The 54682-nt window shown below is 60.7% G+C and carries 54 protein-coding genes and 1 other RNA gene (1 of these 55 cut by a window edge); 21 read left to right on the top strand and 34 right to left on the bottom strand.

The features are described from left to right. Positions 1-322, top strand: partial view of a sensor domain-containing diguanylate cyclase gene (locus GSQ80_RS07735; RefSeq protein ID WP_158787067.1) — the 3' portion only. 620 nt of this gene lie to the left of the window's left edge; the window shows 322 of its 942 coding nt (coding positions 621-942); the start codon falls outside the window, past its left edge; the stop codon is at positions 320-322. 172 nt (positions 323-494) lie between these two features. Continuing rightward, entirely contained in the window at positions 495-1334 is an 840-nt protein-coding gene (locus tag GSQ80_RS07730) for a hypothetical protein (RefSeq protein ID WP_216850187.1), read from the top strand. A 68-nt stretch (positions 1335-1402) separates the two neighbouring features. Here the strand turns inward: GSQ80_RS07730 and rnpB are convergent. Continuing rightward, positions 1403-1868, bottom strand: an RNA gene (rnpB, locus tag GSQ80_RS07725) — RNase P RNA component class A. A gap of 101 nt (positions 1869-1969) precedes the next feature. On the opposite strand from rnpB, the gene GSQ80_RS07720 reads away from it, so the two are divergent. The 7 genes from GSQ80_RS07720 to GSQ80_RS07690 all read left to right on the top strand — a co-directional run bounded on the left by GSQ80_RS07720 (position 1970) and on the right by GSQ80_RS07690 (position 9273). Beyond that, positions 1970-3103 (top strand): endo-1,4-beta-xylanase, encoded by a 1134-nt coding sequence (locus GSQ80_RS07720; protein WP_158787066.1) that lies wholly within the window; start codon positions 1970-1972, stop codon positions 3101-3103. 132 nt (positions 3104-3235) lie between these two features. After that, a complete protein-coding gene (locus tag GSQ80_RS07715) occupies positions 3236-4456 on the top strand; it encodes an alpha/beta fold hydrolase (protein ID WP_158787356.1) in 1221 nt (406 codons plus the stop codon). Between the two features lie 70 nt (positions 4457-4526). Next, entirely contained in the window at positions 4527-5753 is a 1227-nt protein-coding gene (locus GSQ80_RS07710; RefSeq protein WP_158787065.1) for an ABC transporter permease, read from the top strand. Position 5754: 1 nt separating this feature from the next. Next, entirely contained in the window at positions 5755-7002 is a 1248-nt protein-coding gene (locus tag GSQ80_RS07705; RefSeq protein WP_158787064.1) for an ABC transporter permease, read from the top strand. Positions 7003-7055: 53 nt separating this feature from the next. Further along, on the top strand, positions 7056-7451 hold the full coding sequence (locus tag GSQ80_RS07700; RefSeq protein WP_158787063.1) for a four helix bundle protein: 396 nt from the start codon (positions 7056-7058) through the stop codon (positions 7449-7451). Between the two features lie 66 nt (positions 7452-7517). Continuing rightward, a complete protein-coding gene (locus GSQ80_RS07695; protein ID WP_158787062.1) occupies positions 7518-8762 on the top strand; it encodes a glycosyltransferase in 1245 nt (414 codons plus the stop codon). Positions 8763-8781: 19 nt separating this feature from the next. Further along, on the top strand, positions 8782-9273 hold the full coding sequence (locus GSQ80_RS07690) for a hypothetical protein (RefSeq protein ID WP_158787061.1): 492 nt from the start codon (positions 8782-8784) through the stop codon (positions 9271-9273). Positions 9274-9278: 5 nt separating this feature from the next. Here the strand turns inward: GSQ80_RS07690 and GSQ80_RS07685 are convergent, their stop codons facing one another. The 3 genes from GSQ80_RS07685 to GSQ80_RS07675 all read right to left on the bottom strand — a co-directional run bounded on the left by GSQ80_RS07685 (position 9279) and on the right by GSQ80_RS07675 (position 12941). Then, entirely contained in the window at positions 9279-9572 is a 294-nt protein-coding gene (locus GSQ80_RS07685) for a GIY-YIG nuclease family protein (RefSeq protein ID WP_158787060.1), read from the bottom strand. A gap of 248 nt (positions 9573-9820) precedes the next feature. Next, positions 9821-10696 (bottom strand): DUF1003 domain-containing protein, encoded by an 876-nt coding sequence (locus GSQ80_RS07680; RefSeq protein WP_158787059.1) that lies wholly within the window; start codon positions 10694-10696, stop codon positions 9821-9823. 85 nt (positions 10697-10781) lie between these two features. After that, positions 10782-12941: a glycosyltransferase family 39 protein gene (locus GSQ80_RS07675; protein WP_158787058.1), complete on the bottom strand. Its 2160-nt coding sequence runs from the start codon at positions 12939-12941 to the stop codon at positions 10782-10784. A gap of 191 nt (positions 12942-13132) precedes the next feature. Here GSQ80_RS07675 and GSQ80_RS07670 point away from each other — a divergent pair, with 191 nt between their 5' ends. Next, positions 13133-14269, top strand: coding sequence for a Rieske 2Fe-2S domain-containing protein (locus GSQ80_RS07670; RefSeq protein ID WP_371315698.1), 1137 nt, complete (start codon positions 13133-13135; stop codon positions 14267-14269). 10 nt (positions 14270-14279) lie between these two features. Here the strand turns inward: GSQ80_RS07670 and GSQ80_RS07665 are convergent, their stop codons facing one another. Next, positions 14280-15362 carry an acyltransferase gene (locus GSQ80_RS07665; protein WP_158787056.1) on the bottom strand — a complete coding sequence of 361 codons (1083 nt, stop codon included), beginning with the start codon at positions 15360-15362 and terminating at the stop codon, positions 14280-14282. Between the two features lie 157 nt (positions 15363-15519). After that, the gene (locus GSQ80_RS07660; RefSeq protein ID WP_158787055.1) at positions 15520-16605 is read right to left on the bottom strand and encodes an acyltransferase; all 1086 of its coding nucleotides are present in this window, start codon (positions 16603-16605) and stop codon (positions 15520-15522) included. Positions 16606-16711: 106 nt separating this feature from the next. Between GSQ80_RS07660 and GSQ80_RS07655 the strand changes: the two genes are divergently transcribed. Beyond that, positions 16712-17650: a cation diffusion facilitator family transporter gene (locus GSQ80_RS07655; RefSeq protein WP_158787054.1), complete on the top strand. Its 939-nt coding sequence runs from the start codon at positions 16712-16714 to the stop codon at positions 17648-17650. A 62-nt stretch (positions 17651-17712) separates the two neighbouring features. Here GSQ80_RS07655 and GSQ80_RS07650 read toward each other — a convergent pair whose 3' ends face one another. From GSQ80_RS07650 to GSQ80_RS07600, 11 genes are all read right to left on the bottom strand, one after another. Further along, a complete protein-coding gene (locus GSQ80_RS07650) occupies positions 17713-18492 on the bottom strand; it encodes a hypothetical protein (protein WP_158787053.1) in 780 nt (259 codons plus the stop codon). Positions 18493-18535: 43 nt separating this feature from the next. Beyond that, positions 18536-19900 carry an anti-sigma factor gene (locus GSQ80_RS07645; protein ID WP_158787052.1) on the bottom strand — a complete coding sequence of 455 codons (1365 nt, stop codon included), beginning with the start codon at positions 19898-19900 and terminating at the stop codon, positions 18536-18538. After that, positions 19897-20511 (bottom strand): RNA polymerase sigma factor, encoded by a 615-nt coding sequence (locus GSQ80_RS07640; RefSeq protein ID WP_158787051.1) that lies wholly within the window; start codon positions 20509-20511, stop codon positions 19897-19899. The genes GSQ80_RS07645 and GSQ80_RS07640 overlap by 4 nt, the downstream gene beginning before the upstream one ends. 137 nt (positions 20512-20648) lie before the next feature. Beyond that, positions 20649-21074 (bottom strand): OsmC family protein, encoded by a 426-nt coding sequence (locus GSQ80_RS07635; RefSeq protein WP_158787050.1) that lies wholly within the window; start codon positions 21072-21074, stop codon positions 20649-20651. Between the two features lie 134 nt (positions 21075-21208). Continuing rightward, on the bottom strand, positions 21209-21634 hold the full coding sequence (locus GSQ80_RS07630) for an OsmC family protein (RefSeq protein WP_158787049.1): 426 nt from the start codon (positions 21632-21634) through the stop codon (positions 21209-21211). A gap of 70 nt (positions 21635-21704) precedes the next feature. Further along, positions 21705-23144, bottom strand: coding sequence for an NCS2 family permease (locus GSQ80_RS07625; protein ID WP_254059509.1), 1440 nt, complete (start codon positions 23142-23144; stop codon positions 21705-21707). After that, positions 23131-23832, bottom strand: coding sequence for a hypothetical protein (locus GSQ80_RS07620; protein WP_158787048.1), 702 nt, complete (start codon positions 23830-23832; stop codon positions 23131-23133). The genes GSQ80_RS07625 and GSQ80_RS07620 overlap by 14 nt, the downstream gene beginning before the upstream one ends. A 27-nt stretch (positions 23833-23859) precedes the next feature. Continuing rightward, positions 23860-24573 (bottom strand): hypothetical protein, encoded by a 714-nt coding sequence (locus GSQ80_RS07615; RefSeq protein WP_158787047.1) that lies wholly within the window; start codon positions 24571-24573, stop codon positions 23860-23862. A 24-nt stretch (positions 24574-24597) separates the two neighbouring features. Beyond that, positions 24598-25440 carry a hypothetical protein gene (locus GSQ80_RS07610; protein WP_158787046.1) on the bottom strand — a complete coding sequence of 281 codons (843 nt, stop codon included), beginning with the start codon at positions 25438-25440 and terminating at the stop codon, positions 24598-24600. Positions 25441-25470: 30 nt separating this feature from the next. Next, positions 25471-26259, bottom strand: a complete 789-nt coding sequence (locus GSQ80_RS07605) for a hypothetical protein (RefSeq protein ID WP_158787045.1) — start codon at positions 26257-26259, stop codon at positions 25471-25473. A 59-nt stretch (positions 26260-26318) separates the two neighbouring features. After that, positions 26319-26516: a hypothetical protein gene (locus tag GSQ80_RS07600; protein WP_158787044.1), complete on the bottom strand. Its 198-nt coding sequence runs from the start codon at positions 26514-26516 to the stop codon at positions 26319-26321. Positions 26517-26734: 218 nt separating this feature from the next. Here GSQ80_RS07600 and GSQ80_RS07595 point away from each other — a divergent pair, with 218 nt between their 5' ends. Further along, positions 26735-27241, top strand: coding sequence for a cupin domain-containing protein (locus tag GSQ80_RS07595; protein ID WP_158787043.1), 507 nt, complete (start codon positions 26735-26737; stop codon positions 27239-27241). A gap of 133 nt (positions 27242-27374) precedes the next feature. Here the strand turns inward: GSQ80_RS07595 and GSQ80_RS07590 are convergent, their stop codons facing one another. Next, on the bottom strand, positions 27375-27842 hold the full coding sequence (locus tag GSQ80_RS07590; RefSeq protein WP_158787042.1) for a nucleoside deaminase: 468 nt from the start codon (positions 27840-27842) through the stop codon (positions 27375-27377). 123 nt (positions 27843-27965) lie between these two features. Between GSQ80_RS07590 and GSQ80_RS07585 the strand changes: the two genes are divergently transcribed. Next, positions 27966-29930 (top strand): alpha-L-arabinofuranosidase C-terminal domain-containing protein, encoded by a 1965-nt coding sequence (locus tag GSQ80_RS07585; protein WP_158787041.1) that lies wholly within the window; start codon positions 27966-27968, stop codon positions 29928-29930. A gap of 156 nt (positions 29931-30086) precedes the next feature. Here the strand turns inward: GSQ80_RS07585 and GSQ80_RS07580 are convergent, their stop codons facing one another. From GSQ80_RS07580 to GSQ80_RS07565, 4 genes are all read right to left on the bottom strand, one after another. Then, on the bottom strand, positions 30087-31547 hold the full coding sequence (locus GSQ80_RS07580) for a bifunctional 2-methylcitrate dehydratase/aconitate hydratase (protein WP_158787040.1): 1461 nt from the start codon (positions 31545-31547) through the stop codon (positions 30087-30089). Between the two features lie 249 nt (positions 31548-31796). Continuing rightward, complete coding sequence (prpC, locus tag GSQ80_RS07575; RefSeq protein ID WP_158787039.1) at positions 31797-32954, bottom strand: 2-methylcitrate synthase; 1158 nt, start codon at positions 32952-32954, stop codon at positions 31797-31799. Between the two features lie 129 nt (positions 32955-33083). Continuing rightward, on the bottom strand, positions 33084-33998 hold the full coding sequence (gene prpB / locus GSQ80_RS07570) for a methylisocitrate lyase (RefSeq protein ID WP_158787038.1): 915 nt from the start codon (positions 33996-33998) through the stop codon (positions 33084-33086). Between the two features lie 158 nt (positions 33999-34156). Beyond that, entirely contained in the window at positions 34157-35635 is a 1479-nt protein-coding gene (locus GSQ80_RS07565) for a metallophosphoesterase (RefSeq protein ID WP_158787037.1), read from the bottom strand. Positions 35636-35770: 135 nt separating this feature from the next. On the opposite strand from GSQ80_RS07565, the gene yiaK reads away from it, so the two are divergent. Next, positions 35771-36844, top strand: a complete 1074-nt coding sequence (gene yiaK / locus GSQ80_RS07560) for a 3-dehydro-L-gulonate 2-dehydrogenase (protein ID WP_158787036.1) — start codon at positions 35771-35773, stop codon at positions 36842-36844. 33 nt (positions 36845-36877) lie between these two features. Here yiaK and GSQ80_RS07555 read toward each other — a convergent pair whose 3' ends face one another. Next, positions 36878-37825, bottom strand: a complete 948-nt coding sequence (locus tag GSQ80_RS07555; protein ID WP_158787035.1) for a hypothetical protein — start codon at positions 37823-37825, stop codon at positions 36878-36880. A gap of 146 nt (positions 37826-37971) precedes the next feature. Beyond that, positions 37972-40107 carry a prolyl oligopeptidase family serine peptidase gene (locus GSQ80_RS07550; protein ID WP_158787034.1) on the bottom strand — a complete coding sequence of 712 codons (2136 nt, stop codon included), beginning with the start codon at positions 40105-40107 and terminating at the stop codon, positions 37972-37974. Between the two features lie 123 nt (positions 40108-40230). On the opposite strand from GSQ80_RS07550, the gene GSQ80_RS07545 reads away from it, so the two are divergent. Continuing rightward, positions 40231-40731: a DUF1003 domain-containing protein gene (locus tag GSQ80_RS07545; RefSeq protein ID WP_158787033.1), complete on the top strand. Its 501-nt coding sequence runs from the start codon at positions 40231-40233 to the stop codon at positions 40729-40731. 58 nt (positions 40732-40789) lie between these two features. Here GSQ80_RS07545 and prfA read toward each other — a convergent pair whose 3' ends face one another. Next, on the bottom strand, positions 40790-41863 hold the full coding sequence (gene prfA / locus GSQ80_RS07540; protein ID WP_158787032.1) for a peptide chain release factor 1: 1074 nt from the start codon (positions 41861-41863) through the stop codon (positions 40790-40792). Between the two features lie 186 nt (positions 41864-42049). On the opposite strand from prfA, the gene GSQ80_RS07535 reads away from it, so the two are divergent. The 3 genes from GSQ80_RS07535 (at position 42050) to alr (ending at position 46028) form a co-directional block, all read left to right on the top strand. After that, positions 42050-43888, top strand: coding sequence for an ATP-dependent DNA ligase (locus tag GSQ80_RS07535; protein WP_254059508.1), 1839 nt, complete (start codon positions 42050-42052; stop codon positions 43886-43888). Positions 43889-44149: 261 nt separating this feature from the next. Then, positions 44150-44776 (top strand): DUF882 domain-containing protein, encoded by a 627-nt coding sequence (locus GSQ80_RS07530; protein ID WP_254059507.1) that lies wholly within the window; start codon positions 44150-44152, stop codon positions 44774-44776. Between the two features lie 82 nt (positions 44777-44858). Continuing rightward, a complete protein-coding gene (alr, locus tag GSQ80_RS07525; protein ID WP_158787031.1) occupies positions 44859-46028 on the top strand; it encodes an alanine racemase in 1170 nt (389 codons plus the stop codon). 279 nt (positions 46029-46307) lie between these two features. On the opposite strand, the gene GSQ80_RS07520 is transcribed toward alr, so the two are convergent. After that, positions 46308-46592: a DUF2277 domain-containing protein gene (locus tag GSQ80_RS07520; RefSeq protein ID WP_158787030.1), complete on the bottom strand. Its 285-nt coding sequence runs from the start codon at positions 46590-46592 to the stop codon at positions 46308-46310. 239 nt (positions 46593-46831) lie between these two features. Between GSQ80_RS07520 and GSQ80_RS07515 the strand changes: the two genes are divergently transcribed. Together GSQ80_RS07515 and GSQ80_RS07510 are read left to right on the top strand one after the other, a co-directional pair. Further along, entirely contained in the window at positions 46832-47857 is a 1026-nt protein-coding gene (locus tag GSQ80_RS07515) for a radical SAM protein (RefSeq protein WP_158787029.1), read from the top strand. Positions 47858-47893: 36 nt separating this feature from the next. After that, the gene (locus tag GSQ80_RS07510; protein WP_174241319.1) at positions 47894-48628 is read left to right on the top strand and encodes a class II aldolase/adducin family protein; all 735 of its coding nucleotides are present in this window, start codon (positions 47894-47896) and stop codon (positions 48626-48628) included. 30 nt (positions 48629-48658) lie between these two features. Here the strand turns inward: GSQ80_RS07510 and GSQ80_RS07505 are convergent, their stop codons facing one another. From GSQ80_RS07505 to GSQ80_RS07480, 6 genes are all read right to left on the bottom strand, one after another. After that, on the bottom strand, positions 48659-49888 hold the full coding sequence (locus GSQ80_RS07505; RefSeq protein WP_158787028.1) for an MFS transporter: 1230 nt from the start codon (positions 49886-49888) through the stop codon (positions 48659-48661). Continuing rightward, positions 49885-50214, bottom strand: a complete 330-nt coding sequence (locus tag GSQ80_RS07500; protein ID WP_158787027.1) for a hypothetical protein — start codon at positions 50212-50214, stop codon at positions 49885-49887. The genes GSQ80_RS07505 and GSQ80_RS07500 overlap by 4 nt, the downstream gene beginning before the upstream one ends. Continuing rightward, positions 50211-50795, bottom strand: a complete 585-nt coding sequence (locus GSQ80_RS07495; RefSeq protein ID WP_158787026.1) for an isochorismatase family protein — start codon at positions 50793-50795, stop codon at positions 50211-50213. Before GSQ80_RS07495 ends, GSQ80_RS07500 begins: the two co-directional genes overlap by 4 nt. Positions 50796-50849: 54 nt before the next feature. After that, complete coding sequence (locus GSQ80_RS07490) at positions 50850-51302, bottom strand: MarR family winged helix-turn-helix transcriptional regulator (RefSeq protein ID WP_254059505.1); 453 nt, start codon at positions 51300-51302, stop codon at positions 50850-50852. A gap of 109 nt (positions 51303-51411) precedes the next feature. Further along, positions 51412-51822 carry a hypothetical protein gene (locus GSQ80_RS07485; RefSeq protein ID WP_158787025.1) on the bottom strand — a complete coding sequence of 137 codons (411 nt, stop codon included), beginning with the start codon at positions 51820-51822 and terminating at the stop codon, positions 51412-51414. A 67-nt stretch (positions 51823-51889) separates the two neighbouring features. Beyond that, complete coding sequence (locus GSQ80_RS07480) at positions 51890-52798, bottom strand: winged helix-turn-helix domain-containing protein (protein ID WP_158787024.1); 909 nt, start codon at positions 52796-52798, stop codon at positions 51890-51892. Positions 52799-53072: 274 nt separating this feature from the next. On the opposite strand from GSQ80_RS07480, the gene GSQ80_RS07475 reads away from it, so the two are divergent. After that, entirely contained in the window at positions 53073-53564 is a 492-nt protein-coding gene (locus GSQ80_RS07475; RefSeq protein ID WP_158787023.1) for a hypothetical protein, read from the top strand. 34 nt (positions 53565-53598) lie between these two features. Here GSQ80_RS07475 and GSQ80_RS07470 read toward each other — a convergent pair whose 3' ends face one another. Continuing rightward, positions 53599-54111, bottom strand: coding sequence for a PP2C family protein-serine/threonine phosphatase (locus GSQ80_RS07470; RefSeq protein WP_158787022.1), 513 nt, complete (start codon positions 54109-54111; stop codon positions 53599-53601). A 74-nt stretch (positions 54112-54185) separates the two neighbouring features. Then, positions 54186-54682, bottom strand: a 497-nt coding sequence (locus GSQ80_RS07465) for a DUF4386 domain-containing protein (RefSeq protein WP_158787021.1), incomplete at its 5' end; no start/stop codon positions are given.

The following is a 54682-nucleotide window of genomic DNA, read 5'->3' as shown; positions in this document are numbered from 1 at the left end:
TGTCGCGCGATATGGCGGGGAAGAGATCGCGATGATTCTTCCGCAGGTGGATGTGGCCGGCGCGTGGGAGACGGCGGAGAAGGTGCGGTCGGTGATTGAAGGGCTGCGGGTACCGCATGACGGGAATCCGGAAGGTGGAGGATGGGTGACCGTGAGTATCGGGGCCGCGACGGCGCTGGCGCGGGTGGGAGGGACGATGCAGATGCCGGAGGGACTGCTGCAGGCGGCCGACCATGCGCTGTATAAGGCGAAGCATGGGGGGAGAAATCGGGTGGCGGGAGGGATACTGCTTGCGCCGCAGCAGTTGGCGATTGTTGCTTAGGGCATAGTGGTGAGGTAGCGGCTCCAATTACATACAGGGGTCCTGGCGCTGCGCCGCGCAAGAGACGCGCGACTCCGGTCGAGATGACGAAGTTGAGAGGAAGAATTTTCGCGCAGGAGGCATGGGGTGTGAGATACAGGATGTGGGCGTTGGAAGCCCATGGAGAGTGCGCATGCGTGAGATGGTTGCGGGGACGATGGGTTGGGGTGGTGGATGGCTGCGTGCTGAGGATGGGGAGACGGTGCGCGTGGAGGATAAGGGTTGGGGCGGCGAGGCACTGAGCAAGGTGCCCGAGGTGACGCTGCTGTTTTGGATTGTGAAGATCCTGGCGACGACGCTGGGAGAGACGGGCGGCGATGCGCTGTCGATGTCGCTGAATTTGGGGTATGCGTTGAGCACGGTGATTCTGCTGGTGCCGTTCTTTGTGCTGGTGGGTTTCCAGATCAAGGCAAAGCGGTTTCACTCCTGGCTATATTGGGCGGTGATTGTGGGGACGACGCTGGCGGGAACAACGATGGCGGACTTTGCGGACCGGTCGCTGGGGATCGGGTATCCGGGGGGCGCGTCGATTTTGTTTGCGTGTGTGATTGGGGCGCTGCTGGTGTGGAAGTGGTCGGTTGGCACGGTTTCGGTGGACAACATTGTGTCGACCAAGGCGGAGATTTTTTATTGGGTGACGATCTTGTTTTCAAACACGCTGGGAACTGCTTTGGGCGATTGGACGAGCGAGGGAACAGGGTTTGCGGGTGGAATTTATTTGTTCTTCGGTCTGATCGCCGTCGTGGCGGGACTGTACTTCTTTACGAAGATCAGCCGGACGCTGCTTTTCTGGGCGGCGTTTATTTTGACTCGTCCGCTAGGGGCGAATATGGGCGACTTTTTGACGAAGCCGCATGCGCAACAGGGGTTGAACCTGAGCCGGTTTGTGGCGTCGGGTGTGATTGCCGCGGTGATGATTCTGTTGCTGATTGTGTTTCCGCAGAAGGCGGGGAAGACAGGGGATAGAGGGTAGAGTGTAGAGCGTAGAGAGCAAAACTATTTTCTCTACGCTCTATCCTCTACTGTCTACACTCTGAAGTTTTGTGCAGGCGGCCCGTAAGCCGAATTTTGTTTTAGACGATCATTCCTCTAGGCCATGCCTTGCGGCATGGCTCAAGCAACCTACCCGCAGGTTTCGGTGAAAGCTCCACTATCCTGGGCGTGACGGGCCGTCGCGCGCTCGCCGCAAAAGTGGTTGCGACGAAACTCCCTGCCTATTTGGTCTTGCTCCGTGTGGGGTTTACCATGCCGCGACTGTTACCAGCCGCGCGGTGGGCTCTTACCCCGCCGTTTCACCCTTACCGCAGATCGCTTGCATGGGCTTCTCGCTTGCGCTCGAAGCTCAACAATCTGAGGCGGTTTGTTTTCTGTTGCACTGGCCGTCCAGCGAGCTTGCGCTCACCGTCCCGGACGTTATCCGGCACACTGCCCTGCGGAGTTCGGACTTTCCTCCCCCTCCCGACGCACAACGTTCGGCGCGGAAGGCAGCGATCATCCAGCCGCCTGCACAGGGTTAAGTGTAGCAGTTAGGCAGGGTGTAGAGGGTAGAGTGTAGGGCGTAGAGAGGGCGGGTTGCAGGTTGTGGGTGGGGGGTGAAAGGATTTGCGGATGAAGATTTCGCGTCGGGAATTTGTGGGGCGGGGTGCGGCGCTGGGGGCGGTTGCGGCTGTGGGGTTGCGCGGGGTGGCGCAGACCGCGGCTGGGGTTTCGATTCGAGCGGCCGGAGCGGGGCGCGGGATCCTGGCGGGGTGTGCGGTGAGTGTGCGTGCGCTGCGCGGCGATGCGGCGTATAAGAAGCTGCTCGAAGAGCAGGTGGGGATTGTGGTGGCGGAGAGTGAGTTCAAATTTGGGCCGCTGCGGCCTTCGCCGACTACGTATTTCTTCGAGGATGCGGATTTTCTTGCGGCGTTCGCGGAGGCGAATGGGATGAAGCTGCGGGGGCATAACTTTGTTTGGCATCGGCAGCTGCCGAAGTGGTTTGACGGCTATGTGACGAAGGAGAATGCGAAGCAGGTGCTGGTGGAACATATCGAGAAAGTGGGCGGACGGTATGCGGGGAAGATTCATAGCTGGGACGTGGTGAATGAGGCGATCCAGGTGAGCGATGGGCTGCCGGGCGGGTTTCGGGATTCACCGTGGCAGAAGGTGCTGGACGGGTCGGGGACGGTGCCTGAGTATATTGCGGTGGCGTTCCGTACGGCGCGGCGGGTGGATCCGAAGGCGATGCTGGTCTACAACGACTATGGGATTGAGGGTGAGGATGAGGGGTCGGCTAAGAAGCGCGCGGCGGTGATGGGGTTGCTGCGGGAGATGCAGCGGCAGAAGATTCCGCTGGATGCGCTGGGGGTGCAGTCGCACATTTCGGCGGTAGGTAAGGATGGGCGCGTGCCGGTGTATGGCGCGGGGTTGATGGCGATGATCGCTGAAGTGCGGAAGATGGGGTTGAAGGTGCTCGTGACGGAGATGGATGTGAATGACCGGTACGTGGCGGCGGAGATTGGGGCGAGGGATGCGGCGGTGGCGCAGATGTATGGGAGCTACCTGGGGACGGTGCTGCAGGATTCGGCGGTGATTGCGGTGTTGACGTGGGGGATTACGGATAAGTACACGTGGCTGAATGGGGAGGATTCGCGCACGGATGGGGAGAAGGAGCGGCCGCTGCCGTTCGATGCGGCGATGCAGCCGACGGCGGCGTTTGCGGCCGAGGTAAGGGCGCTGCAGGGGGCTCCGGTGCGGGGTTAATACGATTCGAGGAACTGGAGGAGGGGCTCTTGCGTAGAGGAGTTCAGGAGCCATGGAAGAGTTGTGCCTGCGATTGCGGATGGATGGCGGTGTGAAGCGGGCTTCCGGGCAAGGAGAGATGGCGTGAGGCAGATGGGTTGGACTTGCGGTGCGTTACTGCTGGTGGCTTCAGCGGGATCCGGTGGGGGATTCGCGCGGGCGCAGGCTAGCCAGACGGCTTCGACGCAACCGGTTCCAGCGCAGCGGGCTCCAGCGCAGCGGGCTCCAGCGCAGCAGGCTCCAGCGCAGGCGGGGATGATGTCGCGGAAGGAAGTTACGGGGATCCTTGGCGCATCGCGGAAGATTGTTTCGCCGAATGGGGTTGAGGAGCTTTTGACGATTCCGGTTAATGGCACGAAGCAGTGGCTGTCGATACGGGGGAGGGACAGGCGGAACCCGATTCTGCTGGTGCTGCATGGCGGGCCTGGGTCGCCTACGATGCCTGCGGCCTATACGTTTCAGAGCCCTTGGGAGGACTACTTTACGGTGTTCGAATGGGACCAGCGGGGGGCGGGGAAGACTTATGCGTCGAATGATCCTAAGGCGTTGGCGGGGACGATGACCGTGGAACAGATGACGAGCGATGCGGACGAGGTGATTCGATATCTGCAGACGACTTATGGGAAGAAGAAGATTTTTCTGCTGGGGCATTCGTGGGGGAGTGTGCTGGGCGTTGAGGTGGCGCAGCGGCATCCGGAGTGGCTCTACGCGTATTTGGGTGTCGGGCAGATGGTGAACATGCAGAAGAGCGAAAAGATTGGATATGATTTTGCGCTGGCGCAGGCAAGGGAGCACCACAACAGCGATGCCGAGAAGGAGTTGCTGGCGATTGCGCCGTATCCCGGAGATGCGGGCAGCATGACGTTCGAAAAGATTGGCGCGCAGCGGAAGTGGCTGATGCACTACGGCGGACTGACGTATGGGCGGTCGGATTTTTCATACGATGCCAATGCGTGGGAGCTATCGCCGGACTATACGGAGAAGGATCTGGACAGCCTGGATGATGGAAGTCTTTACTCGGTGACGCATCTGCTGGGGCAGTTGATGGCGATGAACTTTGATTCGGTGACGACGTTCAAGTGCCCGGTGTTTCTGTTTGATGGGCGGCATGATTATGCGACGTCGCATGAGCTGGCGGTGGAGTGGTTCAAGAAGATTGAAGCTCCGCAGAAGGAGTTTGTCTGGTTCGATAACTCCGCGCATATGGCGATGCAGGAGGAGCCGGGGCGATTTTTGTATTACCTGGTCAAAGATGTTCGGCCGCTGGCCGTGGCAGCTGGCGACAGCGCGCCGGATAATGAGGTTCTTCGTTGAAGTGCGGTCGCACAGGATAGACTTAAGGCAAATTACGCGATGAGTTGTTGGTGGAGATCGGAAGTCTCTGATGGAAAAGAAGGAAGCATTCCGGATAGCGTTGCAGTCGCTGTGGGCGAACAAGCTGCGCAGCATTCTGACGCTGCTTGGCGTGGTGATCGCCGTGGCGAGCGTGATCGCGGTGGTGACGCTGATCAACGGCGCGAATGTGTATGTGGCGACGAAGATCAATAACCAGGGCGCAGATGTTTTTACGGTCTCGCAACAGCCGGCATTCACGACCAGCTATAAGGAATATCTGAAGTATCAGAAGCGCAAGGTGATCTCGATGGATGAGTACCGCGCGGTGCAGAAGGAGTGCACGGCGTGTGCGGAGGTGGGGGCGTTCCAGAGCTCGACGGGCGGGATTGTGTACAAGGCGCAGTCGAGTACGGACACCCAGATTCGAGGGTACTCGGCGTTGATGCCGGACATGCAGAACCTGAACATTGTGGAGGGGCGTGGGTTTACGCAGGCGGACGAAGACCATGCAGCTCCGGTGGCGTTGATCGGCGCGGACATTGAGGAGAACCTGCTGAAGGGCGAAGATCCGATCGGCAAAGAGATTCGCGTGGACGGGGTGCCGTACACGGTCATCGGGCTGGGCGAGAAGCAGGGCAAGACGCTGGGGCAGAGCCAGGACAACTGGGTGGGCGTGCCGTTGACGTCGTATCAGAAGACCTACGGAACGATGAAGTCGGTGACGATTTATATGAAGGCGCCGAGCGGGGCCGAGGGCATGGTGGCTGCGAGCGACCAGGCGCGGGTGATCATGCGGGATATGCGGCATGACCGGCCAGGTGAGGAGGACAGCTTTACGCTTGAGACGAGCGATACGCTGGCGGGATTGTTGTCGCAGATCATCAATAGCATTGGCGGCGTGGCGATTGCGATTGCGGCGATTTCGCTGGTGGTGGGCGGCGTGGTGATTATGAATATCATGCTGGTGAGTGTGACGGAGCGGACGCGGGAGATTGGGGTGCGGAAGGCGCTGGGGGCGAAGCGGCAGGATTTGTTGATCCAGTTTTTGATGGAGTCGGGAACGCTGTCGCTGATTGGCGGGGCGATTGGTGTGGTGGGTGGAGTGATTGTGGCGAAGGGGGTTGCGATCATTGCGGGATTTCCGGCGGCGATTGCGTTATGGAGTGTCGCTGCGGGACTGGTGGTAGCGCTGTCGGTGGGAGTATTCTTTGGTGTATATCCGGCGCGAAAGGCTGCGGATCTGGATCCGATCGTGGCCTTGAGGAGCGAATTCTAGGATGCGAGCGAGCGATCAACGCGAATCGGTAAAGATGGCGCTGGATACGCTGCGCGCGAATAAGATGCGCTCGGGGTTGACGATCCTGGGCATCGTGATTGGCGTGATGACGGTGATTACGATCTCGTCGGTGATCACGGGGTTGAACTCCTCGGTCTCGAACATGGTGGCGCAGTTCGGGACGAATGTGTTGTGGATGTTCCGGTTTCCAGTGATTGGGGTGCGGCCGACGGCGGAGATGCTGGCGCGCAAGCAGTTGACGTTTGACGACATGCTGGAGATTGGAAAACTGCCGCACGTGGTGGCTGCGTCGGCTTCGCTGCAATATACAAATTATCAATTCAACGAAGGCTCGGTGACGGCGAAGTTTGGGCAGCGGAAGGCGGACAATGTTTCGCTGGAAGGGGATACGCCGTCGAATGTTGCGGTGTATGACATTGTGCTTAGCGCTGGACGTTTTTTCACGCAGACGGATTTTGATCGTGCGGCGGACGTAACGGTGCTGGGTCATGATGTGACGCAGACACTGTTTGGGAACATTGATCCTATTGGTAAGGAAGTCGTAATTGCGGGACGGACGTTCACGGTGATTGGCGTCTTTGAGAAGCAGAAGACTGCGTTTGGCGGCGGCAAGAATCCGGCGGATAGCTACGCGTATTTCACGATTCCGACGTTTCGAAAGCTGCATCCGGAGATTTTGGATTACTGGATCAGCGCGAAGTTCGATGACCAGAAGAATAAGGCGTTGGTGACGGATGAGATTCGCGAGCTGCTAAGAAGGCGGCGCAAGGTGCGCAATGAGCAGGCGGATAATTTCGCGATCTTCAGCTCGGATTCGATTACGAAGCTTTGGAACCAGATCACGGGCAGCCTGTTTCTGCTGATGTTTGGATTGAGCGCGGTGGGATTGATGGTGGGCGGCGTGGGCGTGATGAACATCATGCTGGTGAGCGTGACGGAACGAACGCGGGAGATTGGCGTGCGCAAGGCGATTGGCGCGACCAAGCAGACGATTCTGCTGCAGTTTACGCTGGAGGCGATTGTGCTGTGCGCCGTGGGCGGGGTGATTGGGATTCTGGCGGGGTCGGTGGTTGCGATGCTGCTGAAGTTTTGGATTTCGTGCCAGGTAAGTTTGCTGTGGGTGCTGGCGGCGTTTCTGTGCTCATGCGGGATTGGATTGGTGTTCGGAATCTATCCGGCGTGGAAGGCGGCGAATTTGAATCCGATTGAGGCATTACGGTACGAGTAAGGCAGAGTGTAGAGGGTAGAGTGTAGAGCGTAGAGAGAGCGAGGCCCGTTGAGATGGTTGCGGCTGACATAAATTCTTCTTATCGAAACTCGGTGGCTTGGCAAAAGGGAATGCAGCTGGCGGCCTTGATTTACAAGGTTACGAAAAGCTTTCCAATGGACGAGCGGTTTGGACTTACAAATCAGCTGCGGCGTGCTGCAGTTTCAATTCCGAGCAATATTGCTGAAGGTAAAGGCAGACTAACGACCGGTGAGTTCATCCAGTTTTTAGGAATTGCCAGGGGCTCTACACTTGAGGTTCAAACCCAACTGGAGCTGGCGTCTATGCTTGGGTTCGGTGATAGGCGCGGTCTCATTGAGGCTGAATCGCTTGCTTTGGAAGAATTGAAGATATTGAACGCTTCTTTGGCTACTCTGCGAGCGAAGGTGACAGCTAGAAGACTGCGGTGAGAGGGCCGCTTTCTCTATCCTCTGCACTCTATCCCCTATCTCCTGTCCTCCCACTACACTGAATAGATGGATTGGATTGTGGTGGTTGTGCAGGGCGCGGTTGCGCTGCTTACGCTTTGTGGGGTGGCGTATGGGCTGATTGCGCTTTGGAGTGCTCGGGACTTTGAGCGGGCTACGCGGGGTGGTCGCGCGAGTGGGGAGGGCACGCCGGGGGTTTCGATTCTGAAGCCGGTGAAGGGTGTGGACGCGCGGATGTATGCGGGGTTCGTGAGCCATTGCGTGCAGGAGTATGCGGGGGAGTTTGAGCTTTTGTTTGGGGTGAGCTCGCTGGAGGATGCTGCGGTGCGCGAGGTGGCGCGGCTGAGGGTGGAGTATCCGGGCGTGAGTATTCGGTTGGTGGAGTGTAAGGAACGTCTGGGTGCTAGTGGGAAGATGTCGAACCTGGTGCAGATGCTGCCGGAGGCGCGGTTTGAGCATGTGATTGTTAATGACAGTGACATTCGCGTGTCGGCGAACTATTTGACGCGGGTGATGGCGGGGTTTGGTGGGACGCGGGAGAAGCAGATTCCCGAAGGGAATGACAGCAAGAAAAGCAAAGGCAAAGACGATGCGGAGCGTGAGGTGGGGTTGGTGACGGTGCCGTATTGGGGGAGGGCGGAGGGAGGATTGTGGTCGCGGTTGGAGGCTTTGGGGATTTCTACGGATTTTATGCCGGGGGTGTTGGTGGCTCGGAAGCTGGAGGGTGGGACTCGGTTTGGGCTGGGGTCGACGCTGGCTACTACGAAGACGGCGCTGGCGACGATTGGTGGGTTTGAAGCGATGGTGGATCAGCTTGCCGATGATTATGAGTTGGGTGCGCGATTGAGTGCAGCGGGATACAAGGTTGCGTTGGTGCGTGAGGTGGTGGAGACGACGGTGCCGGCGTACTCGCTGCGCGGATTTTGTGAGCATCAGTTGAGGTGGGCTCGGAGTACTCGGGATTCGCGGCGGTGGGGGTATGTGGGGGTGGGGGTGACGTTTGTGCTGCCGTGGTCGATGGCGGCGATGGTGGCGAGTGGGTTTGCGTTGTGGTCGTTCTCGCTGTTCAGTATGGCGCTGCTGGTGCGGGTGAGTGTGGCGCTGACGGTGGGGGTGGGGATTCTGCGCGATGGACAGGTGCTGCGCGATATTGTTTGGTTGCCGCTTCGCGATTGCTTTGGGTTGTTTTTCTGGGCTTGGAGTTATGCGGGGGATACGATTGTTTGGCGCGGAGAGAGGTTTCGGTTGCGGCGGGGAGTGCTGGAGAAGCAGAGTGTAGAGGGTAGAATGTAGAGCGTAGAGGGAGGCGCGGATGGGGCGGGGACCGGAGGCTGCGTCGCGAGAGATGGTGGAGGCGGCGTTCGGGGTTGAGGGTGCGAAGGTTTGTGGGGAGTTGGTGCGGGGCCTGCGGGATGGGGATAAGCTGGTGGTGGAGCGGGCGGCTCGAACGCTGAAGAAGATTGCGGAGAGGAATGCCAGGGCGCTGTATGCGTGGCGGAAGGCGCTGTTGAAAGAGGCGTTGCGCGCGGTGGATGTGCGGGTGCAGTGGAATCTGTCGATTGTGCTCGGGAGGCTTCCGCTGAGGGGTTCGGATAAGGGGTTGGCGGTGGAGTTGATGTTTGAGCGGCTAAGGGATGGGAGTGGGTTGAATCGGACGATGGCGATGCAGGCGTTGATGGATTTATCTGAGGGGGATGAGGGGTTGAGGGCGCGGGTTTTGCCGATTGTGCGGGAGGCGTTGGAGGGTGGGACGCCGGCGATGAGGGCGCGGGCGCGGAAGTTGTTGGGGGTGAAGCGGGGGTGAGGTCTTCACCACTGCGCGACTAGATCAGCCCATGCTGGATTTACTTTGTTGATCAGCGTTAGTTTCTTGTCTCTCATCCATTTCTTTAAGTCGGTCTCGCGTGCGATGGCGCTGCGGACGTATTTGAAATACTCAAAGTAGACTAGGCGTTCGATGTTGTAGTTGGCGGTGTGGGTGCCTTCTTGGTGAGTGCGGTGTTGGGTGATGCGAGCGCGAAGGTTGTTCGTGATGCCGATGTATAGATTTCGCGAACGGCTGCTGAGGATGTAGACGTAGAAGCTGTATTCGCGGGTGGGCATGAGACATTGTAGGCGCTGCGGACAGGAAGCAGGTTCCTCGCTTCGCTCGGAATGACAGCCAGAAAAGCAAGGGCAAAAGCAAGAGCAAGAGCAAAAGCAAGGGCAAGGGCAAGAGCAAAAGCAAAAGCAAAAGCAAGGGCAAGAGCAAAAGCAAGGGCAAGAGCAACAGCAGATACAGGGATCCTTCGCTTCGCTCTAGGATGACGGCGTAAAACATGCGACGACAAACGCAAATACAACAGCAACGACTATGCGATGTGGTCGTTAAGTGAGGGTGTCGGGTTTGGCGTTGGGGTGTGGACGTGTTCGTGGATGTCGCCTACTACGTCGGTTAGGTAGTGGAGCTTGCGGCTTAGGGCTTGGATTTCGGCTTCGGCGCGGCGGTTTACTTCGAAGTCAAGTTCACTGCGGACGCGGTCTTTGTGGTCCTGGCGGTTCTGGCTCATCATGATGACCGGCGCTTGAATCGCTGCGAGCATGGAGAGGAAGAGGTTGAGCAGGATGAAGGGGTAAGGGTCCCAGGACTTGCCGCGCATTGCAACGAGAATAACGCTGAGGATGACGTAGCAGGTCATCGTGGTGAGGAACATGATGATGAAGGTCCAGGAGCCGCCGAAGCTGGCGACGTGATCGGCGATGCGCTCGCCGAAGGTCTCCTGCTCGTCGATGAGCTCGTTGGGATTGCGCATGGCGCGGCCGCGGATGACGCGTTGGGCGGCGTGGATCTCGCCGGACATGACGGTGAGCATGTCGAGGCCGGCCATGGGTTTGGTTTGGAGCAGAACGGTGATGTCGTTGCGATCGACCTCGATGCAGGAAGAGGGTTCGAGGGCGATGGCGGTGGTTTGGTGGGCGACGCCTTCGAGCATGGAGGCGAAGCCGAAGAAGTCGCCGTGGCGGGGCTGGGAGAAGATGAGCTCCTGACCGTCCTCGTCGATGAGGGTGACTTCGACTGCGCCGGAGAGCATGACGTAGGCTGGGCCGCTGGGGTCTCCAGCTTTGTAGATGCGCTGGTTGGCGGCGAAGTCGCGGAGCTCGACTTGCTGGGAGAGGACGGTTAGCTCGTCGCTGTCGAGGAGAGAGAAGAGCGGGATTTGGCGGAGTTCGTCGGTGTGGCAGGGCATAGGGGAAGGGGATAGGGGATAGAGGGTAGAGGGTAGGGAAAGACGAGAACAAAAGCAAAGGCAAGAGCGGAGGCTTAGATACAGCTTAGCGGTTGGGCTGGTTGCTGACGATCTCTTTGCCTCCGGATTTTACGAGAATGTAAACGGGGCCGGGAAGGGCGGGGAGTTGGTTGGGCGGGTCGGTGAGGGATTGCCAGAGAAAGATGCGTTGGGGGCCTTGCCATTTGGCGGCGAGGGTTTGTGGGGTTTCGAAGATTGTGGGGGCGTCGGGGAAGAAGCTGCCGTACCAGAGGTTGGAGCTGCGGCCTTCGAGGATGTGGATGAAATTGGTGGCGTCGGGGGTGGGGGCGTAGGTGTTGGGGCGCTGGAGGTAGAAGGCTAACGTGCTGCCGGCTTCGTACTCGCCGTGGATGCAGATGAGGTCTTGGGGGTGGACTTGTGGGGCGATGGCTTCGGCTAGTTGGGCGGAGGTTAGGACGGGGGCGAAGGTTTGAAGGCCGAGGTGCGCGGCGAACAGGAAGCCGAAGGCTCCGGCGGCTAGGGCGAGGTTGGCGGCGTGGGGTTGGGAGCGGCGTCGGAGGAGGAGCGCGGCGAGCGGGCCGAGGAAGAGGCTTAGCGCGGCGAGGATTAGGGGGAGTCGGAAGAGGCCGAGGGCGCGGGTGTCGAGGTCGAGGAAGTGGCCCATGCTGAGGGCGTAGTTGGAGGGGTGCTCGGTGAGGAGGGTGGCTAGGTCTGTGTTGGGGGATGGGGTGTGGGCCTGGACGAGGATGTAGATGGAGGTCGCGGCGAAGAGGGTGCCGAGGATGAGAAGGACGACCGTGCAGCGTTGGGCGGCGCGAATTGGTGTCCCAGTTTTCAGGGCTTGCTGGAGGACCTCATAGCGTGTGGAGCGAGGCTCTCCGGGGGTCCGGGATATCACGACGCCAATGGGCTGTATGAGCCAGCCGGCGGTGAGGATGGCGAGGGCGGGGAGGGCGGGGAGGACATAGTACTCCTGACGGGTGGAGAAGGCGAAGAAGAGGAGGATGACTCCTGCCCAGAGGAGGAGGAGAAGGAGGCCTCGGCGTTGAATGGGGAGATCGTGATGGCGGAGTTGGGTGAGGAACGTTTGGGTCTGTGAGGATTTGCCGAAGAGGGGTGCGGCCCAGGCGACGGCCTTGAAGAGGAAGGCGGACCAGGGCATGAGCCAGATGAGACAGAGGCCCCAGAAGAGCCAGAGGGGCGAGGTGTCGTAGTCGTGAGGGACGCGCAGGTTGAGGTAGCGGAGGAGGTGCTCGTTCATGAAGTAGAACCAGAACCAGCCGTGGACGTTGCCGTCGGTGGGGAGGGGGACTTGCCAGTGGCCTTGTAGGAAATGGAAGGCTGCGGGCGTGCCTTGGGTGGGGTTGGCGAGGCCGGCGAGGATGTGCCACGGAGCGGCGATGGCGAGGAAGACGAGGGTTGAGGTGAGGGGGTGGAGTTCGCGTAGGCGCGCGAGGCTGGGGGTTAGGCCGCGGGTGATCAGGATGTAGAGGACGACGATGGCGATGGGGAAGACGACGCCGATGAGGCCCTTGGTGAGGACGTTGAGGGCGCAGGCTGCGGCGAAGGCGTAGCAGTAGAGGCGGAGATTGGAGCGGTCGCCGCTGCGAAAAACTAATGCAGGGGTCTCTCCACTGCGGCCTGCGGCCTCCGGTCGAGATGACGGGACTTGTGGTTTACCGGAGAGTTCTTCGGTGCGCCAGAAGGAGTAGAGGGCGGCGGTGGTGAAGAGGCAGACCATCGCGTCGGGGATGTTGATGCGGGTGAAGATGAAGATGCCGAAGCTGGAGAGGGCGATGAGGGCGGCGTAGAGGCCGGCTTGGGGGCCGGATCCGGGTCGCTCCGCGCTGAAGAGGCGGCGGGCGAAGGCTTCGATGAGGAGAGCGAGGGCTAGGACGGTGAGGGAGAGAGGGATGCGCGCGGCTATGGTGAGGGCGCGGGGCGAGGTGGCGCCGAGGAGTTGGGAGACGCGCATGGAGGCGGCCATGGACCAGTAGAGGAGCGGGGCCTTTTCGAGGTAGCGGATGCCGTTGGCGTAGAGGGTGACGTAGTCGTGGCGGAGGAGCATCTCGCGGGCGACTTCGGCGTGGACGCTGTCGGCGTCGTCGAGGAGCGCGGGGGTCATGAGGGTGAAGGAGGCGTAGAAGGCTATCCAGAGAAGGAGGATGGTGAGCAGCGTGGAGCGGGATCGGGGAACGGGACGCGGTGGTGTTGCGGCGGGCATTGGGATAAGTGTATGCGGGTCGGTGTTGGCTGAGCATACATGTGGGGAGTGAGTGCATACCTTAGGGCTAAAGCCCAAATGCTTGATGCGCGATGAAACCTGAGGCTGAAGCCTCGGGGTACCTGTCCGTGCAGTGCGCTCGTGGCTGCTGTCGAGGAGGTTCGTCGGGTAGACTGGCTGCGATGGCAAAGATGAAGCCCATGACGGCTGCGGTGGAGCAGAGCCTGGTGCAGCTGGCTGGTGGCGGGCCGCCGGCGGAGATGGTGTTTGGGGACTGGTATCCGGCGCTGCGCGCGGAGGGGTTGAAGCGCGGCGATACCGCGGTGGCGATGCTGCTGGGGATTCCCATGCTGGTGGGTCGGAAGAGCGATGGCGCGCTGTTTGCTCTGCGGGATTTATGTCCGCATCGGGGGATTCCGCTGTCGGTGGGTTGGTTTGATGGAGAGACGGTGCAGTGCAAGTATCATGGCTGGCGGTTCGAGCCGTGTAGCGGACGGTGCGAGGAGATTCCTTCGTTGACGTCGTTTGATCATTTGGTGCCGACCAAGATTTATGCAAATGCGTTTCCGGTGGTGGAGCGCGATGGGTATGCGTGGGTGTATGTTCCGGCCGCTGGTGCTGGGCGGGTGGAGAATTTGAGTGGGCTGCCACCGGTTCCGGAGCTACCGAAGTTTGGGAAGCGGTATCGGAGCGCGCACCTGACGGCGGAGCTGCCTTGCAATGTGGACCACGGGATTATTGGGCTGATGGATCCGGCGCATGGGCCATTCGTGCATCGGGCGTGGTGGTGGCGGAGCGCGGCGAGCATTCATGAGAAGACGAAGAAGTTTGAGCCGCTGGAGGATAGCGAGCATGGTGGACGGAATGCTGGCTTCAGGATGAGTGCGCATGCGCCTTCGACGAACAGCGCGCCGTACAAGCTGCTGGGGAAGCCGGTGACGACGATTGATTTTGTGCTGCCGAATCGGCGGTATGAGACGATTCGGGCGGTGAATGCTAAGGGGAGAGAGCGGTGGTTTGCTTCGCTGACTACGGTGACTCCGGTGACGGCTACGTCTTGTCGGATTGATGTGATTGCGGCTTGGGATATTGCATATCGCGTGCCGTTCGTCACGCCGATTGCGACTTACTTTGGGGCGAAGTTTGTGGCGCAGGATCAGCAGACGATGGTGGAGCAGGCGCGTGGGTTGCGGTCGAATCCCGGGTTGATGTTGATTGACGATGCGGACATGCCGGCGAAGTGGTACTTCGCGCTGAAGCAGCGGAGGCTGACGGGCGAGGGGGAGCATCCGTTGAAGGGGCCGGTGGAGCTGCACTGGAGAAGTTGAGCGGGGTGGGCTAGGCGGGGCGGGTGTGGATGGTCTCGAATCGTTCTTTGAACTTGAGGATGGGGCGCTCGAAGAAATGGTAGGAGAGGGCTGCGGTTGCCACGGTGAGACCGAAGGCTAGCGGGATGGCGAATAGTTTGTGATGCTGGAAGTACAGCATGCGCGGCCAGCGATCGGATGTATCGAAGATCAGCCAGAGGAAAAAGGCGTGAAAGAGATAGAGGCCGTAGGAGATTTTGCCGAGGTAGATTAGTGGCCGAGGTATCCAGAGTTTGATTTCGAGTACAGAGATCAAGATCAGGAACGTGCCGAGAAGTATGAGGAGATAGGCGACTACGAGCGGGATGGGCTTTGGAGATCCCAGGGTCTGCAATGGGAAGAGCTTGCCGGCTTCGAGCCAAAACGCGAGTCCGACGATGGCCAATGCGCCACGCTGCGATAGGGACAAGAAGAGCTTGCGACCGTAGAGCCATAGGGCCATAAGGCCCCCGGCGGCGAAGAACTGGAATTGTACAAAGCTACTCACCCAGATGGTGCGGCTGATCGCGCGGTGAAATCCGAGTCGCTCCAGGACGATGTAGGCGAACGATATTGTGGCAATGCTTATTACGATAATGCCGCGCCGGCCTCCGAGGCGCACGATTGCCGGCACGGCAAGATAAAACTGCTCTTCTATGGAAAGGCTCCACAGTGGACCGATAGGGCCGAGCCATCCGTGATTGAGGATGTACAGGTTGCCGAACATAAAAGAGAAAGCCAGCATTGCACGGCCACTCACATGGGCGCTGTCCGGAAAATAAAGTCCAAGGAGATATCCCGCAAACAGAACCAGAAAATAAAGCGGCCAGATCCGCAGGACACGCCGCACGACAAATGCGGCCAGGTTAACCGTCCCTGTCACTTCCTTTTCGCGCAAAAGGATAGTGATGATCAGGTAGGCGCTGAGCATGAAAAACATACACAAGCCGAACGCTCCCGAGTCCCTTATCGGTCGGAACCAGCGACCCAATATTGGCAAGTGGTTGCAGAAGACGCATGCGAATGCGAAGAAGCGCAGGGCATCCAGCTCGGGCCGGTAGTAGCGCTTCGCCATAGGTCGGTTTAGTTTACCGTGAGGGTGGCTAAGCGCGGGTCGGGGCCGCAGGAGCGGGCACATTCGCTTGAGCTGATCTCGAACCTGGGCACAAGGTGACAGGTTCCTGGAAGATGAAAGCGTACGGTCTCCCGGAAGTTGTTGTGATGTCAGAAAGTCAGGCAGGGCGGGTCCGGATGGTTTCGAAGCGCTCTTTGAATTTGAGGATGGGGCGCTCGAAGAAGTGGTACGAAACAGCAGCGGTCGCCACGGTCAGGCCGAAAGCAACCGGGATGCCGATCAGTTTGTGGTGCTGGAGATAAAGCATTCGCGGCCAAAGAGGAGGGGTATCGAATATAAGGCTGATAAACAGGTCGTGAAAGAGATACAAACCGTAGGAGATCTTTCCCAGATAGGCCAGTGGTTGCGGAATTCGCAACTGGAGGTCAAGAACAGAAACAAAGATCAAGGTCGTGCCCAACAGCGCAATCAGATATCCGCAGACGAGTTGTCTCGGCGTCACAGGGGTGAGGCTAAACATACCGAATACGTCTGCCGCGGTCTTCCAAAGCGCCAGTCCGCTGGCTGCTATGACACATCGGGTTAGGAGCGGAAGGGCAACGCGCCGGTCATAAGACCGCAGTGCGATCAAACCGCCTGCAGCAAAAAACTGGAATTGGACAAAGCTGTTGACCCAGACTGTTGGATCTGGGGTAGTGCCGCGATGACCCAGCCATAGTAAGACCAGATAGGCAAGAGCAATTGTTGCGATACATATTATTGTCAGAGAGCGCCGTCCGCCAAACCGGGTGATGGCGGGTACGGCAACATAGAACTGCTCTTCAACAGAGAGGCTCCATAACGGATTGGCGACGCCTGCGATCCACCCATGTTGCAGGATATAAAGGTTGCCAAGCAGGATGGAGAAGGCAAAAACCGCGTGTCCACTGATGTGGTTCGAGGGCCAGTAGTGGCCTAACCAATAACTCCCAAAGAGGACCAAAAAGTATAGCGGCCATATCCTCAGTATTCGGCGCACCGCAAAATTTTTCCACCTTACGGTCCCGGTAGTCTCTCTTTCGCTCAAAAGAATCGTAACGATAAGGTAGGAGCTGAGCACGAAAAAGATACACATTCCGAACGCGCCGAGGCTCTCAATGTGCTCGACCCAGGGGGTCGTGCTGGGCAGGTGATCGCAAAAGACGCAGGCAAACGCAAAGAAGCGCAGGGCGTCGAGCTCGGGCCGGTAGTAGCGCTTCGCCATAGGTTGGTCCAGTTTACCGTGCATGCAGGAGTGGGCTCGGAGCGGTGGCGGGGGGTGGACGTTCTACACTATTAAGGTGACTGGAACAGCCAAGTCGAAGACGCGGATGCAGACGATCCTGAAGGGGTCGCTGGCGCTTACTGCGCTTTATATTGCGGCTACGTTTTTCTTCGGGCTGCGGGCACATTCGCTGGCGCTGATGTCGGAGGCCGGGCACAATGTGTCGGATTTTCTGGCGCTGGGGTTGAGCTTCGTGGCGGTTTGGCTGCAGGCGCGGCCGGCTACCGACGAGAGGACTTTCGGATATCAGCGGGCAGGCGTGCTGGCGGGATTTGTGAACGCGCTGAGCTTGATGGTGCTGGCGGTGTGGATTGCGGTGGCGGCGGTGGGAAGGTTTTTCCATCCGGTGACCGTGGAACCGCACTTGATGATGTACGTTGCGGCGGCTGGCGTGGTGATGAATGGGCTGATCGCAGGGCTGCTGTGGAAGTTCTCGGGGGACGTGAATATTCGCAGTGTGTTTCTGCACATGCTGGGCGATACGGTGTCAACTGCGGCGGTGATTGTGGGTGGCCTGGTGATTGCAGTGACGGGGCAACAGTGGATTGATCCGCTGTTGAGTTTGATTATTGCTGCGATGATCCTGGCCAGCTCGTGGAGCATTGTGCGGGAGACGCTGCATATTCTGCTGGAGGGGACGCCGCGGAGTGTGGACCTGGCGGAGATTCGGATCGCGGTGCAGACGATTGAGGGGGTGGTGAATGTGCACGATCTGCATGTGTGGAGCTTGACGTCGCAGAGCCATGCGATGGCGTGCCATGTGCAAGTGGTGGAGATGCAGTTGGCGCAGTGCGAGGATTTGCTGGCTCGGATCAACCATCAACTGAGGGACCACTTCGGGATTCAGCATGCGACGATTCAGCTGGAGGTGACGGACTGTGCGACGGTGGATGGTTGCGTGTCGCCGCCGGAGGTTGCGGAGGTGGATGGGCACTCGCATCATCATCATGGACCGGGTGGGCATGATCACGCGCACGCGCATTAGAGCAGGGGATAGGGGATAGAGTGTAGGGGATAGAGAAAGCGTTATTGTCGGTGGGGCGGTGATCACTTGGGGTGGGTGAAGTTGTAGACGACGCTGAGGGTGGGTTCGCTGGTGAGGGTGAGTCGTTTGGAGAGGTAGTCGCCGGTGCGGAAATCGGGGTTGTTATAAATCAGGCCGCGGTACTCGGTGCGGAGATCGAGGTGGCGACTGAGGTGAATATCGACGCCTGAACCGAAGACGCCGGTGGGGCGGACCTGCACGGAGAGGCCGGTCAGGGCCATCTGATCTGGAGAGCCAACGACGGAATACTCATTGCCAGGAATGGGAAGGAAGGTAAGGAGACCGGGGCCGACGTCGCCGAAGAGCGAGATGCGCTTGTTTGCGCTGGTGTGTGCGATGTAGGTGACGGAGGTCTCGTACATGTTGGAGTTGATATTGAGTTCGTTCGGGATGCCGTAATAGCCGCTATCGCTTTTATATTGCTCAGAGACGCGGGAGTAGCCGAGGTTGACGGAATAGCCGAGCCAGGGGCTGAACGTTTGGCGGAAGGTGCCTAGCGTCCCGGCGGAGGGTGCGGTGCCTTGCGCGGTAGAGCCATAAAGTTCGCCGGTGCGGTCGATGGTGAGTTGCGAGAAGGCGCCGAGAGAGATGGAAGTTTCGGTGTGAAGCCGGGTGCGGCAAGGAATGGGCTTGTGCGTGGGCAATGGAGTGGGCTGCGTGGAGAGGGCTTTGCAGGGAGTGGCGGGGTGGCCGGTGGTTTGGGCGAGTGCAAGGGCGCAGATGACGGTGGCAGCGAGAGTCAGGGCGATGATGCGAAGCGATTTTTGGGCGCGAGGGGTCATTGGAATCTCGGAGGTGGAGTTGTTGGTGGGGAGCGAGAGGTGGCTACTCTTCGCGGGTTGGGTGGAAGCGATAGGTGAGGCCGATGACGGGCTCGTTGCTGAGGGTGAGGTTGTTGGGAGCGGGGGGGACGATGGAGCCGAAGGTCGAGTAGGCGGATGGGGCTTTATAGAGCAGGAGGCGATATGCGGCGGTCAGAGCCAGGTGCTTGGTAAGCGCGTATTCGGCAGCGATGCCGAGGACTGCGGTAGCACGCACCGCGTTGCCGACAAGAGGGCTGTCCAGGTTGGAGCTCGGCGGGCGGAAGGCGAGAACGCCGGCGCCGGCTTCGGCAGAGGTGGAGATGCGGCGATGGTGTGGGCCCTGCACGACGTATGTTCCGGAGAACTCGTAGACATGTTCATAGACGACATTTCCCAGGGATGAAGGCTGTCCGTCGGATGAAGTTTGGTAGGTGTATTCAAACGTGGGCTCGGAGTGAGCCGCGGTGATGCGATAGCCGAGCCAGGGACGAAATTGCTGGTGGAAAGACGCGAGCGCGCCAACAGCTGGCGTTGTTGACTGCATGTAAGAGGCAGTGACCGCGGAGTCTCCAGTTCCGGTGGTGGAAGTGAAGGATCTGCTGGGAGTGAAGTTGCCGAACGCGGCGAGGGTGATGTCGGTGGTGCGGTCGTAATGAGGGCGAGAGGTGGGATGCGTTCGGTTGAGCGAGGTGGGAGCGGGTGGGGTGGTGGAGGAGAGGGAGGTAGGCTGTTGATTTGTAGCAATGAGGTTTGTTGCGGGCGGAGCTTGTGTCGGGGGTGGGGCGATGACGGACTGCGTCTGAGTGGGGTTTGAAGGAATCGGCGCGGCGGGTTGAGATGTTGGGTTGTTGGGCAATGATCCGCCAGCAACTGATGTCGGCGGTATGACTTGCGTGGTCGGTACAGCATTATTTATCTGTACAGCGGCTATGGAGGGTGTGGCATTCGAGGTGACTGCTGGAATGGTCGGTGGGGTTAGGGTCGCGACGGTGGGATTGCTTGTACGCGGAGAATGATGCGGCGCGAGGATCAAGGCTGCGGTGGCGAGAACAGATCCCGCGAGTGCGGGGAAGGCCCATCGAGGGAACAGTCCGCGCGAGGGAATGCCAGCGGTGGCGACATGGACGGGAAGGGAGTTGCGCAGGGCTTGCCAGTGGCGATCGAGCGCGGCGGGGTCGAGAGGAAGAGGCGCTTCGTGCTTGGGGAAGGCGCGGAGGGTGGAGGCGATGGCGATGGACTCGGATTGGAGCGCTGGGTCACGTTGAAGGACGCGGTGGAGGGCGCGCTCCTGCTGGGGCGAGAGCTCGTGCAGGTGGAAGGCGATGAGGTCGTCCTGATCGATGGCGTGGCCGGCGTCGTTTTCGAGGTCTGGGTGGAAGGGAGTCATTGGGAGTCCTTGGTGCCTCCGGTGGAGGCGAGCGGGGCGGAGGGTGCGGGAGGCTTGGGGGCGAGTTCGCGGCGAAGTTTAGCGACAGCGCGGAAGATGGCTTGCTTGGCGGAGTTTGTGTGGACGCCGAGGGCGTCGGCGATGACCTGAATGGATTGGTCTTCCATGTGGCGAAGGATGAAAGCGGTGCGTTCCATGGGAGTGAGGGTGAGCATGGCTCGCTCGCGACGGCGGAGGGCTTCGTTGTTGAGGAGCGCGGCTTCAGGGGTGAGGCGGGGAGAGACGGCTAGGTTTTCGGTGGATGAACCAGGCTCGATGGATACGGCGTCCCAGCCGAGATCGCGGGAGCGGCGTTCGACGAGATTGAGAGAGCAATTCATTGCGATGCGATAAACCCAGGTGCCGAAGGCCGCCTGCTCGCGGAAGCTCGGCAATTTCTTGTAGGCGAGGAGGAAGGCTTCCTGTGCTGCCTCCTCGGCGTCGACGGCGTTGCCGGTGACGCGGTAGGTCATGCGAAGAACGGTGGGGAGATGACGGTCCATGAGCACGCGAAAGGCGTCTCGATCTCCGGCGAGGATGCGCCGGATCGCGTCTTGCTCCAGATTTCCCATTCGCGAGGTTAGACAAGCGGATGCTGGAACGGTTAGGTTGCGAGGGAAAAAAAGCAGGGGATGGGGATGGGGGATAGAGTGTAGAAAGAGCAAAGCCCGCCTGGCGGCGGGCTTTGTGGTGTGGGTGCGGTGATGGTTTAGGTGAGGGTGGCGTCGAGGGTGATCTCGGCTGATTTGAGGAGGCGTGATACGGGGCAGCCGTCTTTGGCTTTCTTGGCCAGCTCGTCGAAGGTACTCTTCTCGATGCCGGGGATGGTGGCGTGGGTGCTGAGATGGATTTTGGTGATGGTGGGGCCGTCGTCGGTGGTTTCCATGGTGACGGTGGCGGTGGTTTCGATGGTGCTGGGCGGGTGTTCGGCAGAGGTGAGTTGAGAGCTGAGGGCCATGGTGAAGCAGCCGGCGTGGGCGGCGGCGATGAGCTCTTCGGGATTGGAGCCGGCGCCGTCTTCGAAGCGGGTGTGGAAGCTGTACGGGGTGTCGTTGAGGACGTGGCTTTGGGTGGTGAGGGCGCCGGTACCCTTTTTCAAGTCGCCATGCCAAATTGCCGATGCGCTGCGTTCCATCGTGAATCTCCTTGAGGGCGAGCTTGCCGCCTAAAGGTACGATGCTGCGGAACGATGGGAGGTTGGGGCAAAGGCAAAGGCCTGCTGCGTGGCAGGCCTTTGTGTTTTATCCGTGTTGCAGCGAAAGGGTTTGGTTAAAGGAGGGTTGCGTCGAGGGTGATCTCGGCGGCGGCGAGGAGGCGGGAGATGGGGCAGTTGGCCTTGGCGCCGGCGGCCACCTCGTCGAACTTTGCTTTGTCGATGCCGGGGACTTCGGACTTGTTGACGAGGTGGATCTTGGTGACGGTGGGGCCGGTGGGAAGCATCTCGAGGGTGACGGTGGCGTCGGTTGCGACGGAGGTAGCGGTGTGACCGGCCTTGGATAGCTCGTTGGCGAAGGCCATGGTGAAGCAGCCGGCGTGGGCGGCGGCGATGAGCTCTTCGGGGTTGGTGCCGGTGCCTTCTTCGAAGCGGGAATGGAAGCTGTACTGCGCGTTGTTGAGGGTCTTGCTTTGGGTGCTGATGGTGCCCTTGCCGGTCTTGAGGTCGCCGTTCCAGAGGGCGGATGCTTTACGGTCCATGATGTTCTCCTGTCGAGCTGATAGCTGATGATTTGGTGCGGTGGTGTTGGCACCAGCTTCGATTCTAGGCCTAGGAGGCGCGGAGATAGATGAAGCGACCGAGAAAGAGGAGGGCGAGGAGGTAGAGCATCCAGTGCTGGCGGCGGGCACGGCCGGTGGCGATTTCGAGGGCGGCAAAGCTGATGAGGCCGAAGCTTAGGCCGGTGGCGATGGAGTAGGTGAGGGGGATGGTGATGAGGGTGAGGAAGGCCGGAATGGCGATGCGGGGTTCGTTCCAATCGATGGAGGAAGCGCCGCCGAGCATGAGGGCGCCGACGAGGATTAGGGCGGGGGCGGTGGCGAAGTCGGGGATGGCGCCGACGATGGGGGCAACAAAGATCGCGAGGAAGAAGAGGATGCCGGTGGTGATGGCGGTGACGCCGGTGCGGCCGCCGGCGGCGACTCCTGCGGACGACTCGATGTAGCTGGTGACGGTGGAGGTGCCGGCGAGGGCTCCGACTACGGTGGAGGTGGCGTCGGCGAAGAAGATTTTGTCGAGACGAGGGATGGTGTGGTCGGCGGCGATGAGGCCGGCGCGTTCGGTTACGGCTACGAGGGTGCCGATGTTGTCGAAGAGATCGACGAAGAGGAAGACGAAGATGATCTCAAAGGCGTTGAGGTGGAGGGCGCCGCGGATGTCGAGGTGGAAGGCTGTGGCGCGGATTGCTAAAGGATTGAAACTTGATGGTTGGTACTTGACTTGATGGAGGAGGATGCCGAGGGCGAGGGTGCCGAGGACTCCGATGAGCATGGAGGCTTTGATCTTGTAGGCCTGCAGGATGGCGATGAGGACGATGCCGAAGATGGCGAGGAGGACAGCAGGGGAGTGCATGTCGCCGAGGGTAACGACGGTCGCGGCACTGGGAACGATGATGCGGGCGTTGTGGAGGCCGATGAAAGCAATGAAGAGGCCGATGCCTCCAGCTACTGCCGCGTGGAGCTCGTGGGGGATGGCGGCGACTAAGCGCTGGCGGATGCCTCCGATGGTGAGGAGGAGGAAGATGATGCCGGAGATGAAGACGGCGCCGAGGGCTGTTTGCCAGGGGACGCCCATGCCTTTGACGACGGTGTAGGTGAAATAGGCATTGAGGCCCATGCCGGGGGCGAGGGCAAGGGGGTAGTTGGCGAGGGCTCCCATCATGATGCTGCCGAAGGCGGCGCAGAGGCAGGTGCTGGTGGTGACGGCGGCGAGGGGCATGCCGGTTTGCGAGAGGATGGCGGGGTTCACGAAGATGATGTAGGCCATCGTGATGAAGGTGGTGAGGCCGGCTAGGAGCTCGGTGCGCCAGGTGGCCTGGTGCTCGTGGAATTTGAAGTAGGCTTCGAGGCGAGTGCGCAGAGGAAGGCCCTTCGGGTGCGGAGATTTTCGTTGGTGGGAACAGGATACCGCGATGTTGAGCGAGCCACTCATGCCTTCGAGAATCAGCGTGAGGAATGCGGCCGCCGGACGCTGCGAACTACCAGGGATCACCTTCAGCATTCTGCACGGCGGCGAGAGTTGTTTTGCCGCGGAGTATGGCGTTTTCGGCACCGTGGAGTTGTTTGCACGCGTCGCTGTAGGCGAACATGCTGGCCTTGGAGGCGGCCAGGAGGTCGAGGTACTGCTTGAGGTCTGTGCGGTCGGCGTGAGTGAAGTCGGGCTGGGTAGTGTTGCTGTGGGTGAACTTGTAGGCGAACTGAAAGAGGCGGTACGTGTCGTCGTTCATGGCGAGGCGGCTGCGCTCGGCGGTGAGCTCATCACCATCGGCGTCGGAGTAAATTTTGATTTCTTCCTGAGGGAGCAACTCGACGAGGTCGGCGCTCCTGGCTGCTTTCCAGGCCGGGTCGTCGGGGACTGCAAAGTCGGCGAAGTGGATGGGGTCTGGCGGAGGCAAAGGCTTGTTGGTGGTGAGGGCGTCCTGAACCTGGTCGATGCGGTGGTCGAGCCAGTGGCCGATCTGGACGGTGTAGGCGTTGGCACCGCTCGTGTCCTTGACGGCTTTGCGCGCGTCGGCAAGAAGGGAGTCGCGGAGTTCTGTGCGCTCGCGGTGGTGGTGGACAGCTTCTACGGTCTGCTCGAGCGCAACGGCGATGAGGAGGCCGATGACGATGGTGACGATGTGGATGAAGAAGTCGCGCCAGGTGTGGGTGGGAGTGTGGGGTGGGTGGACGTCGAGCATGAGGATATCTCTCCGGAAAATGCGGCTTTAGTGTGCGGGACTGTGGCGTTCTGCGGCTTCAATGTGTTTGAGGTCGCGTTCGCCCCGGAGAATTGCCAAGGCGGCGCCGAGCAGGAAGCCTGAGTTGCTGCGGTCGGCGTTGATAGCCATCTGCAGCCTCATGACGCGGTCTTGAAGAAGAGCGAGGTCAGATGTCGACGGTGCGGAGGGAGCTGTTGTAGAGGTGGGCCCAAGTGGGTGCTGTAACTTGCGCTCGGCGATGACCAACTCTGCGTAATTGCTGCGGATGGCCTGAGAATTTATAGTGCTTTGTTCGACCAGATTATCGATTTCGCCGAAGTCCGCGATCTCTTCCTCGTCGAGCAGGTCGAGTCGGCCACTAGATTTGGCAGCACGATAGAAAGGGTTTTCGCGGTCATCGGCCTTGCCGGGCGGCGGGGGTGGAAATGCGCTGATGGGGCGTCCGGTTTGCATGGAAACGTCGATTGCGTCTTGGATTTGCTTCAGCCATGCAGAGTGTTCATCCGAATCCGCGCTGACGCTGGCGGAATCGTAGGCCAGTTGCTGGAGTTCCTGGCGCAGGGAAGCGCGCAGATGGGTGCGCTCGTGATGGCGGTGGAGAGCTTCGACGGATTGTTCGAGACCTACGGCGATGAGGAGGCCGATGACGATGGTGGCGATGTGGATGAAGAAGTCGCGCCAGGTGTGGGTGGGAGTGTGGGGTGGATGGACGTCGAGCATGGTGCGGCTCCTGGTGAGGATGGGCTAGTGGCCGGTGTCAATGGCGGGAGCGGGCGACGGAGGAGACCCGACTGGTGGAGGGTATTTTTCCAGAAGGGCCTTGGTACCGCCCTGCCAATAGGTGGACTGCGCGTCGTAAATGATTCGGATGTTTTCTTCGTCGGAGGTTGATCCGTGGAGGACGGCCCATTCAATGCCGTAAAGGAAGGCGTTGATGTTGATGCTCTGCCCGCTGATCGCCATGTCGTTGCCTACAGCGTCACGGAGCTGCTGTCGTTCTTCGGGAGTCAGGAGAGAGAGGTCGTACTGCTGATGGTTGACCTGAGTCACAAAGGCCTGCGGGCTGGAGGTATCGGCTATTGCAGGCAGAGCGGCGATGGTCGTCTTCTGGAGCGCGGCGTTGGAGATCTCGAGTTGATCGATGGCCATTTGGACGAGACCGTTGACGCGGACGTAGCGCTGCACATCGGCGCGCGGGAGGAGGTTGAGGGCGTCACTTTGTTGGGCGACCGTCCATACGGCGTAGGCCGGCTTGACGTAGCGAAGAGCTTCCGGGCGGCTAAAGGGCGAGATGGAAATGGGAGCGCGATGCTGCTGGGCAGAGCGTAGCAGCTCGGCATACTGTTCGGCATCGACATTGCGGCGGCGCTTGGAGATTTTAATGTTGCCGAGGGCGATGTGTATGTTGCGCAGGCATTCGTTGTGGAGATCGGCTTCGAGCTGATGGCGCTGATGTTGGTGGTGAAAGAGCTCGACGGTCTGCTCGAGGCCGACAGCGATGAGCAGACCGATGCAGATGGTGGCGATGTGGATGAAGAAGTCGCGCCAGGTGTGGGTGGATTCGTGGGGCGGGTGCACGTCGAGCAAGGTGGTCTCCTGGGAATGAGGTGCAGGTGATCAGGGCTGAGGGGCGGAGTTGCTGACGTCGCGGGCTGAGCTGGCGGCTGCGTTCGCGCCCTCACGGGCGATGGCGCGGATCTGGTAGGGGTACATCTGCTGAAGGGAGTCGACGTTGGCGACTACGGCTTCGAGGGCGCCTTCGAGGACGACGAGGCGGAAGTGGAAGTCGGTAGCGGCTTCGCGGGCGGTGCCGAAGGCGTGGAGGAGGTCGTCGGCCTGGACCTGGGTGAGGCGAATTGGATGGCCGTCGGGAGTGGCGGCGTGGTCCTGAAGACGGGCGGTCGCAAGGAGGGCGGCGGTGTGGCTAATTTCCATCTCGGCCTGACGCTCGAAGTCGGCGGTGAGGTCCAGACGGGCATAGACTTTGGCCTTTTCCGCAGGAAGGAGCGCGACGGTGCCAGCGGCCTGGGCGATGGTCCATGTGCCGCGAGAAGGAGAGACGAGCAGGCCCTGCGATCTGGCAGGAAAGGAGACGTTGTTGATCGGTAGTGTGACGATGAGTTGGCCGTTGGACGGGGTGGCAGCCTGAAGGGCGTGGACGCAGGCGTTGAGGTAGTCACGGCGTTGCGCGGCGAAGCGAATCTGCGCACCGACCAGGTCGAGGTTCTGTTCGGACTCGACGTGCATCTGACGTTCGAGATCCTCGCGCTGGTGGTGGTGATGGAGGGCTTCGACGCATTGCTCGAGGCCGATGGCGATAAGCAGGCCGATGCAGATGGTGGCGATGTGGACGAAGAAATCGCGCCAGGTGTGAGCTGCGTGGTGGGGAGGGTGGACATCGAGCATTGCGAAGACACCTGCGTTGCTGGGAGTGAGCTACAGGGCCCGAATTAGGGGGGAAGCGGTTAGAGCGGAGGATCGGTGTTGGATGGAGGTGTAGTGGTGTCGTCGAGTGACTTGCGTGCCTGGGCGTCGGCGGCTTGTTGTTTGCGCGCGCGGCTACGACGCAGGAAGAGATCAACTATCTGCTGCAGGCCGAAGGCGATGATTAAGCCGATGCAGATGGTGATGAGGTGGAGGTACATGTGATCGGATCCAAGCATGGAGGTGTGCGGTCATGGTATCGCAGATTTGCGAGGGCGCGGATTATGGATTGGAGGGGTCGAGGGGATGGTTGCAGGGTGGATGGACGTCGAGCATGGCAAGGTCCTTTGCGGCGTTGGGAGTCGCGGACGCAGGTGAAGCGAGGGGCCCGATGGTTGAGTTGAAAATGAGTGTATCGCGGGCGGTGCGGGGTTGGGGCATAGCTTAGGATGAAGCGATGACTGCTGATGAAGTGAAGAAGATTCTGGGGTTGGTGAAGCATCCGCGTGAGGGTGGTTGGTACGTGCGGACTTGGGAGTCAGAGGAGTTGGTCGCGGCTTCGTGCTTCGAGGATGGGCGGTATGACGGTGCGCGGCGGACATCGACCGCGATCTATTATCTGCTCGAGCCGGAAACGTTCAGCGAGATGCATGTGCTGAAGAGTGACGAGATCTTTCATCACTACATGGGCGGTGCGGTGGAGATGCTGCAGCTTTTTGAGGATGGAAGCTCTTCGCGGGTGGTGATTGGGGAGGATCTGGAGGCCGGGGAGCGGCCGCAGTGTGTGGTGCGAACAGGGGTGTGGCAGGGGTCTCGGTTGTTAAAGGCTGAGGGGTGGGCGCTGCTGGGGTGCACGGTGAGTCCGGGGTTTGAGTTTGTGGACTACGGGGATGCTAGCGCGGAGGAGTTGGTGGCGAAGTGGCCGGGTGAGGCGGAGATGATTCGGGCGCTTACGAATCGGTGAGGGGAGAACGGGCGCTCGCTGCGCGAGAAGCAGATTCCTCGCTGCTCGGAATGGCAGCCAGAAAGGCAAAAGCAACAGCAGATTCCCGGAGGGAATGACAGAAAGAAAAGCAAGAGCAAAGGCAGAGGCGGTGCTAGTCGACGCCTATGTCTTCGTTCCAGACGGTGGGGTTGGCGGCGATGTAGTCGCGCATCATGGCGATGCAGGTGGGGTCGGCTAGATCGATGATGTGGATGCCGAGGTCGCGGAGCCAGAGTTCGCCGCCGGAGAAGTTGACGCTCTCGCCGATGACTACGGTTTGAAAACCGAACTGGCGGATGAGACCGGAGCAGTACCAGCAAGGTGCAAGCGTGGTGACCATGATGAGGTCGCGGTAGGAGCGCTGGCGGCCGGCGTTGCGGAAGGCGTCGGTTTCGCCGTGAATGCTGGGGTCGGATTGCTGGATGCGGCGGTTGTGGCCGCGGCTTACGAGGGTGCCGTCGGTACGGAAGATGGCGGCGCCGATGGGGAGACCGCCTTCGGCGAGGCCGGTGCGGGCTTCTTCGAGGGCTATGCGGAGCATGGCAGGATAGTCGGGGGAGTTGGATTCCGGCGAAGGCATGGCCTGCTCAGGATACAGGGGTCGCGGCGCAGAGTTTGGTGGTCTTGACGCCAAGTAAACGCTTTCTGAGATAGAATTTCGGCGTTGGTAATTACATCTTTTGATCGTGAGCGAACTCCAGTTATGCGTTTTCCTATTTGCATTACCTCTCGTCGTGTTGTCAGGGTGCTGTTTGCTGCCGGTCTGAGTGCCGGCTGGGTTACGGCTAGTGCGCAGAGCCACCATGTTGCTCCAGTACAGCCAGTGGCGCACCTGGAGGTGGACACCAGCGTGATCGCCAAACCGGCCAGCCAGGGGCTGTATGGGCTGATGACCGAGGAGATCAATCATTCGTACCAGGGGGGCCTGTACGCGGAGCTGCTCAGCAACAGTACGTTCCGCGGCAACTGGATGGGCGTGGATAACTGGACCGAGGTGGTGAGAGGCGATGCGGCCTTGACGGCGGCGATGGACCGGCAGGATGGGCCGAGCGCTGCGCTGCATAGCGGCCTGGTGCTGAAGGTGACGGCGGCTTCGGTGGGCAATGAGGCAGGGTTGAGCAACTCCGGCTACTGGGGAATTCCTGTGCGGGCGAACACCACGTATAAGGGCTCGTTCTACGCGAAGGTGGACGGCGATGTGGGGCCGGTGACGGCGCGACTGATCAACAACCAGACAGGCGCGGTGGCGGCGACAACCCATGTGGACCTGGGCGGCAGCGGTTGGACGCGCTATGAGTTCACGCTCAAGACGGGCGAGGTGAAGACGTCGGCGAACAATAATTTGGAGCTGACGGTGGCGCGTCCGGGGACGCTGCATCTGCAGTTGGTGAGCTTGTTTCCGCCGACGTATGAGAATCAGCCGAATGGGAATCGGACGGATTTGATCGAGAAGATGGCGGCCATGCATCCGAACTTCATCCGGCTGCCGGGCGGGAACTATCTTGAGGGCGACACGCTGAAGGATTGGTACAACTGGAAGGAAACGATTGGGCCGCTGGTGGATCGGCCGGGGCATATGGCGCCGTGGACGTACTGGTCGACGGATGGATTTGGGTTGATGGAGTTCTTGAAGTGGACTGAGGAGCTGCATGTAGAGCCGATTTTGGCGGTGTATGCGGGTTACGCGCTGCGCGGGGAGCATGTGAAGCCGGGGAAAGACCTGGAGCCGTATGTGCAGAGTGCGCTGGATGAGGTCGAGTATGTGACGGGCGACGCTTCGACAAAGTGGGGTGCGGAGCGGGCGAAGAACGGGCATGCTGCGCCGTTCCCCTTGCACTACATCGAGATTGGTAATGAAGACTGGTTCGATAAGAGCGGAAGCTACGACGAGCGGTATGCGCAGTTTGCGGAAGCACTGCGGAAGAAGTATCCGCAGTACAAGCTGATTGCGACGGCGCCGGTGAAGGTGAAGGCTGGCAATGAGCCGGATTTGATTGATGACCACTATTACAAGTCGCCGGCGGACATGTTTGCCTTGGTGCATCATTATGACGATGCGCCGCGAACTGGTCCGAAGGTGTTTGTGGGTGAGTGGGCGACGCGGTCGGGATCGCCGACTCCTAATTTTGGAGATGCGCTGGGGGATGCGGCGTTCATGACGTCGATGGAACGGAACAGCGACATCATCAAGATTGCGAGCTACGCGCCGCTTTTGGTGAATGTGAATCCCGGGGCGATGCAGTGGCCGACGGATTTGATTGGCTATGACGCTCTCACGAGCTATGGGTCACCGAGCTATTATGCGCAGTGCATGTTTGGCGGGCATATTGGCGACGAGCAACCGCAGAACTCGATTACGGGTGTGGATCCGAATGCGCGGTTCTTTTACTCCGTGACGGTGTCGTCGGATACGCATGTGCTGCATTTGAAGCTTGTGAATGCGACGACGTTGGATCAGCCACTGGAGATTGCGTTGAAGGGTTTGGGTGCTGGGGCGCATGAGGCGAAGCTGATTTCGCTCCATGGGGCTACGTTCCAGGCGACGAATACGATTGCGGACCCGATGGCGATTCATCCGGTGGATGGCGTGCTGCGGTTTGCCGGAGCGGTGGTGAAGCATACCGTTCCGGCTTACACGATTGAGGTCTTGGATGTGCCGGTCAAATAAAGCGGGTGGAGGCAGCGTGCGATCCCAGGTCCGAGAATCCGGACCTGGGGCACCCTTTTTCGCGGCGGTGCGAGCGGAAGGCCAATGCGGGGGTCTCTCCACTTCGGCTGCGCCTTCGGTCGAGATGACAGAGTGGGGCGAAGTGCGGAGAGTGCGTTAAACGACGTAGAGGCTGACGTATTGGTCCACGGGGGTGGCTTCGAGGCTTTCCTGGTTGAGGGAGGCTTCGAGGATTCGGTCGCGGACTTCGGGGGAGAAGCGGCGGTCGAGGTTGGTCTTGAATTTTTCGAGGAGGAGGGGGATGCCGTCGGTGCGGCGGAGGCGGTGGCCGATGGGGTATTCGACTACGATCTCCGGGAGGAAGGTGCCGTCGGTTAGTTCGACGGCGAGGGCGTTGGCGATAGAGCGCTTGGTAGGGTCGTGGTAGTCGGCGGTGAACTGTGGGTCTTCGACGCAGTGGATGGTGGCGCGGAGGTGGTCGATGCGTGGGCCCCAGATGGGATCGAGGGCGATGGCGTCGTCGTAGTCTTCGGCGGTGAGGCGGCCGAAGATGAGCGGGACAGCGACCATGTACTGGATGCAGTGGTCGCGATCGGCGGGGTTGGAGAGCGGGCCTTGCTTGTCGATGATGCGGATGCAGGCTTCGTGGGTTCGGATGGTGACGCGCGCGATGTCGGCGGCGGTGAGATTGCGGTCGGCGAGTTCGCGGTGGAGGGTGACGGCGGCTTCGACGGCGGTCTGCGAATGGAACTCTGCGGGGAAGCTGATTTTGAAGAGGACGTTTTCCATCACGTAGGAGCCGTAGGGCCGTTGGAATTTGAAGGTTTGGCCGCGGAAGCTGACGTCGTAGAAGCCCCAGGTTTTGGCGCTGAGGACGGAGGGGTAGCCCATCTCGCCGGTCTGGGCGATGAGAGCGAGGCGGACGGCGCGGGAGGTGGCGTCGCCGGCGGCCCAGGATTTGCGAGAGCCGGTGTTGGGTGCGTGACGATAGGTGCGGAGGGACTGGCCGTCGACGAAGGCTAGCGAGACGGCGTTGAGGGTCTGGTCGCGGGTGAGGCCTAGCATCTGGCTCACGACGGCTGTCGACGCGACTTTTACGAGGAGGACGTGGTCGAGGCCTACCTTGTTGAAGGAGTTTTCGAGCGCGATGCAGCCCTGGATCTCGTGGGCCTTGATCATGGCGGTGAGGACGTCGCGGATGGTGAGCTTCGTGCCGTTGCCCTCGGAATTCAGAGCGAGCCAGTCGGCGACGGCCAAGATGGCGCCGAGGTTGTCGGAGGGGTGGCCCCACTCGGCGGCTAGCCAGGTGTCGTTGTAGTCGAGCCAGCGGATCATGGTGCCGATGTTGAAGGCGGCTTGTACGGGGTCGAGACGATAGCTGGTGCCGGGGACGCGCGCGCCGTGGTGCATGGTGAGGCCGGGGACGAGCGGGCCGAGGAGCTTGGTGCAGGCAGGGAAGTCGAGGGCTTGGAGGCCGCAGCCTAGGGTGTCGAGGAGGCAGTAGCGGGCGGTCTCGTAGGCTAACGGGGATTCGATTTTGTAGTTGAGGGCGTAGTCGACGATGTCGATTAGGGGCTGGTCGAAGGGCGGGCGGACGTTGCTGATGGGTGCGGACATGATGGAGCTTCTAGCCTCTAGCTTTTAGCTTCTAGCTAAGAGCGGGTGAATAGGACGTTGGGGCGATGGACGGTTGGTCGGTGGCATGGACGGGAAGCAGGTTCCTCGCTGCGCTCGGAACGACAGCCAGAAAGGCAAAGGCAAAAGCAAATACAGGGGTCCTTCGCTGCGCTCAGGATGACGACGAAAAACAGACAACGACAAAATCAAAAGCAAACTGAAAAGCAAAGGCACAGGCAAGAAAAAGTGCTAGCTGCGTTTGGCGAGAGGCACAAAGGGAACGTCTTCGGGGCCGGTGTAGTTGGCGCTGGGGCGGATGATTTTCCCGTCGGCGCGTTGCTCCATTACGTGGGCGGACCAGCCGCTGGTGCGGGCTATGGCGAAGATGGGCGTGAACATCGCCGTGGGGATTCCCATGGTGCGGTAGGCGGAGGCCGAGAACCAATCGAGGTTGGGAAACATTTTTTTGGCTTCTTGCATGACGGCTTCCAGGCGGTCGGCAATGTTGTAGATGCTGAGGTCGCCAGCGGTTTCGGCCAAGCTGTAGGCGACCTTTTTGATGACGGCGTTGCGCGGGTCGCTGATGGTGTAGACGGGGTGGCCGAAGCCGATGATGACTTCCTTGTTGTCGATGCGCTTGCGGATGTCGGCCTCGGCTTCGTCGGGTGAGGCGTAGCGCTGCTGGATTTCGAGGGCGACTTCGTTGGCTCCGCCGTGCTTGGGACCTTTGAGCGCGCCGATGGCTCCGGCGATGCAGGAGTGGAGGTCGGAGCCGGTGCCGGCAATGACGCGGGCGGTGAAGGTGGAGGCGTTGAACTCGTGCTCGGCGTAGAGGATGAGCGAGACGTGCATGGCCTTGATCCACTCGGGCGAGGCGGGACGGCCGTGGAGGAGATGGAGGAAGTGTCCGCCGATGCTGTCGTCGTTGGTTTCTACAACGATGCGATGGCCGGAGTGCGAGAAGTGGTACCAGTAGAGGAGGATGGAGCCGAGCGAGGCCATGAGGCGGTCGGCGATGTAGAGGGCGGAGTGGTTGGTGTGGGGCTCGGGTTCGGGCTCGACGGTGGCGAGCATGGAGACGCCGACGCGGAGGACGTCCATGGGATGCGCGGTGGGGGGGACTTGCTCGAGCGCGACCTTGACGGGTTGCGGGAGGCCGCGGAGGCTGGTGAGGCGCTGCTTGTAGTGGGCTAGCTCGTGAGTGGTGGGGAGGTGGCCGTAGAGGAGGAGGTGGGCTACTTCTTCGAACTCGCAGTTGGCGGCGAGGTCGAGGATGTCGTAGCCGCGGTAGTGGAGGTCGTTGCCGTTGCGGCCGACGGTGCAGAGGGCGGTGTTGCCGGCGGGGACGCCGGAGAGGGCTACGGATTTCTTTGGCTTGAAGGTGTAGGGGGTGGTTTCAGTGGTCATCGTTACCTGCGGGACAGAGGAGTGGTTGAAGGTGCGAGCCGTAGTGGCTATGTGAGCGGGGTGGCGGGTCCTTCGACTGCGTGAGCCGCAAGTGCGCGTCTCACTCCGCTCAGGACGACAGGGTATCGGCTAGGTTTTGTCCTTCGCGAAGAGTTCGTCTAGTTTTTGTTCGTAGGCGTGGTAGCCGAGGTAGTCGTATAGGTCGGCGCGGGTTTGCATGGTGTTGACTACTTGTTGTTGGGTGCCGTCGGTGCGGATGTGCTGGTAGACGTTGAGGGCGGCGGCATTCATGGCGCGGAAGGCGGAGAGGGGATAGAGAGCGAGCGAGACGTCGGCGCTGCGGAGTTCGTCGAGGGTGAAGAGCGGGGTGGCGCCGAACTCGGTGATGTTGGCAAGGATGGGAACGTTGGTGCGCTGGGCGAAGGCGCGGTATTGGGGGAGTTCGGTGACGGCTTCGGGGAAGACCATGTCGGCACCGGCTTCTACACAGGCGGCGGCGCGGTCGAGTGCGGCGTTGAGGCCTTCGGAGGCTAGCGCGTCAGTGCGGGCCATGATGACGAAGGCGGGGTCGGTGCGTGCGTCGACGGCGGCCTTGATGCGGTCGACCATTTCGGCGGTGAGGACGATTTGTTTGTTGGGGCGATGGCCGCAGCGCTTGGCCTGGACCTGGTCTTCGATGTGGCAGCCGGCGGCACCGGCCTTGATGAGGGAGCGGACGGAGCGGGATAGGTTGAAGGCGCCGCCGAAGCCGGTGTCGATGTCGACGAGGAGGGGCAGGGAGCAGACGTCGGTGATGCGGCGAACGTCGGTGAGGACGTCGTCGATGGTGGAGATGCCGAGATCTGGAATGCCGAGAGAGCCGGCGGCGACGCCACCGCCCGAGAGGTAGATGGCGCGATAGCCGACGCGTTCGGCCATGCGGGCGTGGTAGGCATTGATGGCACCGACGATCTGGAGAGGGTGCTCGGCGGTGATGGCCGCGCGAAGCTTACTTCCGGGCGTGATCGTTCCTCCGGCAGAGGTGGAGGGAGGGGTCTTGCTCATGCTTGGCGATACCTCGTGGAAAAAGAACCAAGGTGACAGAGTAGAGTCACGGTTGACTGTGATCGCTATCCCCTTCGGACTTTCATCGTCCGGCTACGCGAGACCGAAAGTCAAATGGGGCGGATAGCTTGCGCGTTTACCGATGTGTGGTGAGCGGGCTAGGGCGCGGGGGGCGGCGAAGCGGGGCAGGCGCAGGTGCGGAAGCTTGCGGCGTCGGCGTGGGTGATGGCGCAGGCGTAGGCGGGCCAGACGATCTGCATGGCGGCGGCGTTCATTGCGGCCTTGATGGTCTTTGCTGCGCCGGTGTCGCCGACGTAGAAGAATTGCTGGTAACTGTGGCTGCCGTCGGTGGTGCCGGACTTGTCGTCAACGAAAGAGGTTGTGAGTTTCTCGAGGGAGGCGCCGGAGAGGTTGGGTAGATGGTAGGTGGTGGAGAAGCGGTATTCTTCGCCCCAGTTGGTGTCGATGCCGGTTTGATTGCTGGCGCTGTAGACGGTGTAGTCCTTGAGGGTTGCGGTGGCGGGGTCGATCTCAGCGAGGGTGAAGGCGGGATTGTTGCCGTTAACTGGTGTGATGGAGGGGACGAGCTTGACGGGAACGGTGCCGGCGGGAGTTGTGTAGGCGCGCATCTCGTCCATGTGGGTGTGGCCGAAGAGGGCGAGGCGGATGACGTCGGGGAAGTCGGCGAGAGTGTTGGCGAGGTCGTCGGAGGCGAGAAACATTACGGGGGCCTGGCCGGCACAGACATCGCGATGGTTGACGAAGGTGGAGTAGGCGTCGATGCCGGGCGGGATGTGGGCCATGACCCAGGCGTGCTGGTGGGCGGCGCGGGCGGCGGTGAGTTGGGCGCGGAGCCACGCGACCTGCTCGGTGGCGGCGTCGTTGCTGGGGGTTCCACCGCACTTGGCGTAGCGTCTCGATTCGAAGATGTCGTGGACGACGATGAGACGCGTGTCGCGGATGGGTGGGGGGAGGGTGACGGTGTAGTCGCCTAGATGCGGGAACTCGTGGAGGATGGCGGAGCGGTTGGCAGGTGAGAGGACGTCGGCGGAAAAGCTGGCGGCGGCGGCGTGAAGGAAGTCGCTGTCGGAGTCTTCACCATAGTCGTTGCAGCCGGAGTCGTTATTGCCGAGGGCGAAGTAGATAGGGCTTTGGGGAAAGGTTTCGCGGAGTTGGAGAGCGATGAAGGCGACGGTTTTGGAGGCGAAGGCGGAGTACTCGGCGTCGGTGGCGTGATGGGCGAGCGTGTGGAAGCGGCAATCAAACTGGTGGACGACGAGGTCGCCGGAGATGGTGACGAGGGTCGGGTGCGGCTGTTGCTTTCGAGCGGCGTGGAGGCTGGATTGGAGCAGCGCAGGGGGCGTATCGATGCCCTTGGCGCCACAGGTTTCCTGGAGATGAGCGAAGTCCGCTGCCTGGGTGGGCGACGCCGGGCCGTAGAGAATGGCGGCCCAGCCGGTTGCGGGTGCGGCGCGGAGGGCGGCGAATTTGGCGGGATCGTGGAAGGGATCGAGGTGGATATCCGAGAGCAGGAGGGCGGGCACGGTGGGCGCGGCTTGAGAGGGAGACTGGGCGTGCGTGTGGAGAGGGGCAATCGAGAGCAAAGTAAGGAGCGGCAGGAGGTGAAAGGACTTCACGGAAAGTGACCTCGGGGTACCGGTTGTGGACTGAAGCGGAGGCGGTTTGTGGACGAAGAGCGACGCGTGCTGCTGAGAGTGTATCGCCGATGTGTAGACTGGATGGCACATACGACATGGGGAGCAAGGGAACCTATGAGACGCATAGCGTTCGCAGAGCTGCAGGCACGAATCGAGCTCGTACTGCTGGCGTTGGGCGTAGCGCCCGCGCGGGCGGCGCTGGGTGCGCGGCTGACGGCCGAGACGGATCGTGACGGAGTGCGGACGCATGGTGTGGCGCGCCTGCCACGGTTTGCGCAGCATGTGCGCAGCGGGTTGATTGATCCACGCGCGGGACCGGAAAAGGTAGCCGGGTTCGGAGCGATCGAGCGCTGGACGGGACGGCGCGGGCCAGGAAACCTGGCGGCTTATGGGGCCATGCAACGTGCCATGGAACTGGCGCGGGAGCATGGGCTAGGTTGTGTGGCGCTGGCGGATACGTCCCACTGGATGCGTGCAGGGACGTATGGATGGCAGGCGGCGGATGCGGGATTTGCGGCCTTGTGCTGGACGAATACGCTGCCGAATCTGCCGCCGTGGGGCGCGAGCACGGTGGCGTTGGGGAATAATCCGATGGTGGTGGCGATTCCTCGACGCGTGATTTCGAGTGGGGGTGGTGAGGGCAAGTCTGCGCCGATTGTGCTGGACATGGCGATGTCGCAGTTTTCGTACGGGACGCTGGCGGCGTATCGCGAGCGAGGAGATACGCTGCCTGTGCCGGGCGGCTACGATGAGCGGGGTCAGCTTACGAACGATCCCGGGGTGATCGAAGCAACGCACAGGGCGCTGCCGATTGGTTATTGGAAGGGGTCGGGCTTATCGTTTGTACTGGATGTGCTGGCGGCGATGCTGACAGGTGGGATGGCGACGCATGATTTCTCTACAGATCCGGCGAAGGAAGTAGGGCAGTCGCAGGTGTTTCTTGCGATCGCGCCGGCGTCAGTTGAGACGATTGAGGAGTTGAGCCGGTTTGCGCAGGGGCAAAGCATCGCGCAGAAGGCGATTGATGCGTTGCACGCGGCGACGCCGATCCAGGCAGAGAAGCCGGTTCGTTATCCCGGCGAGGGTGCGCTTCGTTGTCGCGAGGAGAGCATGGCGTTGGGGGTCGTGGTCGAGGATGCTGCGTGGGACGCGTTTGTGAAGCTGGAGCTCGAGCTGTCCCACGTGTAGCGTGCGTGTGGGACAGCGAACCGAGCGAACGTACTACATGTTGGTGTGGCCGCCGCGCATGTCTTCGTTGAACGTGGGCTTGATGAAGGCGAGCGCCTCTGCTACCTGGGTGCGGTAGGTGTCTTCTTCGTTGCGGAGAGTGTCGGTGGCTGTCGACCAGTTGCCGGTTCCGTCGAGCAGGACAAGGCCGTCCTTGACGAGGGCGGCGGCAGTGGTCTTGAGGTCGGCGACCGTGGTGTTGAGGTACTGGGCGTCGCGAGGGTCGGTGATCCAGATCGGTTCGCCGGCGCCGAGGACGTGGCTTAGCCAGAAAGTTTTGGCTGCGAGGTAGGCGCGGCGCTGGGTCTCGGTGGTGTCGTTGAAGATGAACACCTGCTGCTTCATGGAGTAGTATCGGGTGGTGACGGGGACGGGCTGGCGATTGCCGGACTGAACGAGCTCCAGCTGGCCCTGGTCGAGGGTCTTGCGGACTGCGTTGTAGATGAAGCTTTCGGCGAAGGGCTGCTCGAGCGCGGGGATGACGGTGGCGAAGGTCTGGGTCATGGAGGCAGAGACCTTGGCATGGAGCTGGCTGCCGCGGCCGTCCTCGAGGCGAATTTCTCCGTGGACGATGAAGGTGTCGGCGCCGGAGGTGGAGCTGTGGAAGGGCCACGCAAATTTGCCGAAGCTGAGAGGCAGGCCATGGAGGGTGAGATAGACGTCGGGGCGCGAATTACGAAGGCGGTGGGCGGCCTCGCGGAAGTAGACGGCCAGGGCGGCAGCGAACTTGGGATCGGCGGCGTCAAAGGTCTGGCTGAGTTCGAGGAGCTGCTGGCGCGCGGGGTCGGCGGCGAGGGCGGCGTTGCCGGCCAGGGTGACTATGGCGCGCGTGGTGGGGGCGCCGGTGAAGTCGATGCCAGGTTCGGCAGCGGTGAGGTTCAGGCCGGCATTCTGGGCGGCTGCTTCGAGCGCTGGGGAGGGTGCTTGGATGGCTGTGCTCATGGGGTTCTTTCAGTTCTGGAGGTGGGAAGGAGCGAGCGTCCCTTGGTGGGAATGGCGTCACTTCCTTGCGACTTCTATTTTACCCTGTTCGGCTTGGCGCAATAGGCCATTTACCTTGATTGGCCGAGGTTTCCAGCTTGCGAGGCCTAGGGCTTGAGCGTGCGGACGAAGAAGGCGGCGGCCGCCTGATAGGCGGCTAACCAGTCCTTGTGGAGCAGGAAGCCGTGGAGTTCGTCGGGGAAGATGAGTTCCTCGACGGGAATCCCTTTCGCGCGCAGGGCTTCGGCGAGGATGGGGGTCTGGGCGTAGGCGACGTCGGGGTCGTTGTCACCGTGGATAAAGAGGACGGGCGAACGCCAGAGAGCGAGGGAAGCGATGGGGCTGCTGGATCTGGCTTTGGCCGTGATGGCGTCCTGCTCGGCGAAGGAGCCTTGTTTCCAGTCGGAGGCGTTGTCTTCGAGGTTCCAGTCGTGGACGCCGTGGAAGTCGACGCCGGCGGCGAACAGGTCGGAGTTACGCGCGAGGGCGAGGGCGGTGAGGTAGCCGCCGTAGCTGCCGCCCCATATGCCGATGCGTTTGGGGTCGACGCCGGGGAGGGAACGCAGATATTTTGCTGCGGCGAGAACGTCGTTGTACTCGGTGCCACCGTCCGCGCCTGCGTTCTTGCACTCGCGGAAGTCAAGGCCATAGCCGATGCCGCAGCGGTAGTTGACCGAGAGCACGATGAAGCCCTGGGCGGTAAGGTATTGATTCATCGCGTAGGCGTTGGAGTAGTAGTCCATGCCGGGGTAGCCGAGGAGCATCTGGCGATTGGGCCCGCCATGGAAGAAGAGGATCGCGGGCCGCGTGGTGTTCGCCGGGGCGGGGGTGTTGGGAACGAAGAGCTGGCCGTGGAGGTGGAGGCCGTCGAGGGTGGTGAAGAGGACCTGGCGGGGAGTTACAAGGGTTGCTGGATAGTCGGCGGGAACGAAGTTGGGGCGTACGTGCGTGATCGTGCCATCGTCGGCGATGAAGGCGGGATGCATGGGCAGATGGGTGTCGGAGACGAGGGCAGCGATCATGCCGTTGGCGGCGACTTGTGGGCGAGCCTCGATGCCGTCGCCGTGGGTGAGCTCGACAGGGGCGCCGAGACGAGTGAGATCGATGCGCCAGAGGTGGCGGCGGTCCTGGTCTGTAGAGTGCGCGTCGGCGGATGCTTGGTTGGAGCTATAGACGAGGTAGTGGCGGTCATTGCTGAGAGTTGCGTCTTCGACTTCAAAGGAGCCGGGGGTGAGCCACTCGACGGATGGGTTGCCCTCGGTATGGATCTGGTAGAGGTGGACCCAGCCGTCGGCCTCACTGTAGAACTGGACGGCGGTGTTGGTGGCGAAGAAGAGGCGCGCGGCTGCGTCGGCGAGGTGGGGAAGGACACTACCGGGCTTGTTGGGTGGAGGCGAGAAGAGCGTGCGCGTGGTGCCGGTGGCGAGGTCGGCTAACTGGATGGACCAGGGATTGGGCGAGGTGCGTGCGGGGGCGAACTCACGGGTCGGAACGAAGGGGGAGCGCAGCCAGGCGAGCTGGTTGCCATCGGGTGAGAAAGCGGGAGCCGAGTCGTTGCTGGTGGAGGGATCGGGGAAGCTGAGAGTGTGGGCTTCGAGGTCGTAGAGGGCGAGGAAACTGTGCGAGGGCTGGTTGGCTTCGCTGCGATGGCTGATGAAGGCGAGCAGGTGGCCGTCGGGGGAGAGGGTGAGCTGTGAGGCTGAGCCGCGGTCGAAGATGAGTTGATGCGCTGCCGAGGGATTGGTGGGGTCGGCGGTCCAGATTTGACCTTCGTGGACGAAGAGAAGGCTGTGGCCGTCGGGCGTGAAGAGCGGCGCGTGGCCCTCGCCAATGAGAATCGGCTGGGCGCCGGGGGCGAGTGGTTGGACGATGATTTGGACGGGCGTGGGGCGCTGGAGGTGGGCGGGGTTGGCGGGCTTGCCGTTGGCTCCGGACTCCGCGCCATAGGTGTAGGCGATGGCGGAAGCGTCGGGTGCCCAGGCCAGTTGCGCGATCTCCTGCGCATCGTCCTGGGTGTTGTGGGTGAGTTGGCGGGCAGGTTGGTCGGGGCCCGTAACCCAGAGATTGTGGCGGCCCTCGGCGTCCTCGACCCAGGCGAAGAGATTGCCTTGCGGAGCGGCAGTGAGGGAAGTGGCGTAGGGCGCGCTGAGAACCTGTTGCAGCGTAAAGGGTTTCGCTTCGGACGAATGCGTTGCAGGTGCAGCAGCAAGAGAAGCGATCAAAAGTGAGGCTGCGAAACTCATTCGCCGAGAATATCGCGTTGCCGAGGGTCCTGCGGTGATTTGATGCAGGGAGTAACTAGATGGAGAAGAGTCTATGCATCCTATACAAGAGCGCTATGTCGCATAGTCTAAGCAAGGAGTGCCATGTCGCAGAGCCACATACAGGAACAGATCGAACTGATCGCACGGCACGAACAGGAGTTTCTGGAACGGCGAACTCAGGCGGAGCGTGTGATTGATGGGATTGCCGGCTTCGTGGGTAGCCTGCCGTTTGTTGCTGTGCATCTGTGCGTGTTCGCGCTGTGGATCGTGGTTAACTCGCTGCCGCATACGCGGCACTTCGATCCGAAACCGTTTGGGTTATTGCAGACGGTGGTTGCGATGGAGGCGATCCTGGTGTCGAGCTTCATCCTCATGCGGCAGGCGCGGCTGGGGCGGCGTTCCGATGAGCGCGATCACATGATGCTGCAGATTCTTCTACTTACTGAGAAAGAGCTGACAGCGCTGCTGGGGATGGATCGGCAGATCGCGTCGGAGATGGGATTGAATAAGGCGGCGAATAATCCTGAGGTGCGGGACCTTAGCCAAGAGACGTCGATTGACGATTTGGCACAGACGATCAAGGAAAATCTGCCGGGAAGTTAGTTCAGGCAGTGGTTGATTGCGCTTTGAGGCGTTCGGCCGTGTTGATGCAGAGCGTGATTTAGGCAGCAGTGGATTCTGCCTTGAGACGTTCCGCTGTGTCATGCGCGATGAGGGCGTCGACGGTGGGCTGGAGCATGCCTTCCATCACCATGGCTAGCTGGTGGTTTGTCAGGCCGATGCGGTGGTCTGTTAGGCGATTCTGCGGGAAGTTATAAGTGCGGATTTTGTCTGACCGATCGCCGGAACCAACTTGCTGCTTGCGCTCCTTGGCTTGCAGCTGGTGGATGCGCTCGGCTTCGACTTCGTAGAGGCGCGAGCGTAGAACGCGCATCGCTTTTTCGCGATTCTTGATTTGCGACTTTTCGTCCTGACAGCTCACTACCGTATTGGTGGGCAGATGCGTGATGCGGATGGCCGAGTAGGTGGTGTTGACGGACTGGCCGCCGGGACCGGAGGAGCAGAAGGTGTCGATGCGGAGGTCCTTCTTTTCGATCTTGATGTCGACTTCTTCGGCTTCAGGCAGAACAGCGACGGTGATGGCGGAGGTGTGGACGCGTCCCTGGGTCTCGGTGGCGGGGACGCGCTGCACCCGGTGGACGCCTGACTCATACTTCATCTGGGCATAGACATTCTGGCCTTCGATGATGGCGGTGACATCCTTGAGGCCGCCTACGTCGGACTCGGTTTCGGAGAGGATTTCTACCTTCCACTTGTGCTGCTCGGCGAAGCGGAGATACATGCGGAAGACCTCGGAGACGAAGAGTGAGGCTTCGTCGCCGCCGGTGCCGGCGCGGAGTTCGAGGACGATGTTTTTGTCGTCGTTGGGGTCTTTGGGAAGGAGAAGAATTTTGAGCTCTTCTTCGGTGGTGCTGAGCTTGGGTTCGAGTTCGTCTAGTTCAGCTTGCGCCATCTCGCGCATGTCGGCGTCGGATTCGGTGAGCATGGCTTTCGCGTCGGCGACGGCGTTGCGGAGCTTGCGGTAGTCGCGAAACTTCTCGACTGTGGGTTCCATGTCGCGGTGTTGCTTGGCGACCTTGCGGTAGTTTTCCTGGTCGTTGACGATTTTGGGATCGGAGAGCTGCAGGCCGAGCTCTTCGTAGCGGGCTTCGAGTTGGTCGAGGCGGTCAAACATGGGGCGCTCCTCCTGCGAAAAGCAGAGTGTAGAGGATAGAGAGTAGGGAATAGGGAAGGAAGATTGGGCGCAGCTAGGCAAAGTCGTGACGGGTGGTCACGCGGGTAGAGGACACCGGGTTTGCGCTGGTCAAAAGCATCTGCTGATTAGATGGTATCGCGAATGCCGGGGATTCGTGGAGGATGGGTGGCTGCATCTGATAGCAACGAGGGTGCGATGGCGTTGTTTTTGGAGTTGGCTACGTTGGCGGAAGAGCTTGCCCGGGAGGCGGGCAGGCTGAAAAAGCGTGCGCTGATTGAGATTGCGTTGGGGCGCGTGGTGGCGGCGTCGGTGGAGGATGCAGGGAGGTTTTGTTTGTACCTGGCGGGGCAGCCGTTTGCCGAGGCGGATCCACGGAAGTTGAATGCCGGTGGAGCGCTGTTGACGCGGGCGGTGAAGGCTGTGTCGGGGTGTTCGGATGCGGCGTTGACCGGGGCGTATCGGCGGCATGGAGATTTGGGGGCTGCCGCGGCGGAGGTGTGGCCAGGGACGTTGGGGGTGGCGTTGACAGAGAGCCTGACGCTCGCGGAGGTGGCTGAGGTGTTTGGTCTGATGGCCGTTGCGCGGACGACGGCCGTACGGGCGGATGCCGTCGAAAGGTTATTGCGTCGCGCGAGTGCGCCGGAGGCGAAGTATCTGCTGAAGCTAATGCTGGGGGACATGCGGATTGGGGTGAAGCAGAGTTTGATCGAGGAGGCAATTGGTGTGGCGTCGGGCGCGGATGTGGTCGCGGTGCGCCATGCGGTGATGCTGGAGGCAGACTTGGCGGGCGCGGTGGGGAGGGCGTTTGGCGGGACGCTGGGCGAGGCGCGGATGCGGCTGTTTCATCCGCTAGGATTTATGCTGGCCAGCCCGGTAGAGACTCCGGAAGAGGCCGTGGAGCGGTTTACATCGAAAGACTCGGATGCGGGTGTGCACGCGTTTCTTGAGGACAAGTACGACGGGATGCGGGCGCAGGTGCATTGCGGCGATCCGGGGCAGCCGGGGCGGGTTGCGGTCTACTCGCGCAACCGCGAAGACATCACGGAGAGCTTTCCGGAGATTGCGGAGGCGTTTCGTGAGGTGAGCGAGCCACTGATTCTGGATGGTGAGCTGCTGGGGTGGAACGTGGCTGAGAGCAGGGCGCTGCCGTTTTCTGTGTTGGGTCAGCGGATCGGGCGCAAGCGGGTGGATAGCTCGATGCGGCGGCAGGTTCCAGTAGTGTTCATGGTGTTCGACCTGCTGTATGAGGGCGGGGAGTTGGTACTACCGCTGCCGTTGAGGGAGCGGCGGGGTCGGTTGGAGGCGGTGGTGGAGCGGTTGCGGGTGGTAACGGTTGCGGGGTGGGACGCGCCGGCAAAGCTAAAAGTGCAGGCGGGGTTGTTCGATGTTGCGGAGGAGGTTGCTGCGGACGCTCCGTTGCAGCGGCTGATGTTGTCTCCGACGAAGTTGGTGGAGAGTGTTGAGGCGATTGAGCAGGCGTACGTCGAGGCACGTGCGCAGGCGAATGAGGGGGTGATGCTGAAGGCTGCGGGATCGGCGTATTTGCCGGGCAGGCGCGGTTTGGCGTGGGTGAAGTTGAAGCGCGAATTGGCGACGCTCGATGTGGTGATTACCGGAGCGGAGTTTGGCCATGGGCGGCGGGCCGGTCTGCTGAGTGACTACACCTTTGCGGTGCGTGGGAACGATGGCGAGCTGCTGAATGTGGGGAAGGCGTACTCGGGTGTGACGGACGTGGAGATTGCCGAGCTCACGGAATGGATGAAAGCCCATACGATTGAAGATTATGGGCACTTTCGGACGGTGGAACCGCTGCGGGTGATCGAAGTGGCGTTCAACAACGTGATGCGGTCGGACAGGCATGCGAGCGGCTTTGCCTTGCGGTTTCCACGGATTTTGAGGTTGCGGGAGGATAAGCCGCTGGAGGAGATCGATACGCTGGAGCGGGTGGAGGAGATCTATGAGGGCCAACCGGACAAGCCGCCTGTCGAGGGAGCGGGCGAGTAGGTCCGGAATGGAATTGTCGACTAAAGTTTACAAAGGGATTACCTGGGCGGGGATATTTCGATGATTTTCGGGATAAAATCGGTATAACAGAATGGTGTTGGCGGAATCGGATTCGCCGTAGCTCATTCTGTTGCGCGAATTCTTGAAGAAATTCGTGAACCTGGAGACATACCGTTGATCAAGATCCGTGCTTTGATTGCTTTATCCCTTAGGGCCATGCAAGGGTCGCGCCGGAGGGTGTGGATCGGCGTCTCGGCGGCTATGCTTTTAGTTGTTTGCCAGGCGGTGTGGGCGCGCGGGCCGCATGTTCACATGCATTCTCGGCTGCTGCCGCCGACGAAGATGGTACATGCCGCGTTGCTGGAGCCGGGCGTGCTGCCTGCGGACGAAGCTGCGGTTTCTGACAATGGGACGAAGTACGAACTGAAGCTGCATCACCTGCATTCGGGCGAAAGCATTGACGTGGTGTATCGAATTGGCGACACCTATATTCCTGCGGCGATCGCGAAACTTGATTATTTTCTGCGAGATAGCCGAACGCAGGATGAGAAGGCGTATGACCCGCGGGAGTTTGATGTGCTGCACAATGTGATGGCGCGGTTGGGGCGGCCAGAGGGTGTGATCGATATTGTTTGCGGGTATCGGACGCCCTGGAGCAACAACTTTTTGCGGACGCGCAGCCGGAATACAGGGGTAGCGAAAAACTCGCAACATGTTCAGGCTAAAGCAATTGATATCCGCGTTCCGGGTGTGCAGACGCGCACATTGCGTGATGTGGCGTTGAGTTTGGATGAGGGTGGCGTGGGATATTATCCGCGCAGCCAGTTTGTGCACGTGGATGTGGGGCCGGTGCGGCGTTGGACGTTCGGCGGGCGCGGCGAAGACTAGATTTGATTGGGCGTAAGATCCACAAAGGGAGCGACTTATAGTCGCTCCTTTTGTTTTGCGTGGATGCGGTGATAATGGGAGGGTGAAGAGTTGGGTTGAGATTTCGGGAACGCGATTGGTAGACAACCTGCGAGCGGTGCAGGCGATCGTCAATGTTGATGGGGCTGCAGAGACGCTTGCGGTTGTAAAAGCCAATGCTTATGGGCATGATGCTGCGATTGTGGCGCGGGTGTTGGTGAATGCGGGGGTTCGGTGGCTTGGGGTTGCGGATGTGGGCGAGGGGGTTAGGGTTCGGGAGATAGTCGGGGACGGGGTGCGGCTGCTGGTGATGTTGGCACTGGAAGAGGCTGATTGTAAGGAAGTTGTGGAGCGCGACCTGACGCCGGTGGTTTGGACGGTGGAGCATGTTGGCATGCTGGAGCGGGCGGCGGAGTCGGCGGGCAAGGCGGTGCGGGTGCACCTGGAGATCGATACGGGGATGGCGCGGCAAGGAGTTGATTGCGAAGGAGTTGCAATCATTGCCAAGCGGCTGGCGGGCTCGAAATGGGTGCGTTGTGAGGGGGTGATGTCGCACCTGGCGGCGGCGGAGGTGGAGGGGTCCGTGGTGACGCGGAGGCAGCGGGATAGGTTTGCCGATGCGGTACAAATCGTTGTAGGTAATGGAGTTACGGTGGAGTGGATACACCTGGCGGCGTCTTCGGCGGTGGACGAGGGGTCGACTTTAGGGTGGATGCAGGAGCTGGCGGGACTGGTGGGGGCGAAGGTAATGGTGCGGCCCGGGATCGCGTTGTATGGCTATTGTTCGGCTATAACTGCTGCAAACGATGGAGTTATCGGCTGTGCGGGGGCGTTGGGAAAGCTCGTGAAGCCGGTGCTGACTTGGAAGACGCGAGTGATTGGGTTGCGGGAGATCAGGGCGGGTGACACGGTTGGCTATGGCGCGACGTTTACTGCTAAATCATTGATGAGGTTGGCTTTACTCCCGGTTGGCTATGCGGATGGGCTGCGGCGGGCGGCATCTTCCGGAGTGGGAGATGGGTGGGTGATGATTGGGGGCCGGCGGGCGGCGGTGGTGGGGAGGGTGTCGATGAATTTGGTGATGGTGGATGTAACTGATTTGGAAGGGGTTGCGCTGGACGATGAAGTGGTGGTGCTGGGTGAGGGAGTGACGGCGGACGATCATGCGCGGTGGAGCGGGACGATTTCGTATGAGATTTTGTGCGGAATTCGGGCGAAGTTCGTTGAAAGTTGAGCGGGCTTAGCCCTGTTTCGGGTTACGCGGCTGCATCTTAGCCCTGTTTCGGGACGCAAAATCAACGTCTCTTGGCGGCAGAAGTAAGGGACGCTTGACAGGGAGTTTTCAGGATGACCGGAAGAAATCCTGGGAGGGTTTTGGTAGCCGGTTTGCTCGGGCTCGAGGATCAAGTTTGGGCAGGCGACTGGCCGTTCTGAATGCAGTGTCGGTGAGCGGGTTGGCGATTAGCGCCGAGTGCGAGGCGAGCGGCTCTCTTGAGAAGCCGGTTGGGCAATACTAAGCGACGCTTTTTGGATCGCCAAACCTCTTTAAACTGCGAGCCTTGAGACGCGCCGCCTCTTCCTCCCGATTCTTAGGAGGAGAATTCGTCTCAAGGGTGTTCAGAAGGTTTGCCGAAAGGTCGGCAATCGCATGGACCGCAGATGAGAATGCTTCTTCGTTAGCTTTGGACGGCTTATTGAAGCCGCTGATTTTTCTAACGAACTGAAGAGATGCCGCTTGAATTTCATCGGGTGTTACGGGTGGATCGAAGTTGAACAACATCTTAATGTTCCGACACATTCTCCTGAGCCCTCCATATCAACTTCGGATTAGAGTAACGCTGCTTACTACGCAACTCAACGGCAGCTTTGCTAGCCATGTCGCAGATGAGCGGTCGCTGAGGGTAATACTTCCGTCACACTGCTCCCGACTCAGGCATCTATGCATCTAAACGAAGGTGGGAACAAGCCGCCCCATGCCGAGCAGGCTCTCTGCCGCGGCGTAGCTTATGCGAGCGGCTCGTGATTCGTGGAGCGTTAATGAAAAAGGGTGAAGTTCTCCAAGCATGGCGCACCATTTTATCTGGGCGAGCTCCTTCGCTTTCTATTGAGATCACGAAAGAGTGTCCCCTGCGGTGTCCGGGCTGCTATGCGTTTGACGATGCCCACCTTGGGGGTTCGACGGTGTTACGCCAGCTTTCCGACTTCAAGGGGGATGAGCTGGTCAGTCGAATTCTCGCGATTCTGGATGACCTCAAGCCGCTTCATGTGTCGCTGGTGGGGGGCGATCCCCTGGTGCGCTATCGCGAACTCGAGAAATTGCTGCCTGAGATCGAAGCTCGCGGTATCCACACACAGGTTGTCACGAGTGCTTTTCGTGTGATTCCTCCGGAGTGGAGCAAGTACAAGAGGCTGAACGTGGTGGTTTCCATCGATGGGCTTCAACCAGAACACGACGAGCGTCGAAAGCCTGCGACCTACGAACGCGTGCTTAAGAACATTGAAGGGGCTCGGGTCACGATTCACTCAACGATCACGGCGCAGATTGCCTCCCGCCCAGGGTATCTCGAAGAGTTCCTTGCTTTCTGGAGTGCTAATCCGGCGATTGTGAAGATCTGGTTCAGCCTGTTTACGCCGCAACGGGGCGCAACCGATCCGGAGATTCTTTCTCGCGAGCAGCGCCACGTAGTGATGAACGAACTGCGGCGCCTTCGCCCGCTCTATGGGAAGCTGGACATGCATGAGAGGGTGATTGATGAGATCGAGAACCCGCCATCCAGCCCGGAGGAATGTATTTTCGCCCGCACCACGCAGATTATTTCCGCGGACCTGACAACGAACATCACGCCCTGTCAGTTCGGTGGAGATCCGGATTGCAGCCAATGCGGCTGCATCGCCTCGATGGGGCTGGCAGCGGTTGGGCACTACAAGGTGGCCGGCAATCTGACGGCAGGCGACCTGTTCATAACTTCAGACCGAGTTGGCAAACGTCTGCGAAGGGTTATAGATTCATTTTCGGGAAAGCGCGCCGTCCAGACCGAGGCTGTTCCGTTTACGATCTTGTAAGACATTCACATTTGGCAGGTCTCTGAGGGAACAGTAATGGGAAGAACCGCAACTAGCGAGTCGGAACTGCGTGGGGAGCTAGTCCGCTTCAGCAAATGGCTATCGAGCCTGGGCTTCATGCCTGGAACAGCGGGAAACCTTTCGGTTCGCCTCGATGAGGAACGATTGCTCGTTACGCCAACGGGGATGAGCAAACTGCTGCTGGAACCTTCGGATATGGTCATCGTCGACCTTGAAGGCCGGTTGCTCTCGGGCACACGTAAGGTGACGAGCGAGGTGGGGATGCACCTCGCAATTTATGAGGTGCGGAGCGATATTTCGGCGGTGATCCACAGCCATCCGCCGATTGCGACCGGCTTTGCCTGCGCTGGCAAGGGACTTGACGAGGTGCTTTGTCAGGAGGGCGTGATGACGCTGGGAGCCGTACCTCTAGCCAAGTACGCCACAACCGGAACTGGTGAAGTGGCCGCGAGTCTGGCGCCGTTCCTGCGCGGCCACGAGGCGATCCTGATGGCGAATCATGGTGCGGTGACGTATGGCAACGATCTCCTGGAAGCTTTTCTGAGAATGGAGACGGTCGAACATCTTGCGCACATCGAGTTGGTTGCACATCAACTGGGATCACCTAGACCTCTCAGCGTGAACCAAATTGAACAGGTACGCATGGCGAAGGCCAAGTATCTGCAGAACGTCAACGTTCCGAAGGGCTTGAACCATCAGCCGGAAGCTGTTGCAGAGCTTGCTCACTACATCGATCAGCCGGTCGAGTAACGGGATTTGGCCGCGAGTTCGCGGGACGAATCACGAAGCGAGCAGCGGCTCTTTGCGGCGGAGCAGAACGTACGCTGCAACCAGGGCGGCGATAAAGCCTGATGCTGCTCCAACAGCGAGCGACCAACGAGGGCCGAAGTGGTTGGCGACCCAGCCGACGATGGGTGCGCCGATGGGGGTTCCGCCGAGGGCGATGGCTATTCGCAGGGCCATGACTCTGCCGCGCATCGCTGGCTCTGTTGAGAGTTGCATGATGCTGTTGGTGGCGTTGGTGAAGATCACGCCGGCTGCGCCGATGAGCATGAGCGCGGCTCCAAAAGCCAAGTAGGTTGGGGCAAGTGCGGCGAGGGTGCAGCCTAGTCCGAAGACAGCGGCGCCTGCTAGGAGAGACGAGAACTTTGCTCTTTGGCGGCTGGCGGCGAAGAGGGCTCCTGAGAGGGTGCCCATGGCCATGATGGAGGAGAGCAGACCGAAGCCGCGGGCGTCGGAGTGGAAGACGGTTACGGCCATCGTCGAGATGAAGATGGGGAAGTTGAGGCCGAAGGTGCCGATGAGAAACAACATGATCAGGATCGCGCGCAGGTCTGGTTTGCTCCACACGTAGCGAAGGCCTTCGCGGAAGCCGGAGGCCGTGCGATGGGCGCGGGCACTGGTGCGTAATTCTGAGAGACGGAAGAACGACATCGAGATGAGGACGGCCGCGAAGGAGAGACCGTTGAGGAGGAAGGCCCAGCCGAGGCCGACGCTTGCGATGAGCAGGCCGGCGACCGCGGGGCCGATCATCTGGGCCGTGTTGAACGAAGTTGAGTTCAGGGCTACGGCGTTGGAGAGATCCTCGTCGCCTACCATCTCGGCTACGAAGGTTTGGCGGACGGGGGCGTCGAGTGCGGCGACGGAACCGGAGAGGAAGGCGAAGACATAGACGTGCCAGAGGCGGACGACTCCTGTGATGGTGAGGAAGCCGAGGCAGAGGGCTAGCACGCCCATGGTTGCCTGGGTGAGCATGAGGAGCTTGCGCTGATTGAGGCGGTCGGCTGCGGAGCCTGTCCACGGGAGGAAGAGAAGTTGCGGAGCGAATTGGAGGCCCATCACGATGCCGAGGGCTGACGCGTCGTGGTGGGTGAGGCGCGTGAGGACTAGCCAGTCCTGGGCTACGCGCTGCATCCAGGTACCGATGTTGGAGACCAGGCCGCCCATCGTCCACAAACGGAAGTTGAAGGTTTTGAGGGAACGGAAGGTGGTGGCTGCTGGATTCTTCATGGGCGCTGCGGTGCGTTGCCTCCATGGAATTGGCCGAAGTGGCGAGCCGTGAAGAGGCTGATGAGTAGCGCGCCGAGGGCGAAGGCGAGGATGTGGACGGTCGTCCGCGGATGGAAAGCGCCGATGTGCGTGATGAGGAGATAGGCGACGACGGCGTTGAAGAATCCCCAGAGGACGTTGACCGTTGAGGAGGAGAGGCCTTCGCCGGGGGGCTTGGCGAAGGGGCTTTGGAAGGGACGGCCCATGACGCCGGAGACGAAGTGAGGGATGGCGTTTGCAACGAAGACGCCTGCGAAGAAGTACGAGAGGAGATGCAGATAACTCATGAGGCTACGTTCCTTTCTTGCAAGGACTTTTCGAGTAGCGCAATGATTTCCTGGGTCGAGCCGGTTTCGCCGACGCGGGGGAAGACGTTGCTGATGCTGTAGTGGTGCGATTCTTCGCGCATGTCGGTCATGGCGTCCGTTGCGAGGGTTACGTTGAATCCTTGCTCGTAGGCCTGGCGGGCGGTTGCTTCGACGCCTATGGAAGTTGCGATTCCTGTGACAACGACCTGGGTGACGCCTCGTGCCTTGAGTTGGTGGTCTAAATCCGTGGTGGCGAAGGCGCCCCAGCTGCGCTTGGTGACGAGGATGTCGGTTGGTTGCTGATTTAGCTGCGGAAGAAGGTCGGTCCAGTCGTCGGCAAACGTTAGGTTGGCGCGGGGGCCCTGCTCGGTGCGGCCGGGTGCTCCTCCTGCCACGTTGACGAGCACTACGGTGAGGTTGTTGGCACGGAAGATATCGAGCAGGGCGCGGGTGCGGTCGATGATGTCGGCGATGGGATGGATGAGGTTTGCGCTGGCGATGCCTTTTTGGAGGTCGACGACGATCAAGGCGGTGTTGGGGTCAAGCGTGGTCAGGGGCATGGGAATTTTCCTTGGATACGAAGTGCGCATGGGTGAAGGCGGGAGGTGGTGGGTTCAATCCTCAACGAGGCGCGATAGCAGATCGAGTGCCGCGTGAAGTTTCTCCTGCTCGTGGACAGAGAGCTTCTGGATGATGGTGGTGGTGAGCCAGTCCTGTCTCGCGGCCCGGCTCTGCTGAAGCCACTTCAGACATTTCGGCGTGAGAGACATCAGGGTTTGGCGGCCGTCGCCGGGGTCAGGTGCGCCTCGGAGCAGGCCGGACTCCTGTAATGGCGCGACGATTGCGCTCATCGACTGGGGGCGCATGCCTTCCGCTCGGGCCAGACTTGAAACCGTGGTGGGACCCTGCTGTTCGAGTCGAAGAAGAACGGAGGCCTGGGATGGGGTTAGATCGTTATCGCCACCCTGTTCGCGCATGCGCTGCTTGAGCTTGCGAAAGGTTGCGCGGATTTCGGTGGCGAGGGTTCGTGCGAGGGCGGGTTGAGGGGACGATGGTCTGCTGCTCACTGAATCAGTATTGCATATCTACAGGTAAACTGTAAAGGTTGACTGTAGAGTCCTGCGCGGACGGCGAGGGGCTTCGCGCGGCGAGCGGCCCGATGTGCAGAGGAGGTGATTAGTCTTTGCGGGGTAGCTTGAGGGATTTGCAGGTGTGGGAGGTGCCTGCTTGCCAGAGGACGCCGCCTTGCAGACGAAGGCGGGCTACCGCGATCTCAATCGCCTGATGACTTGCGCCTAGATAGTCGATGTTGATCCAGGACACCGAGCCGGGATAAAAGAAGCCGGTTTCGACATGGCAGATTCCGTTGGGGAATTTGTTGGTCCCTGAGGGTGAGCAGGTCAGGCTGATCTGCTCGATGGGCACTTTGACCTTATTCCTGAACTTCAGCTGGATGGTGTCTTTTTCGGCCGTGGCGGTGACGAGGGAAACGGGGCATAGTCCCTGAGCATAGAGGCGGGGATGAGACGCAAGGATGAAAAGTGCGAGGACAAGGATGTTGCGCCGGGATCCAAAGTTGCCGCTCATGCGACCGAGGATAGCACTAAGGTGATGCGTGCATCTTCCTAAGTTCAACCAGATCGAGCAGCCGATGTCAGGGTGTCTTGAACTCGGTTGATGCTCCCAGGGTTTTCGCGACTTCACCGGCGATGTCGTCCTGAACCATGACGAGGTCGTGGAAGGGGCGGTCGTAGGTTTCGGACCAGAGGACGTAGCCGTTGTCGGCGCGAACGAGGCGGGCGGCGACGCGCACCTGGTCGTCGGATCTGCGGACGCTGCCGTCGAGGACATAGACAACGCCGAGGGCTTTGGCGATGGTGGCGACGGGGAGATTTTTGTCACGGTAGTAGAAGGACGAGGTGGGAGATGGGACGTGGAAGCCGGGGAGTTTGCTTAGCTTGTCGATGAGTTCCTCGGTGAGGCCGTCGGCGAACTCTCCTTGCTGCATGCCTTGGGTGAGGTCGAGGAAGGGGAGGACGGCGATGGACTTTTGCGTGGGCGTGGAGGCGATGGGCGAGGGCGGGCGTTGACTGGCAAAATGGGCGCGTAAGAGAAAGGCTGCGGCTAGTGCGAGACAAATCAGGAGGACGGTGAGTTGCAGGCCGAGGGCGTGCGGGCGAGGGATGGGCGGAGGATGGAGTGGGGTCGCGGGCGCAGGGGAGGCGGGCTGGTCTGCGAAGGCGCTGACCGGGGCGACCATTCGATAGCCGAGGCGCGGGACGGTTGCGATGTAGGTGGGCTGTTTGGGGTCGTCGCCGAGGATGCGGCGGAGGGAGGTGATGGCCTGATAGACGGAATCGGATGAGACGGCGACGCCTGGCCAGACCTGGTTGAGGAGGTCGTCGATGCTGAGGACTTCGCCGGGGTGCTCGGCGAGGGTGAGTAGGAGACGCATGGCGCGCGCCTCGAGTCGAGCGGTCTCGCCATCTCGTGAAATTTCGCCGGATGTGGGGTTCACGCGCCAGGTGCCGATGCGAAGGATGGTTGTTGCGGGAGATTGCATACGAGTTCGGCGGACCCCTGGGATTCGAATCGAGAGCCAGAGAGGAGATGAGGCCTGCTGGATTATATCGACTCGGTTTCTATTATTTCGTGGCGATTCGGGCGGTGACGACGGCAGACATCTGCTGGCTGCGGCAAACGCCTCATTTTCAGAACTATTCAGAGGATTTCAGAGGCGCTTCAGGACTTTGCGCTTGTCTTCTGACTAGGGTGGGTCGTGGCTCGCAGTGAGAACGCTGCGTAGGGAAAAAGCCACAGAGGAATGAGGAGATTGCATGAGTGAAGCATTGGTAGTTGGGCAGAGCCTGGGCGGGTCTCGGAGTACGGCGCGTAGTGCAGTTTTGGCGATTGGGGTGGGAGGGCTTGCTGCTGCTGCGCTGGATTTATTGCAGGCGTGCGTGCTGTTTGGGCATGACATTATTCTCGTGATTGCGGAGGGGCTGGTGGGAGGTCGCGGCGCGCAGGGGGGCGTCTTTTACTACGGGCTGGGGGTGGTGCTGCATGTGTTTATCTCTTTGTGCTTTGCGACGTTTTATTACGCGTTGAGCCGGAAGCTGACGTTCATGACGGAGTATCCGCTGGTGTGTGGGCTTTGCTATGGGGCTGGCGTGCATTTGGTGATGATGCTGATCGTGCTGCCGCACTGCGCGTTTCATCAGCGAGATCCTATTTCGATCAACGGCATGATTGAGGGATTGCTTATGCACATGGTGGTGGTGGGTTTGCCGATTGCGTATGCGGTGAGCCGGTTCGCGCGGAACGCTTGAGGGTTGTCAGTTGTCAGTTGTCAGTTCTCAGTTGTCAGGCTGTGGCGAACTGGATGCCTAGGATGGTGATGTCGTCTTCCTGGCCGAAGGTTAGGACTTGGTCCATGATGATGGCTGCCGGTTGGTGGCTGATGTCGCGGGTGCGGTCGAAGCCGAAGAGTTCGCGGGCGGGGTTGGTGGCTTCGGGGACACCGTCGGTGATGAAGGCGAGGCGGTCGCCGGGTGCGAGGGGAAAGGTCTGGGTGGGGTAGTCGACGTCGTCGGTGATGCCCAGGGGGAGGGAGCCTTCGAGGTCGAGTTCTTCGCCGTTGCGGTAGGGGGAGATGTGTCCGGCCTGGCTGCGGATGGCGCCGACGAGCATGGCGCCGGTGATGCCGGTGAGGGCGACGGCGGAGTTGCCGAGGGTGATGATCGGCGGCGAGGTTTGGGGAGACTTCTGGCCCGAGGAAGTGGTGGTTGAAGATTGGGCCGAGGCTGTGACCGTCTGGGAGAAGGCCAAGAAGGAAAGAGGCAGCACAACGAGCAGAGCCACGCCTAACTTTTGCATTTCAGCGAGGGTACCACCGGCGGGCGGGGATGCGGGAGAGCGGAATCACGATGGGTAACTGCGGTGATGCGACGTTACGCGTGCGTTGGCGAGGGCCATGCGGCGGCGTTGATTCCTTTGATGAGGAACCAGAGGGCCATGCTGAGCATGGCGAGGAGCATGGGGAGGACGAGGAGCATCGAGTCGTGCTGCGGGGCGATGAGGAAGAGGATGTTCTTGGCGAAGAAGCCTGCGCCGCCGAGCATAACAATAGCGCCGAGTGCGCGAGGCAGATAGCTTGAGCGGTAGATCATGTAACCGCGCAGCATGACGGCGATGCCGTAGAAGCCGGTGAAGAGGACGAAGATGTATCCGAAGACGGTGAGGCAGAGGTAGGGAATGGTTTGGCGGAGGTCGGGGGAGAGGACCTTGATCATGTCCGGGTCAGAGAAGGGTAGGCTGGCGACGAAGTAGAAGATTTCGGCGGTGGCGTAGGTGGCGGTAGAGAAGAGGCCGAAGCAGAGGGCGATGAGGGATAAGGGGCGGCTGACGGGGCGGAGCAGGACGTAGAAGATGGCGGTGAGGGCGAGGT

The organism is Granulicella sp. L46 (genome assembly GCF_009765785.1).
Classification (GTDB): Bacteria; Acidobacteriota; Terriglobia; order Terriglobales; family Acidobacteriaceae; genus Granulicella.
This window is presented reverse-complemented; position numbering and strand designations above follow the sequence as displayed.

Bases quoted from the DNA above. Each gene is read 5' to 3' on its own strand.
- GSQ80_RS07730 (WP_216850187.1), top strand. From the start codon at position 495: ATGCGTGAGATGGTTGCGGGGACGATGGGTTGGGGTGGTGGATGGCTG.
- GSQ80_RS07720 (WP_158787066.1), top strand. From the start codon at position 1,970: ATGAAGATTTCGCGTCGGGAATTTGTGGGGCGGGGTGCGGCGCTGGGG.
- GSQ80_RS07715 (WP_158787356.1), top strand. From the start codon at position 3,236: ATGGGTTGGACTTGCGGTGCGTTACTGCTGGTGGCTTCAGCGGGATCC.
- GSQ80_RS07710 (WP_158787065.1), top strand. From the start codon at position 4,527: ATGGAAAAGAAGGAAGCATTCCGGATAGCGTTGCAGTCGCTGTGGGCG.
- GSQ80_RS07705 (WP_158787064.1), top strand. From the start codon at position 5,755: ATGCGAGCGAGCGATCAACGCGAATCGGTAAAGATGGCGCTGGATACG.
- GSQ80_RS07700 (WP_158787063.1), top strand. From the start codon at position 7,056: ATGGTTGCGGCTGACATAAATTCTTCTTATCGAAACTCGGTGGCTTGG.
- GSQ80_RS07695 (WP_158787062.1), top strand. From the start codon at position 7,518: ATGGATTGGATTGTGGTGGTTGTGCAGGGCGCGGTTGCGCTGCTTACG.
- GSQ80_RS07690 (WP_158787061.1), top strand. From the start codon at position 8,782: ATGGGGCGGGGACCGGAGGCTGCGTCGCGAGAGATGGTGGAGGCGGCG.
- GSQ80_RS07685 (WP_158787060.1), bottom strand. From the start codon at position 9,572: ATGCCCACCCGCGAATACAGCTTCTACGTCTACATCCTCAGCAGCCGT.
- GSQ80_RS07680 (WP_158787059.1), bottom strand. From the start codon at position 10,696: ATGCCCTGCCACACCGACGAACTCCGCCAAATCCCGCTCTTCTCTCTC.
- GSQ80_RS07675 (WP_158787058.1), bottom strand. From the start codon at position 12,941: ATGCCCGCCGCAACACCACCGCGTCCCGTTCCCCGATCCCGCTCCACG.
- GSQ80_RS07670 (WP_371315698.1), top strand. From the start codon at position 13,133: ATGAAGCCCATGACGGCTGCGGTGGAGCAGAGCCTGGTGCAGCTGGCT.
- GSQ80_RS07665 (WP_158787056.1), bottom strand. From the start codon at position 15,362: ATGGCGAAGCGCTACTACCGGCCCGAGCTGGATGCCCTGCGCTTCTTC.
- GSQ80_RS07660 (WP_158787055.1), bottom strand. From the start codon at position 16,605: ATGGCGAAGCGCTACTACCGGCCCGAGCTCGACGCCCTGCGCTTCTTT.
- GSQ80_RS07655 (WP_158787054.1), top strand. From the start codon at position 16,712: ATGCAGACGATCCTGAAGGGGTCGCTGGCGCTTACTGCGCTTTATATT.
- GSQ80_RS07650 (WP_158787053.1), bottom strand. From the start codon at position 18,492: ATGACCCCTCGCGCCCAAAAATCGCTTCGCATCATCGCCCTGACTCTC.
- GSQ80_RS07645 (WP_158787052.1), bottom strand. From the start codon at position 19,900: ATGACTCCCTTCCACCCAGACCTCGAAAACGACGCCGGCCACGCCATC.
- GSQ80_RS07640 (WP_158787051.1), bottom strand. From the start codon at position 20,511: ATGGGAAATCTGGAGCAAGACGCGATCCGGCGCATCCTCGCCGGAGAT.
- GSQ80_RS07635 (WP_158787050.1), bottom strand. From the start codon at position 21,074: ATGGAACGCAGCGCATCGGCAATTTGGCATGGCGACTTGAAAAAGGGT.
- GSQ80_RS07630 (WP_158787049.1), bottom strand. From the start codon at position 21,634: ATGGACCGTAAAGCATCCGCCCTCTGGAACGGCGACCTCAAGACCGGC.
- GSQ80_RS07620 (WP_158787048.1), bottom strand. From the start codon at position 23,832: ATGCTCGACGTCCACCCACCCCACACTCCCACCCACACCTGGCGCGAC.
- GSQ80_RS07615 (WP_158787047.1), bottom strand. From the start codon at position 24,573: ATGCTCGACGTCCATCCACCCCACACTCCCACCCACACCTGGCGCGAC.
- GSQ80_RS07605 (WP_158787045.1), bottom strand. From the start codon at position 26,259: ATGCTCGATGTCCACCCTCCCCACCACGCAGCTCACACCTGGCGCGAT.
- GSQ80_RS07600 (WP_158787044.1), bottom strand. From the start codon at position 26,516: ATGCTTGGATCCGATCACATGTACCTCCACCTCATCACCATCTGCATC.
- GSQ80_RS07595 (WP_158787043.1), top strand. From the start codon at position 26,735: ATGACTGCTGATGAAGTGAAGAAGATTCTGGGGTTGGTGAAGCATCCG.
- GSQ80_RS07590 (WP_158787042.1), bottom strand. From the start codon at position 27,842: ATGCCTTCGCCGGAATCCAACTCCCCCGACTATCCTGCCATGCTCCGC.
- GSQ80_RS07585 (WP_158787041.1), top strand. From the start codon at position 27,966: ATGCGTTTTCCTATTTGCATTACCTCTCGTCGTGTTGTCAGGGTGCTG.
- GSQ80_RS07580 (WP_158787040.1), bottom strand. From the start codon at position 31,547: ATGTCCGCACCCATCAGCAACGTCCGCCCGCCCTTCGACCAGCCCCTA.
- prpC (WP_158787039.1), bottom strand. From the start codon at position 32,954: ATGACCACTGAAACCACCCCCTACACCTTCAAGCCAAAGAAATCCGTA.
- prpB (WP_158787038.1), bottom strand. From the start codon at position 33,998: ATGAGCAAGACCCCTCCCTCCACCTCTGCCGGAGGAACGATCACGCCC.
- yiaK (WP_158787036.1), top strand. From the start codon at position 35,771: ATGAGACGCATAGCGTTCGCAGAGCTGCAGGCACGAATCGAGCTCGTA.
- GSQ80_RS07555 (WP_158787035.1), bottom strand. From the start codon at position 37,825: ATGAGCACAGCCATCCAAGCACCCTCCCCAGCGCTCGAAGCAGCCGCC.
- GSQ80_RS07550 (WP_158787034.1), bottom strand. From the start codon at position 40,107: ATGAGTTTCGCAGCCTCACTTTTGATCGCTTCTCTTGCTGCTGCACCT.
- GSQ80_RS07545 (WP_158787033.1), top strand. From the start codon at position 40,231: ATGTCGCAGAGCCACATACAGGAACAGATCGAACTGATCGCACGGCAC.
- prfA (WP_158787032.1), bottom strand. From the start codon at position 41,863: ATGTTTGACCGCCTCGACCAACTCGAAGCCCGCTACGAAGAGCTCGGC.
- GSQ80_RS07530 (WP_254059507.1), top strand. From the start codon at position 44,150: ATGCTTTTAGTTGTTTGCCAGGCGGTGTGGGCGCGCGGGCCGCATGTT.
- GSQ80_RS07520 (WP_158787030.1), bottom strand. From the start codon at position 46,592: ATGTGTCGGAACATTAAGATGTTGTTCAACTTCGATCCACCCGTAACA.
- GSQ80_RS07515 (WP_158787029.1), top strand. From the start codon at position 46,832: ATGAAAAAGGGTGAAGTTCTCCAAGCATGGCGCACCATTTTATCTGGG.
- GSQ80_RS07510 (WP_174241319.1), top strand. From the start codon at position 47,894: ATGGGAAGAACCGCAACTAGCGAGTCGGAACTGCGTGGGGAGCTAGTC.
- GSQ80_RS07505 (WP_158787028.1), bottom strand. From the start codon at position 49,888: ATGAAGAATCCAGCAGCCACCACCTTCCGTTCCCTCAAAACCTTCAAC.
- GSQ80_RS07500 (WP_158787027.1), bottom strand. From the start codon at position 50,214: ATGAGTTATCTGCATCTCCTCTCGTACTTCTTCGCAGGCGTCTTCGTT.
- GSQ80_RS07495 (WP_158787026.1), bottom strand. From the start codon at position 50,795: ATGCCCCTGACCACGCTTGACCCCAACACCGCCTTGATCGTCGTCGAC.
- GSQ80_RS07485 (WP_158787025.1), bottom strand. From the start codon at position 51,822: ATGAGCGGCAACTTTGGATCCCGGCGCAACATCCTTGTCCTCGCACTT.
- GSQ80_RS07480 (WP_158787024.1), bottom strand. From the start codon at position 52,798: ATGCAATCTCCCGCAACAACCATCCTTCGCATCGGCACCTGGCGCGTG.
- GSQ80_RS07475 (WP_158787023.1), top strand. From the start codon at position 53,073: ATGAGTGAAGCATTGGTAGTTGGGCAGAGCCTGGGCGGGTCTCGGAGT.
- GSQ80_RS07470 (WP_158787022.1), bottom strand. From the start codon at position 54,111: ATGCAAAAGTTAGGCGTGGCTCTGCTCGTTGTGCTGCCTCTTTCCTTC.